This window comes from Paeniroseomonas aquatica (assembly GCF_030409335.1).
GTDB lineage: Bacteria > Pseudomonadota > Alphaproteobacteria > Acetobacterales > Acetobacteraceae > Belnapia > Belnapia aquatica.
In genome coordinates, this window is record NZ_JAUFPN010000206.1 from 1 (window position 1) to 55,982 (window position 55,982).

The window sequence follows — 55,982 nt, forward strand, 5'->3', positions numbered from 1 at the left end:
CCATTCTGTGGCTACGGTAAATGTCCACAGGACCTAGCGGGCCTTCAGCACCTCGGTGCCGAGGCCGCCGCCGCTGGTCCAGGTGCCGCGCAGGCTGCCGTCCGGCTCCACGCCATAGACCGCAATGCCCGGCCGTCCCTCGACCGAGAAGGACAGCGCCAGCATCCCGCCTTGGATCAGCCCGAGGCCGATGATCTGGGCATTGCCGACGTTCCAGCGGGCGACCCAGGCGGCATTCGGCCCTTCCAGCAACTCGAAGGTGCCCTCATAGGCGCTGCCGTCCGGATTCTGTCCTTCGACGGTATAGGAGCCGGTTCGGAGCTGCGCCTTGGCGCCGGGGGCCAGGGCCGAGGACAGCGCCAGGGAGGCCAGGGCCAGGGCGACGGTGAGATAGGCGCGGCGGAACAGGGACAAGGGATTCTCCAGGCGGCGATCGGGCCGGAGAGTGGGCGCGCGAGGCGGCCGGAGCAAGCGGGGCGCTTGCCGGCAGGGCCCCGCCGGCCCATTTTCACCGGCAACGAAGGAGCGCCGTCCCGTGATCAGCCTGCCCGAACCCAAGCCCGCCGTCATGGCGCGCCGCGCCGAGATCGTCGCCGGCCTGCAGGCCCTGGTCCCAGGCGATGGGGTGATCAGCGAGGCGGTCCGCCTCAAGCCCTACGAGACCGACGGGCTCTCGGCCTATCGCCAGCCGCCGCTGGCGGTGGTGCTGCCGACCACCACCGAGCAGGTGGCCGCGGTGCTGGCCTACTGCCACGCCAATGGCGTGCGGGTGGTGCCGCGCGGCGCCGGGACCAGCCTCTCGGGCGGGGCGCTGCCGCTGGCCGATGCCGTGGTGCTCGGGCTGATGCGGATGAACCACATCCTCGAGGTCGACTACGCCAACCGCCTGGCGGTGGTGGAGGCCGGCGTCACCAACCTCGGCATCACCAACCACGTCGCGGCCGACGGGTTCTTCTACGCGCCCGACCCGTCCAGCCAGCTCGCCTGCATGATCGGCGGCAACGTCAACATGAACTCGGGCGGGGCCCACTGCCTGAAGTACGGCGTCACCGCCAACAACCTGCTCGGCCTGAAGCTGGTGACCATCGAGGGCGAGATCTTCGAGGTCGGCGGCCGGTACCTCGATGCCGCGGGCTACGACTGGCTCGGCCTGCTGACGGGGTCCGAGGGCCAGCTCGCCGTCATCACCGAGGTCACCGTCCGCATCCTCCACAGCCCCGAGGGCCAGCGGGCGATGCTGGCCGCCTTCACCTCGAACGAGATCGCCGGCGAGGCGGTGGACGCCATCATCGCCTCCGGCATCATCCCCGTCGCATTGGAATTCATGGACCGGCCGGCGATCCATGCCTGCGAGGCCTTCGCCCACGCCGGCTACCCGCTGGACGCCGAGGCCATGCTGATCATCGAGGTCGAGGGCTCGACCGCGGAGCAGGACATGCTGCTCGGCCGGCTGAAGGAGATCTGCGAGCGCTTCGCCCCGATCAGCCTGAAGGTGGCCGAGACCGCCGAGCAGTCGCTGGCCATCTGGAAGGGGCGCAAGGGCGCCTTCGGCGCGGTGGGGCGCATCTCCCCGGACTACCTCTGCATGGACGGCACCATCCCGACCGGGCAGCTGCCCTTCGTGCTCAAGCGGATCGGCGAGATGTCGGCGAGCTACGGCCTGCAGGTGGCGAACATCTTCCATGCCGGCGACGGCAACCTGCATCCGCTGATCATGTTCGACGCCAACGACCCCAAAAGCTTCCATGACGCCGAGCAATTCGGCGCCGATATCCTGACGCTCTGCGTCGAGGTCGGCGGGTGTCTCACCGGCGAGCACGGCGTCGGCGTCGAGAAGCGCGACCTGATGCCGGTGCAATTCACCCCCTTCGAGCTGGACCAGATGCGCGCGGTGAAGGCGGCCTTCGATCCCGACTGGCTGCTGAACCCGGCCAAGGTCTTCCCGCTCGAGGGCAATGCCGCCTTCCAGACCGCGGCATGAGCGAGACGCTGCTGCCGGCCGACGAGCCGGCCGTCGCCGCCGCCATCGCCGCGGCCGCCGCCGCCGGCGAGCCGCTGGCGATCGAGGGGCGGGGGACCAAGCGGGCCCTGCTGCGGCCGGTGCAGGCGGCCCGCACCCTGTCGCTGCGCAAGCTCTCCGGCATCACGCTCTACCGGCCGCAGGAGCTGATCCTCTCGGCCTGGGCCGGCACGCCGCTGCCCGAGATCGAGGCGGCGCTGGCCGAACGCGGCCAGCAGGTGGTGGCCGAGCCGCCCGATCTCACTGCCCTGTTCGGCGCGACCGAGGCGGCGACCATCGGCGGCCTGGTCGCCACCAACCTCTCCGGCCCGCGGCGCATCACCGCCGGGGCGATGCGCGACCATGTCATGGGCATCCGCGCCATGAACGGCCTGGGCGAGGTCTTCCGCAGCGGCGGCCGGGTGCTGAAGAACGTCACCGGGCTCGACCTCTGCAAGCTGCTGGCGGGCAGTCACGGCACGCTCGGCGTCATCACCGAGGTGACGCTGAAGGTGCTGCCGGCGGCGCCGGCGACCGGCACCGTGGCGGTGCGGGTCGCCGACCTCACGGCGGCGGTGCGGGTGCTCTCGGCCGGGCTGGGCAGTCCCTATGGGGTGAGCGGCGCGGCGGTACTGCCGGGCGAGCACCCGCTGGCGGTCCTGCGGCTGGAGGAATTCCCGGAGTCGATCGCCTATCGGGCCGGGCGTCTGCGGGATGCGCTGGCTGGCATGGGTGAGGTCTCGGTCATCGAGGATGCCGAGAGCCGGGCGCTGTGGCGCCGGGTGCGCGATGCCGAGCCGCTGGAAGCCGCGCCGGAGGAGGCGATCTGGCGCGTCTCGGTGCAGCCGACGGCGGGGCCGGGGGTGGTCGCCGCCCTCGGCTTCGGCAAGTCCCTGCTGGACTGGGGCGGCGGGCTGGTCTGGCTGGCCGGGCCGGCCACCGCCGAGACGCATGCTGCGGTGATGGCCGCGGCGGCGGCGGCCGGCGGCAGCTTCACCCTGTTCCGCGGGCCGGAGGCGCTGCGGGCCGCCGTCGCGGTCTTGCCGGAGGAACCGGCGGCGTTGGCGGCGATCGGCCGCCGGGTCAAGGCGGTGATGGACCCGCGGGGCGTGCTGAACCCGGGCCGGATGCGGGCGGCCGGCTAGACCGGAAGCCCGGGACGGGGTCCCCGGGGGCCTCCGCCCGGCCGCTCAGCGGCCGGCGATCCGTGAAGGCCCGGCGGCATCGACCACGGAATGCGCCAGGGCCTGGGCGATGCAGGTATAGCCGCGGTCGTTGTGGTGCAACCCATCCGGCCCGATCATGGCGTCATTCGGAATGCCGGCGGCCTCCCAGGCCTGCATGAGGGCGGCGCGCGAGAAGAGCGGCACCCGCAGCCCGGTCGAGAGGCTGCGAAGGGCAGCATCGAAGCTGGCGAAATTCGGGGCCAGCAGGATCCGCGGTGCCCGCTGGCTGTCCATCAGCACCACATCGACCCCGCGGGCCCGCAGCCGCTCGATGCCATCCGTCATGGCCGCGATGAAGCTGTCCGGCGCCATGCCCCGCAGCACCGCATTGGCCCCGGCCTGCCAGATGACCAGGGTCGGTCGGGCGGCGATGACGTCGGTCTCCAGCCGGTCCATCATCTCGTCGACTTCCTGGCCGCCCCGGCCACGGTTGAGCACCCGCAGCCGGGCATCCGGCAGGGCGGCCTGCAGCCGGGCCTCGAGCACGGCCGGATAGGCCCGGTCCTGGCCGCTCGCGCCTGATCCCTCGGTGGAGGAGGAGCCGAAGGCGACGATCGTCACCTTGCGGCCCTGCGCCAGGGCGGCCCGGGTCCCCGGCAGGGAGAGGATCTGCGCCGGCCCCATGGGGCAGGGTGCCTCCGCCTGGGCCAGGGGGACGGCCGCCGACAGGGCGAGGAGGAGGAGGGGGATGAAGGCGAGGGGGCGCATCCCCTCGAAGCTGCCGCAAGCGGCAGCGTCGCGCCAGTCTCAATGGCGAGAAAAGGTCTCACTTGCGTCGCCACCGACCACCCCCCAAAGCTGCTGGTGGAGGTGGCAATGCGGCAGTTTATCCGGGGCTTGCAGCCTGCGAGTGGGGTCGGGGCCGGACGGGACCTGCGTGCGGATGCCTTCCGCGGCATTGCGCTGTGGTTCATCCTGATCGATCACATGCCGGGTAACCGGCTGGGCGGCCTCACCCTGCGCAACATCGCACTCTGCGATGCGACCGAGGGTTTCGTGCTGCTGGCCGGCTATGCCGCCGGCATCGCCTACGGGGCGACGCTCGACCGGCGGAGCTGGAGCTTCGCCGCCGCGTCGCTGCTGCGCCGGGTCGGGACGCTCTACGTCGCGCACATATTCCTCTTCGTCGTCTTCACCGCCCAGGTCGGCTATTCCGCCGCAGCGCTCGAGAGCTCGGCCTACCTGGACGAGCTGCACCTCGACGTCTTCGGCGAGCAGCCCTACCTGGCGTTGCTGCAGGCGCTGCTGCTGCGGTTCCAGCCGGCCTTCCTCGACATCCTGCCGATGTACATCGTGCTGCTGCTGCTGCTGGTCCCGGCCCTCCCGCTGCTGCGCCGGCCGGCGCTGCTGATGGCCCTCAGCGGCATCGCCTATGTGGCGGTACGGCTCTTCGACCTCAACCTGCCGAACTGGACGGGCGGCGGCTGGTTCTTCAACCCGCTGGCGTGGCAGGTGCTGTTCTTCACCGGCGCGGCCCTGGGCTATGCGCCGCCGCGTCCGGGAGCCGGCCGGTCGGTGGTGCCGGTGGTGCCCTTCCACCCCGGCCTGGTCGCGGCTTCGGTCGTGACCCTGGCGCTCAGCGCCGCGGTGCTGCTGGTCGGGGACTATCGCGAGCACTGGCTGGCGGAGCTGCCGCTGCCCCTGGCGGAGCTGCTCACCACCATCGACAAGACCGGCCTCCATCCCTTCCGCCTGCTGTCGATCCTCGCCCTGGCCTACCTGCTCGGGCATGCGGTGCCGCGCCACGCGCCCTGGCTCCGCGGCCGGCTGGCGGCGCCCTTCGTGCTCATGGGCCAGCATGGCCTGCCGGTTTTCTGCGCCGGCATCTTCCTGGCCTTCCTCGGCCGGCTGGCGCTGGAGATGGACGACCGCTGGCTGATGCAGGCCGCGGTGAACATGGCCGGCCTGGCGGCCCTGGTGTCGATCGGCGTCGTCGCCGGCTGGTACCGGCTACGGGAGAAGGGGGAGGCCCGGTACCCGGCCGCGGCTGCCGCTGACCGCTTGCAGCCCGCCGCCGCGTCTTCTACGACAGCGACATGATTTCCGGTGCCGGCCGCATCCTGCTGCTGTTCGGCCTGCTGCTGGCCCCGCCGGCGGCCCGGGCCGCCGTGCCGGCCTGTGACCTGCCGCTCGAGCTGCTGCAGGCGAGCGCCGCCCTGCCGGCCACGGCGCGGGCCGCCAGCGCCGGCCGGCTGCGGATCCTGGTGGTCGGCGGGGCCTCGGTCTTCGGTCCCGGCACCAGCGCGCCGGCGGCGGCCTGGCCTGCCCGGCTCGAGGCGCTGATCCGGGCCCGCAACCCCCAGCTTCAGCTGGAGGTGGTGACGCGCGGCGCACGCGGCCTCACCACCGCCGAGACCGCCGATATCATTGCCTCCGAGCTGCGCACCGACCCACCCAACCTGGTGCTGTGGCAGGCCGGCACGGCGGAAGCGGTGCGCGGCCTCGCCCTGGACGAGATGGTGGAGGCCTTGAACAGCGGCCTGACCAAAATGATCTCCGCCGGCGTCGATGCCGTGATCATGGACCAGCAATTCTCCCGCTTCCTGCGCGCCAACGCCAATGTGGACGCCTACCGGGACGCGCTGCGGCTGGCCGCGGCCGCGCACGGGGTGCCGGTGCTGCGGCGCTGGGACCTGATGTGGCACTGGGCGGACAACAACCAGGTCGACCTCGAGCGGGCGGCCCGCAGCGAACGGGCCGCGGCGACCGACCTGCTGAACGAATGCCTGGCGCGGGCCATGCAGGTCCTGCTGCGGGACGGGGTGGACGAGGCACGGGGCAGGCCGGGACCGCGGCCCTAGCGGGGGCCCGGCAGGGCACCGTCGGCCCGGCCGGACGTTTCCGCCCGGCGCGACCCGGCCTATAACCGAGGACGCGCTCCGCATCGCCGCGATCGCCCCCCGAGGACCCATGCAAACCAATTTCTCGCCGGACCAGCTGCAGGACCCCGATACGCGGGAGAGCAATGGCATCCTGCGCACCTGCGTCCATTGCGGCTTCTGCACCGCTACCTGCCCGACCTTCGTGCTGCTGGGCGACGAGCTGGATAGCCCGCGCGGCCGCATCTACCTGATCAAGGAGATGCTGGAAGGCGGCAAGCCGGCGACCGAGGAGGTGGTCCGCCATGTCGACCGCTGCCTCTCGTGCCTGTCGTGCATGACCACCTGCCCCTCGGGCGTGAATTACATGCACCTGGTCGACCACGCCCGGCATTACATCGAGGACACCTATGTCCGGCCCTGGCCGGAGCGTGCCCTGCGGGGCCTGCTCTCCCGCGTGCTGCCCTATCCGGCCCGGTTCCGCGCCGCGCTGATGGGCGCCCGGCTCGGCCGGCCCCTGGCGCGGCTGGTGCCCGGCGCCTCGCTGACCGCCGAGCGCCTGCGCGCCATGTTCCGGCTCGCCCCCGGCGCCCTGCCGCCGGCCAGCCCGATGCAGGCGCCGCAGATCCACAAGGCCGAGGGTATCCGCCGCGGCCGGGTCGCCCTGCTGACCGGCTGCGCCCAGACCGTGCTGGCGCCCTCGATCAACGAGGCGACCATCCGGCTGCTGACCCGCATGGGGATCGAGGTGGTGATCACCCGCGAACAGGGCTGCTGCGGCGCGCTGAACCACCACATGGGCGACCGCGAGCCGGCCATGGCCCTGGCCCGGGCCAATATCGCCGCCTGGAGCCGCGAGGCCGAGGGCGAGGGGCTGGATGCCATCGTCGTCAATACCTCGGGCTGCGGCACCACGGTGAAGGACTACGGCTTCATGTTCCGCGAGGAGCCGGCGCCCTGGAAGGCGCGGGCCGAAGCGGTGGCCGGGCTGGCGAAGGATGTCTCCGAGGTGCTGCTGCAGTTCGGCTATGCCCCCAGCCGGGAGGCACCGGAGCTGACGGTCGCCTATCACAGCGCCTGCTCGCTGCAGCATGGCCAGAAGGTCACCGCGGCGCCGAAGCAGCTGCTGGCCAAGGCCGGCTTCCGGGTGAAGGAGCCGGCCGAGGGGCATCTCTGCTGCGGCAGCGCCGGCACCTACAACATCCTGCAGCCGGTCATCGCGGCACAGCTGCGGGAGCGGAAGCTCGGCAACATCGCCCGCACCGGCGCCGACCTGATCGCCGCCGGCAACATCGGCTGCCTCACCCAGCTCGCCGGGGACACCCTCCCAGTGGCCCATACGGTCGAGCTGCTGGACTGGATGGCCGGCGGCCCGGCACCGCCGGCGGTGGCAGCGGCCAGGCGCGCCGCGTGATACCGGCCCGCTTCACCGCGGTGCTGTTCCCGCTGGTGATGACCTTCTTCATGGCGGGCGTGGTCTCGCTGCTGCTGACGGTGGTCAACCTCGGCATGCCCGCAGGCTTCCTGCTGCTGTGGCTGGCGAATTGGGGGCTGGCCTGGCTCTTCGCCTTCCCGGCGGCGATGCTGGCCATCCCGCTCGCACGCCGCATCGTCGGCTGGATGACCGCGGCACCCGGGGCCTGACGCCAGGGCCGGCGCCGCGGGCCGGAGGTCCCTCAGGCAACGGTATCGGCCATCCGCGCACCGCGGGCGCCCCGCGGCTGTTCCGGCCCGGCGGTGGTGTCGCGGGCGGTCTGGTGCTCCATCTCGGCATCCAGCTCGGCGCCGACCAGCACCACGGTGGCGGAGAGCCAGGTCCAGGTCATGAAGCCGACGACGGCGCCGAGCGAGCCATACGTCTCGTTGTAGTTGCCGAAATTCGAGACGTAGAAGGAGAAGCCGAGGGAGAAGGCGAGGAATCCTGCCGCCGCCGCGGCGCTGCCCCAGCTCACCCAGCGCCATTGCGCGCGGTCGCGGCTCGGCCCGTAGCGGTAGACGACGGCGAGGAAGAGGCCGATCACCAGGACCAGTACCGGCCAGCGCGCCAGCGACAGGACCAGCCCCAGCCCGCCCTCGGTGCCGAGGCCGATGAATTTCAAGGCCAGCGGCAGCACCACCACGCCCGCCATGGCCAGCAGGATGAAGAGGATGCCGCCCAGGGTGAAGGCCAGGGTGACCACGGTGCGCCGCAGGAAGCCGCGCCGTTCCTTCTCGTCGTAGACGACGTTCAGCGCATCGACGAGCGCCTTCATCGCCTGATTGGCGCTCCAGAGCGAGGTGGCGAGGCCGATGATGGCGCCGATGCCGAGGCTGGTGCTGCCCTTGGAGACGATGCGCTTCACCTGCTCGTCGATGATCTGCATCCCGCCGTCGGGGACCACGATGGAGACCGTCGAGAGATGCTCCGAGATGGTCGAGGGATCGGCGAAGAGGCCGTAGATCGAGATCATCGCGCCAATGCCGGGAAACAGCGCCAGCAGGGTGAAGAAGGTGATCCCGGCCGCCTCGGTCATCACCCGGTCGTCGGAGACCTGGCCGGCGGTCCGCTTCAGGATGCTCCACCAGCCCCGGGCCGGGATCTCGCTGGGGCTGGCGGCATCGCGGCCCTGGCCGTCGGCTGCCGGTGCGGGGGCAGGCTCCAGCTCGGATCGGCGGCGGGGGCTGGCCGGGTCGGAGCGGACGCGGGCCGGACGCTGCTCGCTGGGCCGGCTGCCGGCCAGCAGCAGGACCAGGGCGCTGGCGGCGATGGCGGTCGTCAGGATCGGATTGGGCGAGGACTGGTCCGCCATCGGAAAGCTCCGGTCTGGGATATTCTGTGGGGGCAACGCGCCGTTGGCGTTTCGGTGCCCGGGTCAATCCATTTCCGGGCATAATTGCCTGGGTCTGACATCCGGGGCATGAGGGCGATCGCCAAGAGGAAAGCCCCGGGAATGATCGTGTCACGCCGTCTGCTGCTGCTCGCCCCCGCATCCCTGGCCCTGCCGGCCGCCGTGGCCCGGCCCGCGGCGGCGCAGGCCACGGCTGCCCCCTCCGGCTATCCGGACCGCCCGATCAGCCTCGTCGTGCCCTTCCTGGCCGGGGGCTCCACCGATATCGCGGCGCGGATCCTGGCCGAGCGACTGGCACCGAAACTGGGGCCGAATGCCCGGGTCATCGTCGAGAACCGGGCCGGGGCGGGCGGATCGGTCGGCAGCGAGTGGGTCCGGCACCGGCCGGCGGACGGCTATACGCTGCTGCTCGGCAGCGCCTCGGCGCTCGGCACCAACCCGGCGGCGCTGCCGCAGCAGACCCCCTACGACCCGGTCGAGGACTTCTCGCCCATCGCCCCGGTCGGCGGTGGGCCGATGGTGCTGGTGGTGCCGGCGGCGTCGCCCTTCCGCAGCGCGCAGCAGCTGCTCGATGCGGTCAAGGCCAGGCCGGGCCAGTACACCTGGGCGACCTCGGGCGCGGGCGGCATCGGCCACCTGACCGGGGAATACATCAAGCTCATGGCCGGCGGACTGAGCGCCGAACACGTGCCCTATCGCGGCGGCTCCGCGGTGATGGAGGCCCTGGCCAAGGGCGAGGTCGACTATTCCGTCGAGGTGCTGGCCTCGACCGCCTCCCATATGCGGGACGGGCTGTCGCGTGGGCTGGCGGTGACCTCCCTGCAGCGGCACCCGCTGTTCCCCGAGGTCCCGACACTCGACGAGGTGGGGCTGAAGGGCCTTGAGGTGACGACCTGGAACGTGCTGGTGGCGCCGCGCGGCCTGCCCGCCGAATTGGCGCGGACGCTCTCCGCCGCGGTGCGGGCGGTCCTGGCGGACCCGGCGGTGGCGCAGCGGATGACCGTTGCCGGCGTCGACCCCATGCCGGACAGCACGCCGGAGTCGACCCGCGCCTTCCTGGTGGCCGAGCGCGCCAAGTTCGGCAGCATCGTCGAGCGGGCCGGGTTGCGGCTGGGCCGCTGAGGAACTCTGCCCCGACCGGCCGGTTCGGATCGCAGAGGCAGGAGGACCAGCATGGCCAAGGACGCAGCGAAGCCGGCGAAGCCGGAATCGGACAAGGCGAAGCCCGAGGCGCAGCCGGTGGACACCGGGGCGCAGGAGGATGCGGCGAAGGAGCGGGAGAAGACCGGCGGCTACCAGTAGCCCAGGCCCGCAACCCGCAGGGTATGGCGGGCGATCATCCTTTCCTCGTCGGTCGGGATGATCCAGGCCGCAACGGCGGAGTCTTCGGCGCTGATGCGGGGGCCACCGGCGGCGTTGCGCGCGGCATCGGGCACCAGCCCGAGCCAGCGGCACCCCTCGCAGACCGCGGCCCGCAGCGCCGCGTCGTTCTCGCCGATGCCGGCGGTGAAGACCAGCCCGTCGAGACCGCCCAGGGCTGCGGCTAGCGAGCCGATCTCGCGCAGGATCCGATAGGTGAAGAGGGCGATCGCCTCCGCCGCCTCGGGCGCCGCCGAGGCTCGCAGGGTCCGCATGTCCTGCGAGAGGCCGGAGACGCCGAGCAGGCCGGACTGCCGGTAGATCAGCGCCTCCAACTCGCGCGGCCCCAGGCCGTGGCGGTCCATGAGATGGATCAGCACCCCCGGGTCGATGCTGCCGCAGCGGGTACCCATCATCAGCCCCTCGGCGGCGGTGAAGCCCATGGTGGTGGCGATGCTGCGGCCGCCCCGCAGGGCACATAGGCTGGCGCCGTTGCCGAGGTGGGCGATGATGACCCGCCCGGCGGCCAGTGCCGGATCCAGCCGGCCGGCGACGTATTCGTAGGACAGGCCGTGGAAGCCGTAGCGGCGGATGCCCGCCGCGGACAGCGCTGCGGGGCAGCGGCATCTGCCGGGCCAGGGCCGGCTGGGTGCGGTGGAAGGCGGTGTCGTAGCAGGCGACCTGAGGCAGGTCCGGTGCCAGGGCGGCGATGGCATGGATCGGGGCCAGGTTGTGCGGCTGGTGCAGCGGCGCCAGGGGCACCAGTTGCGCCAGCGCCTCCAGCAGCGGCGCATCGACCAATTCGGCAGAGGCATCGCGGTCGCCGCTATGGACCACCCGGTGGCCGACGGCGGCGAGCCGGCGGCCGCCGAGTTGGGCCTGCAGCTCGTCCAGCAGGTGCGCCGTCGCGGCGTGGTGGTCTGCCTGATCGGCGGAGAGGGCCCGGTCCTCGATGACCGCCCCGCCCTCGCCGAGAAGCTTCACCCGCGGCGTGGCGCCGATGCCCTCCACCTGGCCGCGGAGGACCGGCGCGGCCTCCCCCAGCGGCAGCGCATGCACGGCGAATTTGATGCTGGAGGAGCCGGCGTTCAGCACGGCGACGCAGGGCTGCATGGCTCAGGCCACCGCCGCAGCCGGCGTCGCCCGCCGTGCCGCGGCCAGCAGCGCCGCCACGGCACAGGAGGCGAGGCGGGTCATCAGGCTGTCCGCGCGGCTGGCCAGGATGATCGGCACCCGGGCGCCGAGCACGATCCCGGCGGCATCCGCACCGGCCAGGAAGGACAGGCTCTTGGCGAGCATGTTCCCCGCTTCTAGGTCGGGCACGATCAGCACGTTGGCGCGGCCGGCGACATCGGAGCGGATCTGCTTGGCGGCCGCCGCCGCCGGGTCGATGGCATTGTCGAGCGCCAGCGGGCCATCCAGCAGCGCGCCGGTGATCTGGCCGCGATCGGCCATCTTGCAGAGCGCCGCCGCCTCGACCGTGCTGCGCAGCTCCGGGTTCACCGTCTCCATCGCCGAGAGGATGGCGACGCGCACCTCGGGGAAGTGCAGCGCCTGCGCGAGGTCGATGGCGTTCTGCACGATGTCCTGCTTCTCGGCCAGCGTGGGCACCACGTTCACCGCGGCGTCGCTGATGATCAGCGGGTCGGCGTGGCCGGGCACGTCCATGGTGTAGCAGTGGCTGATGCGGCGGGCGGTGCGCAGCCCGGTGTCGCGGGCGATGACGGCGCGCATCAGCTCATCCGTATGCAGGCTGCCCTTCATCAGCGCGGCGGCCTTGCCCGCCCGCACCGCGGCGACGGCCGCCTCGGCGGAGGCTTCGCTATGCGGCGTGTCCTGGATGGGGATGTCGCCTAGGTCCAGCCCCGCGGCGGCGGCGGTGCGGCGTACCCGGGCCTCCGGCCCGAAGATCAGCGGCTGGATCAGCCCGAGGCGGCCTGCCTCGATGGCACTCTCGAGCGAGGTGGCATCGCAGGGGTGCGCGACCGCGGTGGCGGTGGGCGGCAGGGCGCGGCAGGCCTGCAGCAGCCGGTGGTACTTTTCGCCATGCGGAGAGGCCAGGATCATGCCGATGCCTTTGCTGCGGGGCTCGAGCCTTACCATGCCGCGGCCCGCCGGGGCTTGCGCCGGATCACGGAGCTGTCCGGCGGGGCCCGGGCGGCGCGTCTTCACAAATACTTCATGCCGTGCCGCGCTTTGCGGCGGATCAAGGGATTTGCGCCGGCCGGCGCGCCAGCTGTGGGGCTGCCAGGGAGGATCCCGACCATGCACCAGCGCACCATCGGCGAAATCGCCCGCGATCGCCGTCCCCTGACGAAGGCGCCCGAGGCGACCGTGGCCGAGGCCTGCGCCGCCATGCACCAGCGCCGGGTCGGCGCCGTGCTGGTGGTGAATCCCGCGGGGGAGCTGCTCGGCATCTTCACCGGACGCGACGCGGTGCGCTGCCTGGCCGAAGGCTGCGACGCGACGCACACGCCCCTGCGTCAGGTCATGACCCACCGGCCGGTGACCCTGGCGCCCCACCACCATGCCATCGATGCGTTGCGGCTGTTCACCGATGGCGGCTTCCGCCACCTGCCGGTCTGCGAGGATGGCAAGGTCTCGGGCATCGTCTCCCGCTACGACTTCCGGGCGCAGGAGCATGCCCGGCTCGACGAGGAGACCGGATACTTCGAGATCCTGCGCTGAGGCATCAGCGCCGGAGGGCCATCAGGTAGGCGATGACATCCTCCCGCTGCTGCTCGGTCAGGTTGTAGTCCGGCATCTGCCGGTGCGGTGCCTGCAGGAAGGCCCGCAGCCCGGCCCGGGTGGTGGAGCCGCGCCGCGCGAGGGTGGCGAAGGGAGGAGCCGCATCCTGCGCCGCGGGCTGGCCCGCGTGGCGCTCCGCCAGGCCGACCAGATGGCAGTTGCTGCACCATGTGGCGGCGATCCGGCCGCCGGCGACGGGGTCGCCCACCGGTTGGGCCGCGGCCGGCGGCGCCATGGCGAGCAGGCCGCTGATCCCCAGCACCCGAAGCCAATGCCCTTGCTGCCTCGCCATCGCCTGCTCCCTGTCCCCGGGAGGGAGCCTAAGGCAGCAATGCACCGCCGGTCCTTGATCCGGCGCAGTCGCGGCATGGCGTGCGGCGGCTTGATGTGGATCAAGGTGCGAAGCACCAGCCGGGCGGAGGATGGCGCCAGGAACGGCCCCAGGGCCGGCGATGCCCCCGGATGGGGGCCGGAGGCCATCATGCGGTTCAAGGACATCCTGGTCCAGCTCGACTCCAGCGCGCAGTCGGCGAGCCGGCTGCGGCTGGCCGCCGACCTCGCGCGCAGGCACGAGGCCCATCTCACCGGGCTGCTGGTCGTCGACGTGATGACGCCGATGCTCATGGCGGGCGACGGCGGCGGCGGGGCGGTGCTCGGCGACCTGCTGGAGGAGATGCGCCAGGACGCGCTGGCGGCGGCGGCCAAGGTCGAGGCCGGCTTCCGCGAGACCCTGCGGCGCGAGGGATTGGCCGGCGAGTGGCGGCTGGTCGAAGGCTTCGCACCCAGCCAGGTCGCCATGCAGGCGCGCTACGCCGACCTGCTGATCCTCGGCCAGCCGGACCCGGAGGGCGCCCTGACCAATGCCGCGGCGGTGCTGGAACAGGCGCTGTTCGCCTCCGGCCGTCCGGTGCTGGTGGTGCCCTTCGCCGGGGATTTCGTCAGCATCGGCCAGAACATCCTGGTTGGCTGGAATGCCGGGCGGGAAGCGGCGCGGGCCCTGGCCGACGCGCTGCCGCTGCTGGCGGCGGCGAGGTCGGTCACGGTCTTCAGCATCAACCCGGCCGGTGGCGAGGATGGCCATGGCGAGGAACCGGGTGCCGATATTGCCCTGCACCTGGCCCGGCACGGCGTGCGGGTGTCGGTGGAGCGGACCGAGGCGCGCGGCATCGAGCCGGGCGACATCCTGCTCAATCAGGCGGCGGATACCATGGCAGACCTGCTGGTGGTCGGCGCCTATGGCCATTCCCGGCTGCGCGAGATGGTCCTCGGCGGGGTGACCCGCACCTTGGTACGGCAGATGACCTTGCCGGTTCTCATGGCCCACTGAGCCCGAAGGGCGGCCGGCGCCGGCGGCCTGGCGTCAGCGCCCGAGGAAACGGGCCAGCCGCCCCGGCACCGCGGCCATGTCCGCCTCCGGGCCGCAATAGGACAGGCGGAGGAAGCGGCTGCCCCGGGCGGCATCGAAGTCGACGCCCGGAGTCGCGGCGATGCCGGCCTCGGCCAGCAGGCGGCGGCAGAATGCCGGGCTGTCGTTGGTCAGGTGGCCGACATCGGCCCAGAGGTAGAAGGCGCCGTCGGCCGGCGAGAGCCGGTCGAGGCCTGCCGCCGGCAGCCCGGCCAGCAGCACGTCCCGATTGCGGCGGTAGCGGGCGATATTGGCCTCCAGCTCCGGCCGGCAGGCGAAGGCCGCCTCCGCCGCCACCTGGGCGACATGCGGGGCATTGATGAACATGTTCTGCGCCAGGCATTCGACCGGGCGGACCAGGTCCTCGGGCAGCACCAGCCAGCCGATCCGCCAGCCGGTCATCGAGAAATACTTGGAGAAGCTGTTCACGACCACGGCGCTCGTGGAATGCGCGGCGGCGGTCCGTTCCTCGACCGTGCCATAGGTCAGGCCGTGGTAGATCTCGTCCGAGATCAGCCGCACCCCATGGGTCTCGCACCAGCGGGCGATGGCGATGAACTCCGCGGCCGGCAGCATGGTCCCGGCCGGGTTGCAGGGGCTCGCCAGGATCAGCCCCGCCGGGCGCGGGTCGAGCGCCTCCAGCATCGGGCTGGTCGGCTGCCAGCGGGTCGAGGCGTCGCAGGGCAGGATCTGCGGCACCATGCCGAGGGCGGTCAGGATATTGACGTAGGGCGGGTAGTAGGGGGCCGCCATGGCCACCCGGTCCCCGGCGTCGAAGGCGGCGAGGAAGGCCAGGGGAAAGGCGCCCGAAGCCCCGACGGTGACCGCGATCCGTTCGGCCGGCACCGCCGCGCCATGGCGTTCGGCGTAGTGGCGGGCGATCCGCTCGCGCAGCGACCGCAGCCCGAAGGCCTCGGTATAGCCCATGGGTGCCCCGGCCTCGAGCGCCGCGACCACGGCCTCGGCGGCGCCGCGCGGTGCCCCGGTGCCGGGCTGGCCGACCTCGAGCCGCAGGATGCCGAGCCCGTCCGGGAAGGCCCCCGGCGGCAGCGCCGCGGCCCGGGCATTGGCCGCAGCGATCACGTCCATCACCAGGAAGGGCGGCGCCGCGGCGCCTTTGCCGACCTTCAAAGCCATGGCTACTGGTCGATCGCGCCGAGCGCCACGCCGGCGCCGCGCGGGTCGGTGACGATCGAGCAGCGGTCGGGATAGCCCGGCAGGTAGTTGGCGCAGGCGCCGAGCTGGGTGCGCGCCGTGCCGATCGCCCCGGCTTCCAACGCCGAGATCGGCGCCACGGAGCGGAGCAGCTGGAAGGCCGCCGGGCCGGCGACGCCGATCGGCGCTTGGTCCTGGCCCGAGGCGGCGACGCCGAGCCGGAAGCCGCGGACATTGGGGTTGTAGGCGATGGCGGCCGCGAGCAGCGGTGGTCGCACCTGGCCGATGTTCGCCGCCGGCGCCAGCAGGAAGCCGAGGCCGGGGGCGATGCGCCCGGTGCCGAAGAGGTTGTTCACGGTGAAGGCGCATGTCACCGCGCCGCCCTGCCGGTCGAAGACCACCAGCCCCGCCGAGGCGCCGACCGGGCCTGGCGTCGCCGCCGGAAGATTGTTCGCGGCGACCAGGGTCTTGGGGTCGCCGCCCTGCTGCCGCCAGGCGCTGACGGCGGCAAGGCCGCGCCGGGAGGCTTCCTCGGGCGTGGCGCCGGACTGCATGGCGGTGAAGGCGGCGGCGGCGGCCAGGCCGCCATCGGCCGGCGGCGGCAGGAAGGCGATGCGGTCACCGTTGCGCGAGGGCAGCTCGAAGGGCGGCACCAGGGTCGGCAGCCCCGCCCGCAGCTCCTCGGTGGTCAGGTTGCCGCCGACGGCGCGGGAGCTCTCCTCCAGCCGCTTGGCAAGGCCGCCCTGGTGCAGGTCGCCGACGCCGGCGAGCCGCAACTGGCCCAGGGTGGCCGCCAGTTCCGGCTGCTGCAGCGGGTCGCCGGCCCGCTTCGGCGCGCCATCGGCCCGGGCGAAGATGGCCCGTGCGCCGGGGTCGGCAAAGAGCGGTCCGGCGACGGCGGCGAGGTCGGACGCGAGGCCGCGGCTGACCTCGGTGCCAAAGCGGGCGAGCTGCTCGGCCGGGGCGATCAGCTCCTCGAAGGGCCGGCCGGGGTTGCGGGTATGCAGGCCGAACATGCCGCGGGCGAGCAGCGGCACCGCTGCGGGGCGGTCGGCGCCGGCCGGGGTGCTGGCGCGGGGGCCGGGCAGGAAGAGCACGGATTCGGTGGCGGCCTTGGCCGGGTCGAAGACCAGGCAGGCGCCGCCGCCGCCGAGCCCGACCCGCGACGGCAGGGTCACCGAGAGCACGAAGCCGGCCGCCACCGCCGCATCCACGGCGGTGCCGCCGGCCGAGAGCACGTTGCGGGCAGCGAGCGCCGCGGCCGGATCCTCGGTGGCCACGCCGCCGAGGAAGCCGCGGACATTGCCGGGCGCGCCGATCGGCGGGCCGCTGCCGACGACCGAGGAGACGGTGCGGTTCAGCGTATCGCAGCCTGGCAGGGCCAGCACCGCCGCCAGCGCCATGACCCCGGCGCGCCCGGCCTTCCGCGACGCGGCGGGCCGCGCTCGATTCGTCTCCAGGCGGAAACCGCTGGCCTTGATCTCGGCGCTGCTGGTCATGCTGCTGTCCCTGATCCCCTTCATTGCGCCAGCCCTGGCCGCGCCGGGCACGGCGCGGGCCGGGGCGGCGCAGGCCCCGGGCGCGGTCGTGGCGACGGGCGATGCGGTGAGGGAGAACCCCCTCCGCGGCATCGTCCACCCCCGTTCCGTGCCGCCGGCATGGAGGCCGGCCTGGCGCGCATCACGCTGGTCCAGGCCCGGGCCATAGACGCCTTCGTCACGACCGGCAACCGCATGTTCCGCCGCCCCGGCCCGGGCCGGGCGCCGGATGACCTCCGCGCCTGGCCCGGGCCCCGCCCCGTCGGTGCCATTCGGCGCCTTCCGGCGGCGGTCATGCTAGGCTGCAGGAGATACGCCTGGCGCCCGGGCCTTTTGGGAACCGCGCGGGATCTGCGCACCGCCGCGCGACACGATGTGGAGGAGAGAGCCAAGGTGAGGACGGTTTTCGCAGGGGCGTTGGCTGGGACATTGGCCGGGTTGCTGGCCTTCGTGGCGCCGGCCGCGGCGCAGGGCTTCTCGCCCGAGCAGCGGCAGGAGGTGGTGGGCATCCTGCGGGAGGCGCTGCGACAGGATCCCGGCATCCTGCGGGAGGCCCTGGCGGCGCTGGAGGCGGCCGAGGTGCGCGACCGCGAGGGCGCCCAGCGGGTCGCCATCGCCGCCCATGGCGAGGCGCTGTACCGCAACGCCGCCGATCCGGTGAAGGGCAACCCGCAGGGCGCCGTCACCATCGTGGAATTCTTCGATGCCCGTTGCGGCTATTGCAAGCAGCTGCAGCCGGTGATGGATCAGATGCTGCGGCGCCAGCGCGACGTGCGGGTGGTGATGAAGGACCTGCCGATCCTCGGCCCCAACAGCGTGCTGGCCAGCCGGGCGCTGCTGGCGGCGCAGCGGCAGGGCAAATACGTCGAGCTCTATGACGTGCTGATGAAGCTGCGGGACGATCCGGCCGAGCCGGTGCTGAAGCGCGAGGCGGAGCGGGTCGGGCTCGACTGGTCGCGGCTGCGGCGGGACATGGATGATCCCGGGCTGCAGGCGCGGATCCAGGGCAACCTCCAGCTCGCCCAGCAGCTTCGGATCGAGGGCACGCCGGCGCTGCTGATCGGCGACACGCTGGTTCCGGGCGCCATCGACCTCGCCACCCTGGAGCGGCTGGTGGCCGAGGCGCGTGTCAGGCCCGGCGGCGGCTGACGCCGATGCCGCATTTCATCTGCCAGGCCTGCACCACGCAATTCGCCGGGAGCGAGGCCCCGCCCGCCCGCTGCCCGATCTGCGAGGACGAGCGGCAATACGTCCCGGCCCGCGGCCAGGCCTGGACCACGCTGGAGCGGCTCCGCGGCAGCCACACCAACGGCTGGCGGCAGCTGGAGCCGGACCTGCTGGCGGTGCAGAGCTACCCCGCGCTCGGGATCAACCAGCGGGCGCTGCTGGTCCGGACGCCGGCCGGCAACCTGCTGTGGGACTGCATCGCCCTGCTGGACGCGGCGACCGAGGCGGTGGTGCGGGGATTGGGCGGCCTGGCCGGGATCGCCCTGAGCCATCCGCACTACTACTCAACCATGGTGGAATGGGGCCGGGCCTTCGGCGTGCCGGTCTGGCTGCATGCGGCGGATCGCCGGCATGTCGCCCGGCCCGACCCCTGCCTGCGCCACTGGGAGGGCGAGTCCCAGACGCTGCTGCCGGGGCTTGCGCTGCACCGGCTCGGCGGGCATTTCGCCGGCGGGGCGGTGGCCCATTGGGCGGCAGGAGCCGGGGGGCAGGGGGCGCTGCTGACCGGCGACATCCTGCAGGTGCTGCCGGACCGCAGGCACCTCGGCTTCATGCGCAGCTACCCCTGCCTGATCCCGCTGCCGCCCGCCGAGGTGCGGCGGATGGCGGCCCATTGCGACCGGCTTGCCTTCGAGGCGATCTACGGTGCCTTCCACGAGCGCGAGATCGTGGCGGGCGGCAAGGCCGCGCTCGCCAAGTCGGCAGCGCGTTACTGCGCCTGGATCGAGGGAATGGTGGAGCCGTAAGCTCCTGCGACCTGCCATCCAGCCCGGTTTGGCCGAGTCCAAGGCCTGCCGGCCCGTGTCGGGAGGCGAACCGGCCTAGCATGCACCGAGGGCAGCAACGCAACAGCCCGCCTCATTGCTCACATTGCGGTGAAGTGCTTCCCGGCTGGTAGCTTGCCATCGGTGTTACTGCCGCCGATCGCCGAAAACAGGCGTGGAGCCGCGACATGGAGCCGCCGACCTCACCCAGGATTGGAAGGCTCCAGCCAGGTCGACCCGGCCGGTGGCGTGGTGCCCCTCCGCCAGGCCCAGGGCAGCAGGGGCCGGTTACGGCCATGCACCGGCATAGGCCGCTGATCCCTCCGGGCTGCTGGCCGGAGGGGATGCGGCCCTATGGCCTTGTCGCCACGCCAATGCCCAGGCACCGCCAGGCGGAATCCGTCGCCCCCGTCTCCGACGCGGCGCGGGCGCTGCGACGCGCGATCCCGGCGAGCTTTCCCGATGCGGACCGTGGCCCCCCGATTGCCCCCCGCGCCACCCCGTATAGACTGCGCAACGGGAGACTTGGGATGACGGAGATCGGCGAGGCCTTGGGGCTGCTCGACCGGCTGGTGGCTTTCGACACCACCAGCAGCAAGAGCAACCTCGATCTGATGCAGGACGTGCAGTCCTGGCTGACGACGCATGGGGTGGAGAGTCGCATCACCCTCGATGCGGCGGGGACCAAGGCCAACCTGCACGCCATGGCCGGCCCCCGCGTCGCCGGCGGCGCGGCGCTGTCGGCGCATGTCGACTGCGTGCCGGTGGAGGGGCAGGCCTGGCTGGCCGATCCGTTCCGCCTGCGCCGGCAGGATGGCCGGCTGATCGGCCGCGGCACCTCGGACATGAAGGGCTTCGCCGCCTGCGCCATTGCCATGATGCCCGAGTTCGCCGCGCTGGACCTGCAGCGCCCGGTGCATCTCTGGCTGACCCATGACGAGGAGACCAATGCCGCCGGCGCCCATCGGCTGGTGACCGAGCTGGATCAGGCACCGCCGGCCGGCTTCTGCGTGGTGGGGGAGCCGACCGGCATGGCGCCTATCATCGCCCACAAGGGCTACGCCAGCTGGGACGTGTCGGTCACCGGCCTGTCCGGCCATTCCTCCCGCACCACCGAGACCGCCAATGCGCTGCAGGCGGCGGCCGAGGGGGTGGCGCTGCTGGCGCGCCGGGCGCGGGCTTTCGCCGCGGAAGGGCGCCGTGCCGCCGGGTTCGAGCCGCCCTTCACCACGGTGCATGTCGGCACCTTCCAGGCCGGCAGCATCCTCAACATCGTGCCCGACCGGGCCGACTTCACCTTCGAGGTCCGCAGCGTGCCCGGGGACGAGGCCGCCGCCGTGCTGGCCGAGCTCGAGGCCTTCATGCGGACGGTGGCGCTGCCGCCGCTGCGCGCGGTGGCGCCCGACGTCGCGGTCCGCATCACGCCGCGCTCCGTGCTGCCCGCCCTGGACCTGGCCGAGGATGCCCCGCTGACCCTGCTGGTGCAGCGCTTGACCGGGCGGAACAGCGCCGGCCGGGTCAGCTACGGCACCGAGGCAGGGCTTTACCAAAACGCCGGCATCCCCACCATCGTGTGCGGACCGGGGCACATTGCCCAGGCGCATCAACCGGAGGAATGGGTGGCCGAAAGCGAACTCGGATCCTGCCTCGAATTCCTGCGCCGGCTTGCGGATACGCTGACGGCCTGACGATGCCGGAGGACAGTATCCTGCATCCGGCGCTCCGGGCCCTCATCGCCGGCAATGCCCAGGGCCGGCCCGGCCCCCCGGGCCTGCGGCTGGACGTGCGCATCCAGGCGCCGGACCTGCGGCCCTTCCTCGGCGGCAATGTCCTGCCGGGGGTGTGGAGCTTCGCCGCGGCCGAATCCGGGCCACATGTCGCCGTGGTGGCGCTGGTGCATGGCAACGAGATCGGCGGCGCGCTGGTGCTCGACCGCTGGCTGCGGGCGGGGCTGCGGCCGAAGCGCGGCCGGCTTTCCCTGGTCTTCGCCAATATCGACGCCTATGCCCGGTTCGATCCGGAAGACCCGACCGCGAGCCGTTTCCTCGACGAGGACCTGAACCGGCTGTGGGAGCTGGATACGCTGGAGGGCGGCCGGCGCTCCCTCGAGCTGCGCCGGGCCCGTGCCCTGCGGCCGCTGTTCGACAGCGTCGACATCCTGCTCGACCTGCATTCCATGCTCTGGCCCTCCGAGCCGTTGCTGCTGGCCGGGCAGGCGCCGCGGGCGGCGTCGCTCGCGCTGCGGCTCGGCGTGCCGCCGCTGGTGGTGGCCGATGACGGTCACCTGAGCGGCCGGCGGCTGATCGACTACGCGCCCTTCGTCGCACGGGACGGCGCCGCCACCGCCGTGCTGGTGGAGGCAGGCTCGCATTGGGAACCGGCGACGGTCGGCACCATGGAGGCGACCGGTGCCGCCCTGCTGCGCACCACGGGGGTCGTGGACCCGGCCGATGCGGCGCTCTGGCCCATGGCCGCGCCCGGGGCGCCGCGCCTGGCCGCGGTGACCCGGACCGTCACGGCGCGCACCTCCGGCTTCGCCTTCGTCCGTCCGTTCCGCGGCGGCGATGTGCTGCCGCAGCGCAACACCCTCATCGCGCTGGACGGCGAAACCGAGGTGCGGTCGCCGCACGACAACTGCCTGATGGTCATGCCCAGCCTGCGCACCATGCCCGGCCAGACCGCGGTGCGGCTGGCCCGCTTCATGGACTAGGCGCGCCGCGCCGGCGCCGCGGCGCTCAGCCCTCGGGCGCGGGTTCGCCCTGGCGGGCGCTGCCGAAGCGGGCGAGCAGGGCGTACATCGCCTCGGCCGCCGCCGCCACCGCCGCCGCCTCGGTCCCCTTGGCCACCAGGGCGACGCCGCCGCCGGTGCCGCGGTAGTAGGGATAGCTGCCGAGATCGAGGCCGGGGTGCTGCGCCTGGATGGCGGTCAGCCCGTCGGCTATCTGCCCTTCGTAGACGTAGTCGGCATGGACCGTATGGGAGAGGATCGGCTGGCCGCGTTCCAGGCTTGGCGCCAGGGCCTCGAACATCGCCCGCATGATGCGCGGCACCCCGGCCATGACATGGACATTTCCCATGCTGAAGCCGGGTGCGGTCGTCTCGCTGCAACGGATCGGCACGGCGCCCACCGGCAGGGTGGCCATGCGCAGCCGGGCGGCGTTGAACTCGACCGGCGGGCTGCGGCGGGCGTAATCCTCCGCCATCAACGCGCGGGTTTCCGCGTGCACCTCCCAGGCCACGCCGAAGGCGCGGGCGACGCATTCGCTGGTGATGTCGTCATGGGTCGGGCCGATGCCGCCGGTGGTGAAGACATGGGTGAACCTGGCACGGACCTCGTTCACCACGCCGATGATGGTTTCCGGCACATCCGGGATGACGCGGACCTCGCGCACGGGGATCCCGAGCTCCCCCAGCCTGGTCGCCAGGAATTGCAGGTTGGCGTCGCGGGTGCGGCCCGAGAGGACCTCGTTGCCGATGATGAGGATGCAGGCGGTGGGGTTGTCGGTCATGGCGGCTCCGGGCCCGGGGGGGGGATTGGCCGGCAGGGTAGACCCAGTCCGGCGCCAGGGGCAGTGGGGGCTGGCGTATCAACCCATGGCGATCGCCTGCGGCAGCTCTCCGCACGATGCCGATCGCCGCCACCCCGATGCCCGCTACTGCTGGAAGTTCAGCCTCAGGCCCGGCTCCGGCCACTGCATCTGGCCAAGCTGGCCGGTGCCCGACAGGGTGACGGTCGCGGTCCGCATGTCCGGGCCGCCGAAGCAGATGTTCGTCGGATGGGTGTCCGGCATCCTCACCTCGTCCAGCACCTGCCCGGCCGGGGAGAAGACCGTGATGGTGCCGGCCACCAGCGTCGCCACCGCGATGTTGCCGGAGGCGAGCACCGCCAGGCTGTCGAAGCGGCAGAAGGCCGAGAGGTCCCCGATGCAGCGGCCGCCATGCGGGGAGGGGAAGGGCTGCTTCCGCAGCACCCCGGGACTCTCGATGTCGAAGGCCCAGAGCCGGGCGGATTCGGTGTCGGCGACGTAGACGACCCGCTCGTCCGGCGAGAGGCCGACACCATTGGCGCTGAGGATGGGATAGGCGATCTCCCGCACCGAGGAGCCATCCGGCAAGGCGTAGTACAGCCCGCCATGGTCGCGCGAATGATCGTAGCGCTTGCCGAGGTCAGTGAAATAGAAGCCGCCCTGGCGATCGAAGACCAGGTCGTTCGGGGCCGAGAGCTTGTGGCCGTTGCACATGTAATAGAGCAGGCGCCGCTCGCCCGTGGTGGGGTCGACCCGCTCCACCGTGCCGGTGACATAGTCGGCGGCCGGGCCCTGGCCCATGAAATGCCCGGGCTCGTAGCGGCTGCCGCCGTTGTTGCAGAGGTAGAGCGCCCCATCCGGCCCCCGCGCCAGTCCGTTCGGCCCGCCGGAGGACGGACCGAGCCGGGTCACCGTGCCGTCGGGCGTGACGCGGGTGACCGCGCCGCCCTTGATCTCGGTGAGGATGATGCTGCCATCGGCCATGGCGACCGGGCCTTCGGGGAAGCCGAGGTCCTTGGCCAGGATGCGGATATCGGTCATGGGGTTTCCTGTCGTCCGGTGGATCAGCGGATGTGGTCCAGCACCTCGGTGCGGAAGCGCTGCATGTCGGCGGCGGCCTTGCCGGCATCGCGGCCCTCGAAATCGAAGTCGAGCCCGGTGACGCCGATGCGGCGCAGCGCGGCGATGTCCTCCAGCACGCGGGCGATGCCGCCGGTGAATAGCCGGCGGTGGCCGTCGCTGGCCGGCGGCGCCTCCTGGCCGTGGCGCTTCACCCGGTAGACCACGCCGATATCGGCCGGGTCGCGTCCCGCCGCCCTGGTCAGCTGGCGCAGCCGGGCGATGCCGGCCTCCAGCCGCGGCAGGGTATCGAGCAGATGCGCGTTGTTGCTGCCGATCGGGTACCAGGCATCGCCCAGCCGGGCGGCGCGGCGCATCGAGGGACCGCTCTCGCCGCCGACCCAGAATGGCGGGTGTGGCTGCTGCACCGGCTTGGGGTCGAAGACCATGCCGGCGCCGAACCGCACGTACCGGCCTTCGATGCTCGGCCGCGCCTCGGTCCAGAGGGTGCGGAAGGCGTCGAGGTATTCATCCGTCACGGCGCCGCGCTCGGCGAAGGGGGTGGTGACCACCGCCTCGAATTCGGATTGCAGCCAGCCGGCGCCGATGCCGACGGTCAGCCGCCCGCCCGAGAGGACGTCGATGGTCGCCAGCATCTTCGCCGCCAGCACCGCCGGCCGGTGCGGCACCACCAGCACCGCGAGGACCAGCCGGATGCGCTCGGTCTTGGCGGCGATATAGGCGGCGGTGGTGAGCTGCTCGTGCCGGTGGCCGGGGTCGGGCGAGTAGAATTCGCCGCTTTCGGAATAGGGGTAGCCGGCCACGCTGGCCTCGGGCAGCACGAGGTGGTCGGTCAGGGTCAGGTAGTCGAACCCCAGGCCTTCGCCGAGCTGGGCGATGCCGACCATGGTCGCCGGCGCCGCCATGGGCCCGCTGACCGGCAGGTTGAACCCGATCTGCATGCGTGCCTCCCCCCTTTTGCCGGGCAGGCTGCACCCGGCGGGGTCAGTCAGTCCAGCGGCGCATCCGGCGCGGTGCACGGGGGCAGGCGGCGCCTCCCCGCGATGCGATTGACACCCGTGCGAGGCGGCACCTACCGTTTTGCCAAGGGATGAACGGGATGGAAATCATGTCCAGCAAGCGGACGCCTCGCTTCGCCTATCAGATCGGCGCGGTCGGGGAGCCGGAGCACGACGACCGCGCGCTCTACCGGGAGGCCCTGGCGGATGCCCGGCTGCTGCAGGAGACCGGCTACGATGCGGCCTGGATGGTCGAGCATCATTTCAGCGACTACTACCCGCAGCCCAACCCGCTGCTGTTCCTCTCCCATGTGGCGGCCGCCTGCCCGGGCCTCGGCCTCGGCACCTCGGTCATGGTGCTGCCGTGGTACGAGCCGGTGCGCTTCGCCGAGGATCTGGCGATGCTGGCCAACCTCAGCGAGGGCGAGCTGCACATCGGCATGGGCCGCGGCACCGCGAAATCCGAGTACGATGCCTTCGGCATCGGCATGGAGACGGCGCGGGACCGCTTCCGCGAGACCTGGGAATTCACCCGCCGTGCCATGGTGGGCGACGCCTTCACCTTCGCCGGCCGCTACGCCACCCTCACCGAGCCGACCCGCATCCGCCCCGCCTTCGGCAACCGCCGGCCGAATTTCTACGGCGCCATCGGCAGCGTCGAGAGCGGCGGCATCATGGCCGACCTTGGCCTGCCGCCGCTCTGCCTCTCGAGCTTTCCCGATGCGATCCTGCGCAAGATCCTCGACACCTGGCGCAGCCGCAGCGCCGCCGCCGGGCATCCGACCGACGTGACCTTCCCGATCTCGATCAAATGCTTCGTGGCGGAGACGGATGCCGAGGCGCGCGAGCAGGCGCTGCGCTACCTGCCGGAGTTCTTCGCGCTGCAGGTGCGGCACTACCAGTCCGATGATGCGCCGTGGGGCAATATCGAGGGCTACCAGCAGTTCAACCGGATGTTCGCCAACCTGCGGCGGCTGAGCGACCCGGCGAACCTCGACGGCTACCTGGCGCAGAACCTGGTCGGCTCGCCGGAGACGGTGGCGAGGCGGGTGCAGGAGATCGCCGAACTCGGCTTCAACTACTTCGTCATCAGCAATGCGACCTACGGCGTGCCGCGGGCGGTGCGGCACGCGACCATCCGGCTTTTCGCCGAGGAGGTGATCCCCCGGGTCCGCGGCATGGCCGTGGCGGCCTAGCCCGCTTTCGGGTGGCGCCGACCTGGGGCCTCGTCGCGGCGTGGCGGGGCAGGCTAGGGTCCCGCATGCCCCATGCCCCCGCCGCCCTGCCGAAAGCCGCCCCGCCGCGGCTGCCCCCCTTGGCGCCGATGCCCTGGGCGCTGCTGGCCGCCGCCTGCCTCGGGATGTTCGCGGCATCCTCCTCCGGGACCACCCGGGCACCTTTCCTGATCGACATGGCACGCGACCTGTCCACCAGCCTGCCGATGGTGGCCAACCTGATGGCCATGACCTCCATCGCCTGGGGCGTGGCTTCGCTGCTGGCAGGGGCGGGGTCGGACCGCTGGGGACGGCGGCCCTTCCTCATCGGCGGCCCGCTCGGCCTCGCGGCCTGCATGGTCGGCGCCGCCTCCTCGGGCAGCTACGCCGGGGTCGCGGCCTGGGCGACGGCCGCCGGTGGCTTCGCCGGCAGCTATACCGGCGTGGTCATGGCGGAGGCCTCGGCCCGGGTGGTCGACCGCCAGCGCGGCAGGGCGCTGGGCTGGGTGATGGCGGGGCAGTCGCTGACGCTGCTGGTCGGCGTGCCACTGGCGGCCTGGATCGGCGCCTATGTCGGCTGGCGCGGCGTCAACCTCTGCGTCGGCGTGGTGGCGCTGGCCGCGGCGCTCGGGCTCTTCGTCACCACCCTGGCGCCGGTCGATGGCCCGCGCGCCGCCGGAACGCTGCGGCCGAGCTACCGCTCGGCCATGTCCGGCCCGGTCATCCGGCTACTGGCGATGGGCGTCGCCGAGCGCATCTGCTACGGCCTGACCGCCGTCTACTTCGCCACCTTCCTGCAGTCGAGCTACAGCCTGTCCTTGGCCGGGGTGGCGGTGCCGCTGGCGACCTTCGCCCTGGGCAATATCCTCGGCACCATCCTCGGCGGGCAACTGGCGGACCGGCTGCCGAACCGGTTGATGACCTTCGCCCTGGCCATGTTCGGCTCCGCCGCCATCGCCCTGGTCCTGTTCACCTGGACCGCCGGGCTGGTCGTCTCGGTGGCGCTGGGCTTCGGCTATGTTCTCGTGAATGCCCTGGCCCGGCCCAGCCTGATGGCCGCCCTGGCCAATGTCCCGGACGAGGTGCGCGGCACGGTGCTCGGGCTCAACGTGACTTCGGCCTCCTTCGGCTGGCTGGGCGCCGCTTCGCTCGGCGGCTGGATGATGGCGGAGTTCGGCTTCTTCGGCTTCGGCCCCCTGGCGGCCGGCATCGGTGTGCTGGGCGGCGCGCTGGCGCTGGTCGGGCGGCGGTAGCGGCCTCACTCCGCCGGGGCGAACAGCTCCTCCACATCCGCCTCGGTCAGCTTCAGCGCCCCGCCGTGCTCGGCATCCAGCACCGAGGCGACCAGCGCCCGCTTGCGCTCCTTCAGCACCTCCATCTTCTCCTCGATGGTGCCGAGGGTGACCAGGCGATGCACGAAGACATGCTTCTCCTGGCCGATCCGATGCGCCCGGTCGGTCGCCTGGTCCTCCACCGCCGGGTTCCACCAGGGGTCGTAGTGGATGACGGTATCGGCGGCGGTCAGGTTCAGGCCGACGCCGCCGGCCTTCAGGCTGATGAGGAAGACCGGCACCTCGCCGGCCTGGAAGCGGCGCACCGGGATGTCGCGGTCCTTGGTCTCGCCGGTCAGCAGCTCGTGCTCGATGCCGGCATCGGCCAGGCGCCGCTCGATCAGCTCCAGCATGGAGGTGAACTGGGAAAAGAGCAGCACCTTCCGCCCCTCCTCCAGCATGGTTTCCAGCATCTCCATCAGCCGGTCGAGCTTGGCCGAACCGGCCCGCGCATCCCGCGCCGCCTTCAGCTTCAGCAGCCGTGGGTCGCAGCAGGCCTGGCGCAGCTTCAGCAGCGCATCGAGGATGATGATGCCCGAGCGCGACATGCCCTTCTCGGCGATGGCGTCCTTCACCCGCGCATGCATCGCCAAGCGGATGCCCTCATAGACGCCGCGCTGCGCCGTCCCGAGCTCCACCGGCTCGGTGATCTCGGTCTTCGGCGGCAGCTCGGTCACCACCTCGTCCTTGGTCCGCCGCAGCAGGAAGGGCTTCACCCGCCGGTGCAGCATCGCCTGCTTCTCGGCATTGCCCGCCTTCTCGATCGGGTTGCGGAAGCGGCTGCGGAAGTCCTTGGCGCTGCCGAGAAAGCCCGGCGCGACGAAGTCGAACAGCGACCACAGCTCGCCCAGGTGGTTCTGCAAGGGGGTGCCGGACAGGCACAGCCTTTGCCGCGCCTGCAGCCGCAGCGCATGCCGCGTCGTCTCGGCATTCGGGTTCTTGATGGTCTGCGCCTCGTCGAGGATGACCACGTGCCAGGACTGCAGCGTCAGCACCGCATGGTCGCGGGTCAGCAGCGGATAGGTGGTCAGCACCAGGTCATGCCGGGCGATGCCGCCGAACTGCTCCGCCCGGTTCGGTCCGTGCAGCGCCAGCAGCTTCAGGTCGGGGGCGAAGCGCGCCGCCTCCCGCGTCCAGTTCGGCACCAGGCTGGTCGGGCAGACGATCAGCACCGGCCGGTCGAGCCGGCCGGCGGCCTTCTCGATCGCCACATGCGCCAGGGTCTGCACGGTCTTGCCGAGGCCCATGTCATCCGCCAGCACGCCGCCCAGTCCGGCGGCGCGCAGCACCTGCAGCCAGCCGACGCCCTGCGCCTGGTAGGGCCGCAGCGCACCGTGGAAGCCCTCCGGCAGCGTCACCTCGGGGATGGCATCGCCGGCCTCGCGCAGCTGCCGCCCCAACAGCCGCAGCGAGTCGCCGCCCAGCCAGGGCAGCCCTGACTCCGCCTCCAGCGCCGCCAGCTCGGCCGCGTCGTGCGGGGTGAAGCGGACCTTGCCGCCCGGCCCCGGGGCGGGGCCGATGCCGCCGCCGGAGAAGATCTCGATCAGCGCCAGCATGATGGGGCGGACCCGGGCGCGCGGCAGCGACAGCAGCCGGCCATCCGGCAGCGGCACCAGGAAGGGTGCATCCTCGTCGCCGTCCTCGGTCCGGGCCAGCGCCGCGCCGGAGCCGTTGGCGATGAGCATGACCAGGATGGGGATGAGGTCGATCCGCTGGCCGCCGACGACCACGCCGAGGTGCAGCTCTAGCCAGTCGATGCCGGAGCCTTCGGTGAAGCCGGGGCCGGCCTCCACATCCGCCACTTCGAATTCGGACGGCTGGTCCTCCTCGATCGTCTCGGGCTCCGGCGCCTTGGCCTGCCCGCCGCCAGGCTCCAGCATCACCTCGAGCGGCCCGTCGGGCTCGACCAGCCGGATCGGGAATTCGGCGGCCACCTCCACCTGCCAGCCGGAATTCCGCAACGCCGGCACCTCGCGCGTCAGCACGTGCAGCCAGTCGGTGCCGTCGCTGTCGTCGTCCAGCACGAAGTCGGTGCCGTGGCGGAAGGCGATCGGCACCGGCGCCACTTGGTTGACCCGGGCGAAGCCGATGCCGGTCATCCGCCGCAGCACCGCCGCCTCGGCCTTCTCGTCCCGCTGCAGCCGGTAGAGCTTGCCCTCATGGGTGATCACCGCCGGCGGCTCCTCCCGGCCGAAGGGCAGCACCAGCGGGCCGTAGCCGAAGGCCAGTTGGGCCAGGGGGACCTCGTAGCTGCTGCCGGAGAAAGGGTAGCGTCGGGTCGACCGCTGCGCCGGGTCGAAGGGCAGGCTCGCCTGGGTCAGGCGGAGGTGCACCCGCGGCGGTCCGCGCAGGGTTTCGGGCGGGCCGAGCGCCGCCGGGGCCGCGACCGCATGCTCCGGCAGCCGGCGGGCGAGTTCGGCGGCCACCTTGGGCGCCGCCGCGGCCGGGATGGGCGGTGCCGCCAGCAGTCGCACCGCGACGCCCTGGGGCACGCCGGGATCGACCGGACCGATCGCGCCGCTGGCGGTATCCGCATACCAGGGGGAAGGGAGCATGAAGCCCAGCAATCCGGGATCGAGCTGCACCGCCGCCCGCTGGTTGCCGTCGGCATCGGCCACCCAGCCGATGCTGCCCTTTCGCTCCGGCGCCTCGGCCACCACCGGGCCGATCACCTCGGCCCAGTGCGCCCGGCCGGTGGCGACGATCCGCCGCAGCAGGTCGGCCGGGTCCTCGTCGCGGTCGAGCGTCGGCGCGCCATAGCCGAAGCGGGCCAGCCGCCGCAGGATCAGTTTGTCCGAGGCCCGGAGGTAGTGCGCCGGCATCTCCACCTGCCGCGGCGCATAGGCCCGCGGCGCGCCGAAGCCGCCGTCACGCCGCAGGGTCACGGTGCAGCAGGAGACCTGCAGCAGGCCGCCGGCAGCCGGTCCCGGCACGACCTCAAGGACATAGAGCAGGCGTTGGCGAATGGTGTCGGGGTAGGCCTCCAACGCGGCGTCCTTCGTATCGTTCAGGGAATCGAGCCAGGCCATGACGTCGTAGGATAGCGCAGCCGGGGCTGCCGCAGGTGGGGATGGGTCGGGCGGTTTTGCAGGACCGGAGGCATCGGGCGCTGTCGCCGCGCCGGTGGCCGCCGCCTGTCGCCGCCGGGAGGCAACCAGCACCGCCGCCACATGCTTGCAGTTCAACCCGACGGGGCAGGTGCAGAGGCCGGTGAAGCCGACCTGGCCCTGGGTATCGGGCCGCAGGGTGATGGTCTGGCCATAGGGCCGCCGCTGCGTCCCCTGTGTCTCGGCCTCGATCCGGCGGCCATCCTCGGCCCAGCTCAGCCGCCGCACCCGGCCCTGGCTGACGTAGCGGTGCCCGGCGACGAGAGCATTCGAGGACATGGCGCGAAGGATCTCGGCATCCTCGACCGGGCGGAGCGACGCCGGGGGGATTGTGTCGCGCTTCTGCATGCCGCGCCATCATGCCGCCCGGCAGGCCGCAGGACCAGCCCGGCGGGGCTGGCCCACCGACGATCGACCGTTGCGTGTGTCGTCGACGGGGCTTCGGGCGAGGCCGACCTTGGGCCTAGGCGCCCGGCGGACAGGCCCGTGCCGGATTGCCAGAGCAAGCTTGCCGCACCCGCCTGCGGCGCCGCGGGCTAGAGGCGCCGCAATGCCTGGATGGCCTGCGCGATATCCGCCGCGGCGCGGCCCACCTCGGCGACGCCGAGGCTCTCCCGCGCCCGCCCGACCGCATCCAGCGCCTTGCCCAGGGCCGGCTGCGGCGACATCGCCCGGCCGTCCTGGCAGCGCAGTTCCAGCTCCGCGTTGTCGAGCTCCACCCAGGCGGCATCGAGTCTGTCCTGCTTCAGACCATCGCCGACCGCCTGCAGGGCATCGATCGCGGGCATGATCTCCGGCGCTGCGGCACCGGCCTCGGTGGAGACCGGCCGGTCGATGCGGACGACGGGACCGCCGCTGCGGGGGCTGTGGGACGCCATGGTGATATCGCACCCTTTCGCTGCGCCGGTGCTTCGGCCTCAACGCCGCAGCATGGCGCGGTACGCCTGACACCCGCCACGGCGGGGCAGTCACATCGGTGCCACCAGGCGGGCGGCATGCATGACCAGCCGAACATGCACGCCAAGGGTCACCGCAAGGTGAAGCGAACCGGCACGGTCAGCTCGACCGGGTTGCCGGCCAGCTCATCGGGCGGCGGCGGCAGCGGCGAGGCGTTCTGGATCATGGTCTGCACCGCCTGATCCAGGGAATTGTCGCCGGTGCTGCGTTCGATCCGGTAGCCGACGACGGTGCCATCCCGCGCCATGCGGAAACGCAGCACGGCGACGCCTTCGGCACGCCGCCAGCGGGCATCCTCGGGGTAGCGGCGATGGCGCTCCAGCGCCCGCAGCAGCAGCGCGGTGTAGCTGGGCGACGGGGCGCCGGAAACCCGGGCCGGCGCCGCCGGTGCCGCGGGTGCGGCAGGGGTCGGCGTGGGGGCAGGGGCCTCGGCGGCCTGCGGCAGGGGTGGGCGCGGGACCGGCGGACGATGCGGCGCGACCGGAACCCGGGGCGCCGGCCTGGGCGGCGGCGGCGGTGGCGGCGGCAGGGGCAGGGCGGCAAGTTCCTCCGGCGGCGGCGGAGGCTCGACCGGCGGCGGCTGCTCCTGCGGCGGTGGCGGCTCCGGCATCGCCTCCGCAACCGGCGGCGGCGGCTGCTCGGGCGGCACCTCCGGCGGCGGGGGCTCCGGCGGGGCGACCTCGGCCGGGGCGGTGGCCGGTTCCGCCACGGGCTCCGGCACCGGCGGCGCCTCTGGCGTCACCGGCATGGGCATCTCGAGCAGCATCACCGGCTGCGGCGCGGCCGCCGGTTCCGTCACGGCGGTCAGCACCGCGGCGCCGGCGGCGAGGTGGACGACGGCCGAGGCAGCCCAGGCCAGGTGGCGGGCATTCGCCATTCCTCAGCGGCCCGTGGCGGCAGGGGACGGCGCGGCCTGGATCGACGGGGACTGCGCCGGTGCGCCCGGAACCGCCGGCGCATCGCCGCCAGGCATCGAGACCAGCGCCACCTTGGCGATCCCGGCCCGCTGCACCAGGCCCATGATGCGCAGCACCTCGCCGTACTCGATGCCGCGGTCGGCCCGGAGATGCAGGGCCCGGTCTGGCGATTCCGTGTGCAGCGCGACGAGCCGCGGCTCCAGCGCCGCGAATTCCAGGGCGTCGGGACCGATGAAGAGTCCCCCCTCGCGGGTCATCGACAGCTCGAGCGGCGGCTGCGGCGGGCTCAGCGGCGCCGCCGCGGTACGCGGCAGGTCCACCGCCACGCCCGCCGTCAGCATCGGCGCGGTCACCATGAAGATCACCAGCAGCACCAGCATCACGTCGACCAGCGGCGTGACGTTGATCTCGGAGACCGGATGCGCGTCGTCGTCCGTGTCGCCGATGGGCTGCATGCTCATGCCGGCTCTCCCGCGGCGCGGCGGCCGCCGGCGATGGCGGGGCGCCGGGCCAGGCGGCTGGCGAGGCTGGCGGCGGCGGCACCGGCCTCCTGGCGGATGCGGGAAAGCTGAACGCTGCAGCGGTTGTAGGCGATGACCGCCGGGATGGCGGCGACCAGGCCGATGGCGGTGGCGAACAGCGCCTCGGCGATGCCCGGCGCGACGGTGGCGAGGCCGGTGTCCTGCTTGGCGGCGATGCCGAAGAAGCTGTGCATGATGCCCCAGACCGTGCCGAACAGCCCGACGAAGGGGCTGACCGACCCGATTGTGGCCAGCAGCGGCAGGCCCGGCTCGGCCTTGCGCAGGGTGGCGGTGACGGCGACGCGCATGGTGCGTTCCAGCCGGTCGCGGAACTCGCCCGCGGTCTCCGCGGTATCGCGCCCCTCGCGCCATTCCGGCAGGCCGACGCGGAGCACCCGGGCGGACATGCTCTCCTCGCCCCGGGCCTCGCCTTCCGGCGGAACGATGCCGCCGGTCGCCGCCAGCGCGGTCAGGGTCCTCGCCTCGCGCTTCAGGCGGCCGAGCACGACGGCCTTCTCGATGATGATGGCCCAGCAGGCGATGGACGCGAGCGCGAGGGCGGCCATCACCGCCTGCACCACCGGATCGGCGTTGAGCAGCAGGCTTTGGATGGTGAAATCGGCGCCATTGTTCATGCGGGGTGCTCCTTCGAGCGGGGCTTGAGGCGGCGGCGGTTGCGGCGGCGTAGCAGCCAGGCGGCAAGGCCGGTGACGAACAGCACCGGCATGGCGAGGCCGGAAAGGAAGACCAGCAGCCGTCCGGTCCAGCCGAGCAGCGCCCCGCCGTGCAGCCAGCGCTGCATCGCCAGCGCCTCCTCGCCGGCGGAGCGGGTGCGCGGGCCGCGCTCCTCCAGCACTTCGCCCGACCAGGGGTCGATGGTGATGAAACTGCGGGCGCGGACCTCCGGGCTGCTGTCGGCCGGGCGGGTGGTGACCTGCCAGGACTGGCGCTGGCGGGTCGGCAGCAGCACCCCGGTCACGACCTGCCCCGGCAGATGGGCCAGGGCGGCGGCGGCGGCGGCATCGGCATCGAGCCGCATCGGCTCGCGGCGCGGCGCCGGGCCACCCTGGCTCGGCGCAGCCTGCAGCATCGGGCTGCCCGGTGCCGGCGAGGCGACGCCGACGAGCGGGCGGAACCAGTTGGGGAAGATCAGCACCACCCCGGAGAAGGCCACCACGGCCAGCACCACCGCCATCCAGATGCCGATGACACGGTGCAGGTCGAGGTTGAACACCACGCTCGGCCGGGTGCGGATGGTCACCAGCGCCCGGGCGAGCGAGCCCTGATTCGGCCACCACAGCCAGATGCCCGAGGCCGAGAACAGCACCATCAGCACGCCGAGCCAGCCCACCGCGTCCCGCCCGCCCCAGTCACGCATCAGCAGCGTGTCGTGCAATTGGCGCGTCACCGCGATGAAGCTGCCGCTGCCGTCGCGTTCGCCCAGCAGGGCGCCGGTGGCGGGGTCGAGATAGGCGGTCGGCGCGCTGGCCCCGCCGCGGACCCGCGGCGGCGAGACGATCCAGACCGGCCAGACCGCATCGGGCGGGCGGACGGTGCCGGCGGTACGGCCGGTGGCCGTCTCGGCCAGCCGGAGGATGGCGCTGTAGCCGAGTTCCGGATTGGCCGGGCCGGTCGGGCGGTACAGCGCGGGGTTCAGCGCCGCGTCGATCTCCCGCTGGAAGGACAGGATGCTGCCGGTGACGCCGATCACGACGAGTACCAGGCCCAGCACCAGCCCGGCCCAGCGGTGCGCCAACAGCAGCGCCCGGCTGACGGTGAGGCTGCGGCGCGCGACCGCGGCGTCCTGGAGGACCGCGCTCACGCGTCGGCCCAGCGGCGCAGGAGGTTGTGGTACACGGCAGTCAGCTCCGTGGGCGCGGCATGGCCAGGCGGCAGGTTCCCGCGGGCCCGGTTGATGGCCATGTCGAGGTCGAACAGCAGCCCGCGCTGGCCGTCGTCGCGCACCATGCTCTGGACCCAGAAGAAGCTGGCGAGGCGCGAGCCGCGGGTGATGGGGGCCACGCGGTGCAGGCTGGTGGCGGGATAAAGCACGGCATCGCCGGCCGGCAGCTTCACCCGGTGCTCGCCATAGGTGTCCTCGACGATCAGCTCGCCGCCGTCGTAGCTCGCGGGGTCGCTGAGGAAGAGCGTGCAGGAGACGTCGGTGCGGATGCGGGTGCCCTGTCCGGGCACGATCCGGATGGCATTGTCCACATGGGCACCGAAGGTCATGCCCGGGTCGTAACGGTTGAACAGCGGCGGGAAGACCTTCAGCGGCAGCACGGCGGAGATGAACAGCGGCGTGCGCTCCAGCGCCGAGAGCACCAGCTCGCCCAGCGCCCGGTGTTCCGGACAGCCCTCGGGGATCTGCAGGTTGTCCTTCACCTGCGCGGATTGATGTCCGGCGGTAACCCGGCCATCGACCCAGGGCGCGCGCGCGAGCAGCGCGTGCGCCTCCGCCAGCGGACCGGCCTTCAGAACCTCGGGGAGCTGCAGCAGCACCGCGTCAGAACCGCGCCGCGACGGTGGCGATGAAGGTGCGGCTGGCGCCCGGCACCACCTGCCCGCCGGTCACCTGGTCGTAGTAACGGCGATCGGTGAGGTTCAGGGCGTTGAGCTGGACCCGCAGGCCGCGGAAGCCGCCCTCCTTCGGCACCCAGGCGAGCGAGGCGTCGTAGCGGGTATAGCCTGGGGCGAAGTTGGTGTTGGTGGTGTTGGAATAGCGCCCGTCCACGTAGAAGGCGCCGCCGCCGAGGGTCAGGTCATAGGGCAGGTCGTAGGTCGACCAGACCGTGGCGGTGTGCTTCGGGGTATTCGGGATGTTGCGGCCGACCTCGGCCGGCACCTTGCTCTGGACGATCTGGCCGTCGAGGAAGGTGTAGCCCGCCAGCAGGTTCCAGTTCTGGGTGACGCGGCCGAGCATCGAGACCTCGAAGCCATCGACCCGCTGGTTGCCGGCGAGGCTGGTGATGCCGCTGGCCGGGTCCGTCGTCCGGGCGTTCTCCTTCTCCAGCCGGAAGACAGCGCCCTTGACCTCGACGCGGCCGGCGATGTCGTAGGAGGCGCCGATCTCGTAGCTCTGGTTGCGCTCCGGCGCCAGGTCGGCGGTGGTCGCGGTCAGGGTCAGGAACTCGCCCGAGGGATTGAACGAGGTGCCGGTCGAGAAGTAGGTGCGCAGCCCGGGGATCGGCTTGAAGACCAGCGCGGCGCGGTAGCTGGCGAGGTTGTCGTTGCCCTTCAGCCGGACATTGTCGAGGAAGCTGCGGTAATCGGTCTCGAAGTGATCGAAGCGGCCGCCCAGCAGCACCTCGAACATCTGGCCGATCTTGATCTGGTCCACCGCGAAGGCGGCGGCGCTGTCCGAGGTGACGCTGACGCGCGAGCGCAGGCTTCGGGTCAGGTTACTGGTGTTGTCGAAGTAGTTGGGAAAGAAGAGGTTGGCATTCGGGCGAGGGCCGAAATACCGCGTGGTATGGTTGGTGTCGCGGCCGAATTCGGCGCCCACCAGCGCCGAATGCTCCAGCGGGCCGGTGCGGAAGTTCAGCACCAGCTCGCTGAGGTTGTTGTAGCCGGTGTCGGTGGCGTCGCGGAACTGCGCCTCCCGCAGCACCGTGGTGGTCGGGATCTGCGCCAGGCTGGTGGGCGTCGCGTTGAAGCGCGGTGCCGTCGCCTGCAGGTCGCGGTCGTAGTTGGAGAAGCGGAAGGTGTTGCGGACGGTGACCTCGTCGCTGAAACGATGCGAGAGCCGGGCCGTCAGTACATCGGTGGTCAGCCGCTCATGGTCGACGCCGGCGGTGCCGTAGTAGTTGTTGCGGTTCACCGCGGCCGGCCGGCCGAACAGCCAGGGCAGGCCATAATCCGGAACGTTGTTCTCGTACTGGTGCAGGTAGTGCACGGTGAACTGCGTGTTGGTGCCGAGCCCGAAGGTGACGGAAGGGGCAATGCCGTAGCGGCTGTTCTCGACATGGTCGCGCCCGGCGACCTGCTGGGTCAGTGCCATGGTGTTCAGCCGGACGCCGACCGTGCCGGCGTAGAGGTTCACGTCGCTGGTGGCGCGAACGCCGGCGGGCGAGAAGGCCTGCAGGCTGAGCTCGCCGAAGTTGCGGGCCTGCGGCAGGCGCAGCGTCTGGTTGATGACGCCGCCGGTGGAGCCGCGGCCGAACTGGATCGAGGAGGGGCCCTTCAGCACCTCGACGCTGTCGAGGTAGAAGGGGTCGCGGGTGTATTGCCCGATGTCGCGCAGCCCTTCGATGAAGAAGTCGCCACGCGCGCTGAAGCCGCGGAGCGTGAGGTTGTCGCCGGAGGCGCCGCCCTCGCCGGCGGCGAAGCTGATGCCGGTGACGTTGCGCAAGGCTTCCCGCAGCGTGGTGCCGGCACGCTCGTCGATCAGCGCGCGGGGGACGACGGAAATGGTCTGGGGAGCGTCGGCGACGGTGGTCGGCAGGCGGGCCGCCGGGACATTGGCGCCGCTGTAGCTGGACGGCGCCTGGGTCTGGACATTCATCTCCGGCAGCGCCAGGTCGGCGGCCGGCGGGGTCTGCGCAGCGGTGGGCATCGCGGCCGCGAGCAGCCCGAGCCCCGCGAGGCCGAGGCTGGGTTCGAGGCTTGGGATGGGGTGGCGGAGCGACATCGCGTGCATCTTCCCGGCTGCGGTGCCGCTTCGATAGAGACGATGAGAATGACTCGCAATAGCAATTCGTAACGCAGTATGACCGGCCGGTGGGTTGGGCCATGCCATGGTTCTAGCCCTGGCCGGAGGTGGCTAGGCGGCCGGCGACCGCCGCGCCGATGGCGCGGAGCTCCGGCTCCGGCCGTGCCGCCAGCCGTTCGGCCATGCTGGCGAGGAAGCCGCCCGGGCTGCCCTCGATCGCCTGGCTGAACCAGTCCACGGCGGCGGCGACTTCGCCACGCGCCGCGAGCAGGGTGCCGAGGTTGAACTTCCCCCGGAAGTCGCCGGCCTCCGCCGCGCGGCGGTAGAGCGCCGCGGCTGCCGCCGGGTCGGGCTCGGTCTCCCAGCCCTCCTCGAGGAAGCGGCCGAGGATGTTCAGCGACTTCGCATGGCCCTGGGCCGCAGCCCGGCGGTACCAGTGCAGGGCCGCGGCCGGATCCGGGCCAGTGCCGGCGCCACGCCAGAGCAGGGCGGCATAATTGTACTGTGCCCAGTCGAGTCCCGCCTCCGCCGCACGGCGGAAGCATTCGAGGGCGGCGGCGGTATCGACCGGCCCGCCCCAGCCCAGCTCATGGCAGCGACCCAGCAGGTTCAGCCCCGCCATGCTGCCGGCCTCGGCGGCGCTGCGGAACCAGACCCGGGCGGTGGCAGGGTCGGCCGGCAGGCCGCGGCCGTCGAGCAGGATCTGGCCCAGCAACAGCTGCGCCTCGACCATGCCGTACCGGGCCGCGGCGGCGATCCAGTGGGCCGCTTCGGCGGGTTCGCCGTTGAAGGCCGCGACCAGCTCCGCCTGGGTGGCGGCTGCCAGCTGGTCGAAGGTGACCGGGGGCGGGCGGTGGCGTTGGGACATGCGGGCCTGGGCCGGTGCGGACCGTGGCGTCGCGCGGATCAGTGGCTGCCGCATCCGCACCGCCGCCGGGCGGCGATGCGGAGGGCGGGAGGGGGGGCAGGGCGGGGCAGGGGGAGGCTCGGCATGGTCGCAATGATCCCGGCTATGGCAGGCAGCCTAGGATTTCTGCGAATAACTCGCAATAGCAGGACGCATCCCCTTACCGAACCCGCCACTCCTCGACCCAAAGCGAGGTCGGGTTCAGGTGCCCGGTCGGCCGCACGCCCTCCAGCCAGCGTGGCCAGATATGGGCATCGGCGCGGAACCACAGGGGCAGCTCCGGCAGGTCCTCGGCAAAGAGGGTCTGGAACCGCGACCACAGCAGGCGGCGCTTGTCGCGGTCGAGTTCCTGCGGCAGGGCTTCCAGCAGCGCGTCCATGGCCGGATTACGATAGCCGCCGTAATTCTGCCCGGACCAGTTGCGCGCCTCGGTCGGGATCTCCTGGGAATGCAGGGTGGAGCGGGGCACGTTCTCGGGCGCGCTGATCCAGGCGAACAGCGCGGCGCCGGTGAAGCGGCGGCGCGACAGGGTCTCACCGAACAGCACCCGCGGCGGCTCGTTGCGGATGCGGGCCTCGATGCCGGCCTGCTTCCACATGGCGGCCATCACCTGCTGCACCGATTCCCGGGCCCGGTTGCCGGCGGTGGTCATGAATTCGAAGCTCAGCCGCTCGCCGGCGGCATTGCGGCGGATGCCGTCGGGGCCAGGGCGCCAGCCGGCCGCGTCCAGCAGGGCGCCGGCGCGGGCGGCATCGAAGGGCCAGTCCGGCGCCGCCGGATCATGCATCGGGTCCAGGGGGTTGACCCCGGTCCGGGCGACCACCTGCCGGCCCTCGAACAGCCGCGCCACGATCTGCGCCCGGTCGATCGCCAGCAGCATCGCCTGCCGCACCCGGCGGTCGGCCAGCATCGGCGTATCGAGCCGCAGGTCGAGGTGCTCGTAGATCAGCCCCGGCTTGTACTCGATCCGGAAGCGCTGGCCGCTGCGGCGTTCCAGCGCCGCCGCCTGCTCCACCGGCAGGCCAAGCTCGCCGGCGATCATGTCGAGCTGCCCGGCCAGCAGCTGCGCTTCCATGGCGGCGGTATTCTCGACCGTACGGATCTGGATGCGGCGGAAGGCCGGGGCGGCGCCGCGCCAGGCCGCGTTGCGCTCCAGCGTCACCCCCGCGCCGGGCTGCACCGCGGTGATCCGGTAGGGACCGGACCAGAGGGCGGGGTTGGCGGTCTCGGTGTCGTAGGCGGTGCGGTTGCGGTAGGCACGCGGATCGGCTTCCCAGCGGGCGCGGTCGACATGCGTCGGCAGCGGCTGGAAATCGCCGAGCGAGGCGAAGTCGAAGGTGACCTTGTCGAAGCGCAGGGTGAAGCTGCGGGCATCCTCGACGATCATCTCATAGGCCGAGCGGAAGAACTCGGCCGGGCCGAGCCCGGTCGTCGCCTCCCGACCCGCGTCGTAGGCGAAGCGCAGGTCGGCCGTGGTCACCCGCGTGCCGTCGCCCCAGCGGGCATCCTCGCGCAGCCGCCAGGTGACGCGGAGGCCGGGCTTGCCCTCCGGCGTGGTCTCCCGCACCGCGCCGCCGTTCTCGAGGCTGGGCAGCGTCTCGCAGGTCATGCAGCCGAGCTGCCAGTCCGGCCCATAGGCGGTGACCGGGCGGCGGGTGAAGCCGAGGACGTAGGATTTCGCCGCCATCGCATCGAAGTTGGGATGGAAGGTGGAGGGGTACTGGCTGATGCCGATGGTCAGGCTGTCGCGCGGCTGGGCCTGGGCCTGGGCTTGGGCTTGGGCTTGGGCGACGGCCGCCGCCCCGAGCAGCGCGAGGGTCAGCATGCTGCGGCAATGCATCGGGCGACCTCCCATTGCGAGGACCGGGCCTGAGCCGCGCTCCGTCGTCCCTCCGGCACCCCGGCGCACAGGCTCGAGGCCCGTGCCCGGGTAGACCGATTGTCCAGGCCCGGCGCTCCGCCCGAGGCCGGGCCGTCGGCTGCTACTCCATCCCCTTCGGCTTGGCCTCGGCCAAGCTGCCGATGCCGCCGTGGGACTGCGACCAGGAGACCGGATTCTCCAGGAATTTGCGCACTTCCTTCAGCGCCTCCTCGGAGAAATACGGCCGCTCCCGGCACACCTCCAGCACGTCCCACCAGGTGCAGAGGTGATGCAGGTTGAGGTCCATGGCCTTCATCGTCTCGAAGCTGCCGGGGAAGACCCCGTAGTAGAAGACGACGAAGGTATGGTTGCAGAGCGCGCCCGCATCCCTCAGTGCCTGGGCGAAGGCGATCTTGCTGGCACCGTCGGTGGTGAGGTCCTCGACCAGCAGGGTCTGCTTGCCCTCCGGCACGTCGCCCTCGATCTGGGCATTGCGGCCGAAGCCCTTGGGCTTCTTCCGGACATAGGCCATGGGCGCCATCATCCGGTCGGCGATCCAGGCGGCGAAGGGGATGCCCGCGGTCTCGCCGCCGGCCACCGCGTCGATCGTCTCGTAGCCGATGTGCCGGCCGATCTTCTCCACCGCCAGCTCGCAGATGCGGGCCCGGGCGCGGGGGAAGTAGATGATCTTGCGGCAATCGATGTAGACGGGGCTCTTCCAGCCCGAGGTGAAGGTGTAGGGCTCCTCGGGGCGGAAATTCACCGCCTTGATCTCCAGCAGGATGCGCGCCGTCGTCAGCGCGGCGTCCCTGTCCCAATCGGAAGCGTGTTGCATGGCCATGGCGCATTCCTCTGCCGGCGGCGGTTGGCGCATCCGTAACCGGGGCGCGGCGGCGCGTCCATGACCGAACCGGAGGTTTGGGTGCTGGCCGATCCCCGCGCCGGCACCGCGGCCCAGGCGTTGGGAATCGCCGAGCGGCTCGGGCTGCCGCACCGGGTGGTGCCCCTGGCCTGGTGTCCGCTGGCCCGGCTGCCCATCCCCTGGCCCAGCCTTGCCGGCCTGACCGCCGGGACCCGCGCGGCCATGCGGCCGCCCTGGCCCCGGCTGGTTCTCTCGGCCGGGCGTCGCTCCGCCCCGGTCGCACTCTGGCTGGCGGGGCGGGGCGCCCGCACGGTGCATTGCATGCGCCCCGGCTTCGGCGCGGGCCGCTTCGACCTGCTGGTGCTGGGCCGGCACGACCGGCCCGGGGATGCCGCGAATATCCTGCCCATCCTCGGCGCCTGCCACCGGATGTCGCCGGACCGGCTGGCGGCGGCGCATGCGGCATGGGCGCCGCTCGAGCTGCTGCCCGGCCCGCGCGTCGCCCTGCTGGTCGGCGGCAAGGTGCGGGCGGAGGGCATGGATCCCGCGACCGCTGCCGCCCTCGGCGCCCGGGTCGCGGGCTTCGCCGGCAGCATCCTCGCCACTACCAGCCGCCGCACGGGCGGCGCGGCGACCGAGGCGCTCGGCGACGCGCTGGCGGCGCGGCCGCACCGGCTGTTCCGCTGGGGCGATGCCGGCGGCAACCCCTTCGCCGGCTTCCTCGCCTGGGCGGATGCCGTGGTCGTCACCGGCGACAGCGTCTCCATGCTGTCGGAGGCTCTGGCCACCCGTGCCCCGGTCTTCATCGCCGACCCCGGTGGCCTCGGCCCGCGGCACCTGCGGCTGCATGCCAGCCTTTATGCCGCCGGCCAGGCCCGGCCGCTGGACCAGGCGCCGGTACCCTTCGCCCGGCCGCCGCTGGACGAAGCCGCTCGCGTCGCCGCCGCCATCCTCGCGCGGGGGTGGGCATGAGCGGGGGTTACCGAAACCCGGCCTGGCGCGAAGTAAGGGCCATGCTGCAAGCCATCCTCCATGCCGCCTTCCCGCCGATGCCGCGCAATCCCCGCGCCCGGCCGCTGCCCATCCGCTGGCCCTGGCGCGACCGCGCCGGCCGCGTCTCCGCCCTGCGCGCCGTGGTGCTCGCCCTGGCCCTGGCGCCGGCGCTGATCCTGGCGGGGCAGGGGGTCCTGCAGGAGCTCGGGCCGGAACCGGCCAAGGCCGCGCTGAAGGAGCTTGGCCTCTGGACCATCCGGCTGCTGCTGGTCACCCTGGCGGTGACGCCGCTGGGGCGCATCCTGGCCTCGCCGCAGGTGCTGAGCCTGCGGCGGATGCTGGGGCTGACCACCCTCGGCTATGCGCTGCTGCATCTGCTGCTCTATGCCGCCGACCAGAATTTCATCCTGCCGCGCATCGCCCTGGAGATCCTGCAGCGCTTCTACCTCACCATCGGCTTCGTAGCCCTCGCCGGGCTGGTAGTGCTCGGCTGGACCTCCACCGATGGCTGGATGCGCAAGCTCGGCCGGCGCTGGAAGCGGCTGCATGGCGTCATTTTCGGTCTGGCCGCGCTGGGCGTGTTCCATTTCTTCCTGCAGTCGAAATCGCAGCTCTGGGAGGCGATCCTGGCGGCGGGCTTCCTCGCCTGGCTGGTGCTGTGGCGATTGCTGCCGCGGGGCGTCCAGGCGCATCCGGCGGCGCTGCTGGCGCTGGCCCCGGCCGCCGGCCTTGCCGCCGCCGGCCTCGAGTATGCCTGGTATGCGCTGGCGACCAACCTGCCGGCCCAGCGCATCCTGGCGGCCAACCTCGACATCGACTTCGGCCTGCGGCCTGCGGTCTGGGTCGCGGTGGCCGCCGTGGCGATGCCGCTGCTGGCCTTCCCCGGCTGGGTGCGGCTCAGAAATAGCGGGCGAGGTTCGCCCGGATCCGCTCCAGCACCGGCTGGTGCGGATCGGGCAGCGGGAAGCGCTGGCCGGTGATGGCCTCAAAGACGCTGATGTAGATCCGGGCGGCCTCGAGGTTGATCTCGGCCGGCACCTCCGGGAGGTCGTCCTTGTAGGGGTCGCAGCGGGCGACCACCCAGGTGCGGACGAAATCCTTGTCGAAGCTCTCGGGCGGCTGGCCGGCGGCGAAGCGCTCCGCATAGCTGGCGGCGAACCAGTAGCGGCTGCTGTCCGGCGTGTGGATCTCGTCCGCCAGCACGATGGCGCCGGCCTCATCGAAGCCGAATTCGTATTTGGTATCGACCAGGATCAGGCCGCGCTCGGCGGCGATCTCCCGGCCGCGGGCGAACAGCTTCAGGGCCAGGGCGCTGACCGCCTCCCATTGCGCCTGCGTCAGCAGCTTGCCGTCGACGATCTGCGCCGGGGTCAGCTCCTCGTCGTGGCCGGCGTCGAAGGCCTTGCTGGTCGGCGTCAGGATGGTCGCCGGCAGCTTCTGGTTCGGCCGCATGCCATCGGGGAAGCGGTGACCGTACATCTCCCGCCGGCCGGCCTTGTACATGGTCAGGATGGCGGTGGAGGTGGTCCCCGCCAGGTAGTCCCGCACCACCACCTCGACCGGCATGATGGTCAGCCGCTTGCAGCGCAGCACGCAGGGGTCGGGGTACTCGAGGACGTGGTTCGGACAGATGTCCCGGGTGCGGTCGAACCAGAAGCGGGCGATCTGGGTCAGCACCTGGCCCTTCAGCGGCACCGCGGTGATGATCCGGTCGAAGGCGCTCAGCCGGTCGGTCGCGATGATGATCCGGCTGCCGTCGGCCAGGTCGTAGTTCTCCCGTACCTTGCCGCGGTAGTGATTCGGCAGCTCCGGGATGGTGGCGTCGCGCAGCACGTGGCCGGCGTAGGGGGCGAGGTCGGCGGTGCTGGTCATGCGGCTGTCCTGAGCGGAATGTCGCCGTCTTATACCGCATGATCGCCCCCGGTTGAGCATGACCCCTCTCTGCGCCATGGTGCCGCCGAGGAGACCCCGCATGAGCACCCGCAAGAAGTACCGCATCGCCGTGATCCCGGGCGACGGCATCGGCCAGGAAACCACGCCCGAGGGCCTGCGTGTGCTGGATGCCGCCGCCCGCCGCTTCGGCTTCGACCTGGAGCTGGTGCATTATGACTGGTCCTGCGAGGTCTATTCCCGGACCGGCAAGATGATGCCCGACGACGGGCTGGAACAGCTCAGGCAGTCGGACAGCGTCTTCCTCGGTGCGGTCGGCTGGCCCGGCGTGCCGGACCACGTCTCGCTCTGGGGCCTGCTGATCCCGATCCGCCGGGGGTTCGACCAGTATGTGAACCTCCGCCCCTGCAAGCTGCTGCCGGGGGCGACCACGCCGCTGGCCAATCGCGGGCCGAAGGACATCGACTTCTACGTGGTGCGGGAAAATACCGAGGGCGAGTACAGCTCGGTGGGCGGAAGGATGTTCCCGGGGACGGACCGCGAGTTCGTCTCCCAGCAGTCCATCCTGACGCGGATCGGCTGCGACCGGGTGATGAAATACGCCTATGAGCTGGCAATGACCCGGCCGCGGCGGAAGCTGACCAGCGCCACCAAGTCGAACGGCATCACCTTCACCATGCCCTACTGGGACGAGCGCTTCGCCGAGATGGGCAAGAACTACCCCGGGGTGACGACCGACCAGTTCCACATCGACATCCTCTGCGCCCATTTCGTGCAGCACCCGGATTGGTTCGACGTGGTCGTGGGCTCCAACCTGTTCGGCGATATCCTGTCGGACCTCGGCCCGGCGGTGGCGGGCTCGATCGGCATTGCAGCCTCGGCCAACATCAACCCGGAGAAGGCCTTCCCCAGCATGTTCGAGCCGGTGCATGGTTCGGCTCCGGATATCGCGGGTAAGTGGATCGCCAATCCGATCGGCCAGATCTGGTCCGGCGCAATGATGCTGGAGCACCTGGGGGAAAAGGCGGCGGCGGATGCCATCGTCTCGGGCATCGAAAGAATGCTAAGCGAAGGCGGCCCCCGCACCCGGGACATGGGCGGCCAGGCTGGCACGGTGGATGTGGGCAAGGCGCTGGCGGAGGCGGTCGGTCGCGCCTAGCGCAGCATTCGAAAGCCGGTGGCGGCGCCGGCAGGAAGGCGCCGCCGGCGCATCCGGTCACGACCTCGCGGGTTCTCCGAGGTTCACGAACTGACCTTCCCCTTGCCAGGCGGCGGGGTTCCCTGATCTACAGGGATATCCCGGCAGCGCGGCAATGAGGCGGAATTGCAACGAACCGGAACAAAGGGGCGAACGACCCTTGAAGGACCGGTCCGGCCCCGTTAGCATGGCCTTCTGTTGCGAGTGGTTCTTAATTGGCTCGCAATCGGAGGATCGCCGGATGGGTCGCATTGACCTCGACTTCAGCATTATTGGCCGTCGCTGTGAACGCGCGGTGGTGACCGCCTACCGGGAGCTGCGCGAAACCGGCAACGACGACCTGTCGTCCTTCCGTGCCTGCACCACCCTCTATCGCGTGCATCATCCGGAAGCCTCGGTGCAGGAAGCCCGCCGGTTGGTGGCCGAATGGATCGACCATCATGTCGTCCGCGGCGACAACGGTCCTACCGACGGCTGCGACTGCGACTGAGCCTCAGCAAGACGGGCTCCGCGCCCAGCCGATCGCGGCGCGCGCCAGGGCATCGATGCTATCCGCCACCGGAAAGGGCAAAGCCGGTCCGGCCGCCATCCCCAGCGGGATCTCGGTGCAGCCCAGCACCACCGCCCGGGCCCCCCGCATCACCAGCCGCTGCGCCACCTCGGCCAAAGGCGCGTAAGCCTCCGCCACCCGGTTGGCCTTCACCAGCGCAATGGCCGGGGTGACCTGCTGCGCCATCTCCGTCGCATCCGGCATCAGGCAGGACCAGCCACGGCCTTCGAGTCCCTGCTGGTAGAGCCGCATCGCCAGGGTCGCCGCCGTGCCCATGACGCCGATCGGGCCGGCAGCGACGCCGAGCCGGATCAATTCCGCCGCGGTGGCGTCGACGATATGCAGAATCGGCCGGTCCGTCGCCGCCTGCATGGCGGCATGCCAGCCATGGGCGGTGTTGCAGGGGATGGCGATGGCGCCGCACCCTGCGGCCTTCAGGCCGGCGATGCCGCGCAGCAGCATCGGCAAGGGATCCTCGCCCCCTGCGAGGCGGGCGGCGGTGCGGTCCGGTACCCGCGGGTCCGACCAGAGCACCGACGGAATATGGTCCTGGTCCCGATCGGCGGGTGTCAGCAGCGTGAGTCGCAGCATGAAATGGGCACTGGCCAATGGCCCCATGCCGCCCAGCACACCCAGGATCTTGCTCACGCGCCCGCCATTCCCGTCCGTCGGGCGGCAGTCTGCCTGATCAGGGCAGCCACATGAAGTTCGCCGTGGCACTGGCGCGGGAAATCAGCGCCCGCATGTCGGGATTGTTGTGGCCATCCTGGGCGATCAGCGCCTCCATCGGGCAGTAGAATTCATGCGCCTGCGCGATCTGGTTACGGGCAAAGCCTTCGTAGTGCCGGTTCTTGAGCCCGAAGACGACGCGAATGTCCCGAACCGGCAGGGTCAGTGGCTGGTGCGGCTCCGCCTTCAGGATTCGAATCAGCCGCCAGCGTGGCGTCGGATCCGGCTCCTGCGCCGGGCCGAGCAGCCAATCCAGCGGGCAACAGGCCATGAGGGACGAGGTCGTGGGCGAGAAGCGGGAACGCTTGTCGAGCAGGTTCTGCAGGGAGGAGCAGGCCTCGATGCAGAGGATGTCGACATAGAGGTCGGCCGGATCGGGGCTGAAATGCAGCCAGAGCCCGTCCGGCAAGGTTCGGAGCCGGTTCGAGCCCGGCAGCTTGAGGAAGGGCTGGTTGGTCGCCGCCAGGTCGCCGGGCCTGCCGCGAAGCCAGGTGCCGGGCTGCTTCGGACTGGCCATGACCCCGGGTGGGCGTTGCGGCCACTTCTTCAGTTGTGTGCGGACCTGCTGATCGAGGGTTTGGAGGGATGCGGAGCTGGCAGCTTCGCCCATTGAATGAGTCCTGGCCTAGATATGCAACTCAGAGCCGTAGTCTTGGTCTGATCGATTCGATATCGCAAGAGATATTCCGGGCAAAACTCGAATTCCTGGAGCCCATGATTTTGCACCATGGCCAAGGCCAATACTGCTCACCCGTAAGTGACGGTCGCTTGGCAAAAAGAAACGCCGACCAGAAAGGATTCTGGCCGGCGTCCTTCATCTTGCATCTTCACTGCGGCGCCCGCGAGGCGCCGCGGTCAAGTCTTGGGCCGGGTCAGCTCCGGCGATCGACCGCGACGTAGTCGCGGGTGCCGGCGCCCCGGTAGATCTGCCGCGGGCGGCCGATGCGCTGGGCCGGATCCTCGATCAGCTCCTTCCACTGGCTCACCCAGCCGACCGTCCGTGCCACCGCGAAGAGCACGGTGAACATGTGCGTCGGGATGCCCATCGCCTTCAGGATGATGCCCGAATAGAAGTCAACGTTCGGATAGAGTTTGCGCTGGATGAAGTAGTCGTCGGTCAGCGCGATCCGCTCCATCTCCATCGCCATGTCGAGCAGCGGGCTGTCCTTGATGCCGAGCTCGGCCAGGACCTCGTGGCAGGTGTCCTTCATGATGGTCGCGCGCGGATCGAAGTTCTTGTAGACCCGGTGGCCGAAGCCCATCAGCTTGGTGTGGCTGTTCTTGTCCTTCACTTCCTTAATGAACTGCGGGATGTTCTCCTTGGTGCCGATCTCGGCCAGCATCTTCAGCACGGCCTCGTTCGCACCGCCATGCGCCGGGCCCCAGAGGGCGGCGATGCCGGCGGCGATGCAGGCAAAGGGATTGGCGCCGGTCGAGCCCGCCAGCCGCACCGTGGAGGTCGAGGCATTCTGCTCGTGGTCGGCGTGCAGGACCAGGATGCGGTCCATCGCCCGCGACAGGATCGGGTTGTTGACGTAGGGCTCCGCCGGCACGGCGTTGAGCATGTAGAGGAAATTCTCCGCATAGCTCAGGTCGTTGCGGGGGTACATGAAGGGCTGGCCGATCGAGTACTTGTAGGCCCAGGCGGCGATGGTCGGGACCTTGGCGATCAGCCGGAAGGCCGCGATCTCACGCTGGCGCGGATCGTTGATGTCGAGGTTGTCGTGGTAGAAGGCGGCCAGCGCCCCGACCACGCCGCAGAGGATCGCCATCGGGTGGGCATCGCGGCGGAAGCCGTCGAAGAAGCGCCGCAGCTGCTCGTGCACCATGGTGTGGTTGGTGACGTTCTTGCGGAAATCGGCCAGCTGCGTGCCGGTCGGCAGCTCGCCCTCCAGCAGCAGATAGGCGACTTCGATGAAGTCGGACTTCTCGGCCAGCTGCTCGATCGGGTAGCCGCGGTACAGCAGGATGCCGGCATCGCCGTCGATGTAGGTGATCTTGCTTTCGCAGGACGCGGTGGCGCCGTAACCTGGGTCGAAGGTGAAGACCCCGAGGTCGCCGTAGAGCTTACGGATATCGGCCACTGCAGGCCCGAGCGTGCCGGTCAGGAGCGGCAGGGTGGTGCTGCGATTGGTCCCATCCAAGGTAACGGTGACGGAGGCTTTCGCCGCCTCTTTTGCCGTGCTGCTCATCTCGCCTGTATCCTCGGATATTGCGGCGCCGTAGTGGACGGGCCGACATGGTGCGGCGCAAGATATCGGTTGGCGGCGAAGCTTGGCAACGCAGCCTTGAACAAATGCTGAACGCCCCGGTGCTTCGGCACGGATCGGAAACCTGGGCGCGAATTCGCGCTCCGGCCGGCAGTGACCAGGCGGCGTTCGCCGCAACGGCCGTTCAGCGCGCCAGGCCGGCGGCGTAGGAAGCGGGTTCGGTCAGCACTGCGCGGGCCATCGCGGCATCGACCGGCCGGCCTTCCGCCGGTGGGCAGGTATCGCGCAGGCTGGCCACCTCGCTGGCCGGCACCGGCGCCCGCGCCGCCCGTTGCCGTGCGAGTGTCGCCGCCATGGGGGAGTCGCCCAGCCGCAGCCGCGCCAGCGCATCGGCCGCGGCATCCACGCCGAGGCTCGTGCACAGTGCCGGCAGCACCCCGAGGCCCTGGAGCGGCCAGCCCAGCGGTGCCAGGACCCGCGACCAGGTCACCAGCAGTTCGCCGCCGTTCGGCAGCGGCACCACCACCTGGATCAGCCCCTTGCCGGTGGTGACGCTCCCGATGACCACGGCCCGGCCCCGGTCGCCGAGGGCGGCGGCGACGATTTCGGCCGCCGAAGCGGAGCGGCCATCCACCAGCACCACCAGGGGCACGCCGGTCGCCTGGTCGCCCGCGGTCGCAACATAGACCCGGTCCGCGTCCGGGTGCCGCCCCGAGGTCCTGGCGACCACCCCGCCCGGCAAGAAGGCCCCGGCGACGGCCACCGCCTGACCCAGCAGCCCGCCGCGATTGCCGCGCAGGTCCAGCACGATGCCGCGCGGGCGGCCTGGGCGGAAGCCTTCCGCCAGGGCCGCCAGCACGTTGCGGTCGGTCGCGGTCGAGAAATTCTCGAGCTGCAGCCAAAGGATATCCTCGCGCCGCTCGGCATGCACCGTCTCCGGCGCCAGCAGGCTCCGCAACAGCCGCGCCTCGAAGCGCCGGTTGCCGCGCTGGAGGCGCAGCACCACCTCGCTGCCGGCCGGGCCTTCCAGCAAGGCGGCGGCACTGGCCAGATCCTGCCCGCTGACCGGGCGGCCGTCGATCGCCAGCACCCGGTCACCCGGCCGCAACCGCGCCATCGCCGCCGGCCCGCCCTGGCTGAGCGCCGCTAGCACCACCGTGTCGCCACGCCCGGCCGCCAGCCGCAGGCCGAGCCCCACCTGGCCGATCCGGCGCGCCCGGGCCGAGCCGGCCTCCTCCGGTGTCAGGTAGCGGCTGTAGGGGTCGAGGTGGTTGAACAATTCCTCGAAGCCGCTGCGCAGCATCCGTTCCGCCCCGGCCTGCCGCAGCAAGGGGGAGGCCTGCCATGCAGCCTCGAACAGTGCGGCCAGACCCTGGGCCAGGGCCGGCGCCGCCGCATCCCCGGCGACCGCCGGGGGGGGCAGGGGACGCGCGGCCAGCAAACGCTCGCCGGCGTTGAGCAGCAGAGTGCCGGACCGCAGCTCGGATTTCAGCAGCGGCTCCAGCACCTCGAGCCCACGCAGGGTCCAGAGCCCGATGTCGGCCGGGGCGGCGCGTTCCAGGTGCCGCTCCAGCACCGCGCCCAGCGCCACCGCCAGCACCGCCTGGACCGGTTCGCGGGGGAAATCCTCCTGTGCCGCCGCCGGCTTCGGCAGCAGCAACAGCAGGGCCAGGATCAGTGCCGCCCGGACCTGCCGCCGCCAGCCGGGCGGCGCCTGGGCTGCAGCGGCGGCAGACCCTGCATCAGGTGGAACACCATCCCGCCGGTGTGCGGCGTGGCCTCGGCGAGGCGCACCTCGACCGCCTGGCCCAGGGCAAAGCGCAGCCCCGTCCGCTGGCCCGCCAGGGCGCGCCTCGGCAAATCCTGCAACCATCGATCATCCGGCAGGGAACCGAGCGGAACAATTCCACTGGCCCCATTACTATCCACGGTGACGAACAGGCCGAAGCGTGTCACCCCGGAAATGCGTGCCTCGAACACGTCTCCGATACGATGTGCCATATGAGCCGCAAGGTAGCGGTCGACCGCGTCCCGCTCGGCCGCCGCGGACCGGCGCTCGGTGCCGGTGATATGCTCCCCGGTATCGGCAAAACGGTCCGCCTCGGGCTCCGCCAGCCCGCCGTCGCCGAGCTTCAAGCCGCGGATCAGCGCCCGGTGGACCAGGAGGTCGGCGTAGCGGCGGATCGGGCTGGTGAAATGAGCGTAGCGCGGCAGGGCCAGGCCGAAATGGCCGATGTTCTCCGGCGCATAGGCCGCCTGGGACTGGCCGCGCAGCACCGTCTCGTTCACCAGCCGCTCATGTTCCGCGCCACGAACCAGATCCAGCACCTGGGCGAAGTGGCGCGGCTGGAGCTGGTCGCCGGGCGGCAGGGTGATGTCGAAGGTGGCGAGGAAGGCGCGGAGCCCCTCCAGCTTCTCGTCCGAAGGCCGGTCGTGCACCCGGTACATGCAGGGCTGGCCGAGCCTTTCCAGCTCCTCCGCGGCGCAGACATTGGCCGCGACCATGAATTCCTCGATCAGCCGGTGGGCGTCGAGCCGGGCGCGCGGCTCCACCGCCAGCACCATCCCGGCCGGGTCGAGGATGACCCGGCGCTCCGGCAAGTCGAGGTCCAGCGTGCCACGGCGGTCGCGGGCGGACAGCAAGGCGCGGTAAGCGCCGTAGAGCGCCGCCAGGGTGCCGGTCGGGTCCTCGCCGGCATCCTGGGCGGCCTGCACCGCCTCGTAGGTCAGGCGGGCGGCGCTGCGCATCAGGCCGCGGCCGAAGCGGTGGCGGGTCTTGCTGCCAGCGGCGTCGATGTGGAATTCGACGAAGAGGCAGCCGCGGTCCTCGCCCGGGCGCAGGCTGCACCAGCCGTTGGACAGCGCCTCGGGGAGCATCGGCACGACGCGGTCGGGGAAATAGACGCTGTTGCCGCGCAGCCAGGCGTCGCGGTCCAGGGCACTGCCGGGGCGGACGTAATGCGCCACGTCGGCGATGGCGACGAGCAGCCGCCAGCCGCCCCCGGACGGCTCCGCCCAGACCGCATCGTCGAAGTCGCGCGCATCCTCGCCGTCGATGGTGACGAGGGGGATGGCCCGGAGATCCTCGCGGCCCTCGAGGGCTGCCGCCTTGGCCGCCTCGGCCTCGGCCAGGGCATCGCCATGGAAGGCATGCGGGATGCCATGCGCATGGATGCAGAGCAGCGAGACGGAGCGCGGCTCCCCCATCCGTCCCAGTCTTTCGATGATCCGGGCGGGGCGCAGGCCCAGCGCCTGGCCGGGCAGGGGTTCGGCCAGGACGATCTCGCCGGGCTCGGCGCCATTGGCCTGGCCGGGGGGGACCTCCCATTCCGCCTTGTGGCGGCGGTCGGTCGGGATGATCCGGCCATGCTCGTAGATGCCGAGGATGCGGGCGGGGGCGGGGCCGGCGACCCGCTTGACCGTGGTGCCGTCGTACTTGCTGCGGCCGGCGGGCTTCAGCCGGGCCAGAACCCGCTCGCCTGGCGCCAGCGCGGGCTGGCCGGGGCGTTCGGGGCGCATGTAGATCAGCGGCATCTCGCCCTGGGCCGAGGTCCAGCCGAGCGGCCGGGCCAGCGGGTCGCCGTCCGGGTCGGTGCCGAAGATCTCGACCACCGCCATCTCGGGCAACCGTCCGGGGGCGGCCAGCCCGTGCCGTCCCGCCGGCATCGCCGAGCCATCCTGCTTCAGGGCCTTCAGCAATTCGCGGAGCGCCGGGCGCTGGTCCGTGGTCAGGCCGAAATGCCGGCTGATCTCGGTCTTCCCGACCTTCCCGGGGGCAGCGCGGATGAAGCGCCGTAGATCCTCCTTCGAGGGCAGCGGCCGGGGCCCGGCCAGGGCATCGCCCGGCGGCCTGGCCTGGCGCCGCGGCACCTCAGGCCTTGCCCTTGGCCGCCGCCTTGGCCGCGGCTGGCTTCGCCGCGGATTTGGCCCGGACCGCTGCCTTGACCGCCGGCGCCTTGGCCGCGGCCTTCTTGGGAGCGGCCTTGGCCGCCGGCTTCGCGGCCGGAGCCTTGCGCGCCGGCGCCGGCTCCGTCGCCGGCGCTTCCGGTGGCGCAGCCCCGTTCGCCTTGGCCTTGGCGGGAGCCTTGGCCTTCGCCTTGCCCTTCCCCCCCTTGACCAGGGGCTTTAGCTCCTTGCCCTTCTCGGCCAGCAGGGTGACCACCTGCTCCAGCGTCGCCTCCTCCATCGCCAGGTTGCGCGGCAGGTTGGCGACGGTCTTGCCGTGCTGGGCATAGGGGCCGAAGCGGCCCTTGCGGATCTCGACCGGGGCGCCGTCCTTCGGATGGGTTCCGAGCAGCCGCACCTTGGCCCGCGCCTTGGCCAGCAGCTCCATCGCCCGGTTCATGCCGAGCGCCAGCACGTCGTCGCCGGGCTCCAGCGACTGGTAGGTGGTGCCGAGCCGGATGTAGGGGCCGAAGCGGCCGATGCCGGCGGTGATCTCCTCGCCGGTCTCGGGGTCGCGGCCGATCGGCCGCGGCAGCGACAGCAGCGCCACCGCCCGGTCGAGGTCGAGGGTCTCCGGGTCCATGTCCCGCGTCAGGCTGGACCTTCGGGGCTTGGTCGGCTTGCCCTTGGCATCGACCCCGGCCTCGCCCTGCTGGACATAGAGCCCGTAGGGGCCGCGGCGGAGGGTGATGGCCTCGCCGCTCGCCGGGTCCTGGCCCAGCTCGCGCTGGCCCTCGGCCAGGCTGGTGGTGTTCTCGCCGTCGGCACCGGGCACCGCCAGCGGCCGGGTGTAGCGGCATTCTGGGTAGTTGGAGCAGCCGATGAAGGCGCCGGTGCGGCCCAGACGCAGTCCGAGCCGGCCGCCCGAGCAGGCCGGGCAGACCCGCGGGTCGGTGCCATCGGCCTTGGCCGGGAAGAAGTGCGGCCCGAGCTCCTCGTCCAGCGTGTCGATGACGTCGCTGATCTTGAGGTCCTTGGTCGCATCGATGGCCTTGCGGAAATCCTCCCAGAAGGCCCGCATGACCGCGCGCCAGTCGATCTTGCCGCCGGAGATGTCGTCGAGCTGACCCTCGAGTCCGGCGGTGAAGCCGGTATCGACGTAGCGCTCGAAGAAGGAGACCAGGAAGGCGGTCACCAGCCTCCCGCGGTCCTGCGGGATGAAGCGCCGCTTGTCGAGCGTGACGTAGTCGCGGTCCTGCAGCACCTGCAGGATGGAGGCATAGGTGGAGGGCCGGCCGATGCCGAGCTCCTCCATCTTCTTCACCAGCGAGGCTTCCGAGAAGCGCGGCGGCGGCTGGGTGAAGTGCTGGCTGGCGGTGACCTCGCCGCGCTTCAGCGGGTCGTTCTCCCGCATCGGCGGCAGGGTGCGGGTATCGTCGTCCGGCTTGGCGTCGTCGGGGGCGGCGATGCCGGCACGGGCATCGGCGGCGCGGTCGTCCTCGTCCTCGCGGTACAGCTTGAGGAAGCCGTCGAAGGCGATGACCGAGCCGGTCGCCCGCAGGATGGTCTTGCGGCTCTCGTCCGCCAGCTCGACCGTGGTCTGGTCGATCTCGGCCGATTGCATCTGGCTGGCGACGGCGCGCTTCCAGACCAGCTCGTAGAGCTTGCGCTGCCGGTCGTCGAGGAAGCGGGCGACCTTCTCCGGGGTATTGGCGACGTCGGTCGGGCGCACCGCCTCATGCGCTTCCTGGGCGTTCTTGGCCTTGGAGCTGTATTCCCGCGGCGCGCTGGGCAAATAGCTCGCGCCGAACTCCTCCTGCACGTGGTCGCGGATCGCGGCGATCGCCTCCCGCGCCATCTGCACGCCGTCGGTCCGCATGTAGGTGATGAGACCGACGGTCTCGCCCTGCATGTCGACGCCTTCATAGAGCTGCTGCGCCGTGCGCATGGTCTGCTGGGCGCCGAAGCCGAGCTTCCGGCTGGCTTCCTGCTGCAGGGTGCTGGTGGTGAAGGGCGCTGGCGGGTTGCGCTTGACCCGGCGCTTCTCGACCGTGGTGACCGCGAAGGTCCCGGCCTCGACCTGCGCCTTGGCGGCCATCGCCTTGGCTTCGTCGTTCAGGTCGAACTGGTCGAGCTTGCGGCCATCGAGGTGGGTCAGCCGGGCGCCGAAGGGGGCGCCCTGCGGCGTCTGGAAGCGGCCTTCCACGCTCCAGTATTCGCGGGCGCGGAAGTCCTCGATCTCGGCCTCACGCTCGCAGATCAGCCGCAGCGCGACGGATTGCACCCGCCCCGCCGAACGGCTGCCGGGCAGCTTCCGCCACAGCACCGGCGAGAGGGTGAAGCCGACCAGGTAGTCCAGCGCGCGCCGGGCCAGATAGGCGTCAATCAGCGGCGCATCGAGATCGCGCGGATGGGCGAGGGCGTATTGCACCGCCCGCTTGGTGATCTCGTTGAAGGTGATGCGGCGGACCTCGACACCCTTCAGCGCGCCGCGGCGGGCCAGCATCTCCTGGACGTGCCAGGAGATCGCCTCGCCCTCCCGATCCGGATCGGTGGCGAGGAAGAGCCGCTTGGCCCCCTTCAGGGCCCGAGCGATCTCGTTGACCTGGCGTTCGCCGCGGTCCTCGGATTCCCAGTCCATGGCGAAATCCTCGTCCGGCCGGACCGAGCCGTCCTTGGGCGGCAGGTCGCGCACATGGCCGAAGCTGGCCAGGACCTTGAAGTCCCCGCCGAGGTATTTGTTGATGGTCTTGGCCTTGGCCGGCGATTCGACGACGACGACGTCCGTCATGGACTCCAGATCCGTTGGCCCACTGCGTTCGGGCAAGGAAGGCGCGATCTTCGGGTCACCCTTCAGGACCTGATCAGGCGGGGCAGGTGAGCGCCACCCGGTTGCCCGGCAGCATCTCCACCCGCCCTGCCAGCTCAAGATCGAGAAGGATCGCCTGGACCGCGGAGGGCGACAGGTGGCAGCGCCGCATCACCTCGTCAACCGCGATCGGGTCACCACTAAGCAATTCAAGCACTTGGCCCGCATCGTCCGGAGGAGGGGACGGTTCCAGCACCGATTCAGCCATTCGATCGGCATCGGTCCAACGCGGCTGGGGCGCGAAGACCGGCCCGTCGTGCGGCGCCTCGGGCAGGTGCTCAAGCACGTCGGCGACGGATTCGGTCAGGTGCGCGCCCTGGCGGATCAGGTCGTTGGAGCCGCGGCAGCGGGGATCGAGCGGGCTGCCCGGCACGGCGAAGAGCTCCCGCCCCGCCTCCAGCGCCAGCCGGGCCGTGATGAGGCTGCCCGAGCGCAGCGCCGCCTCCACCACCACCACGCCGAGCGAGAGGCTGGCGACGATGCGGTTGCGCCGGGGGAAGTGGCGGGCGAGGGGGGCGGTGCCAAATGGCGCCTCGGCGACCACCGCGCCGCCCTCCTCGGCGATGCGGGCCTGCAGCTTGGCATGGTCCGGCGGATAGGGCTGGTCGAGCCCGCCGGCGATGGCGGCGACGGTGCGGCCCCGCCGCAGCGCCCCGA

50 protein-coding genes and 1 pseudogene (1 of these 51 running past the window's edge) are annotated in these 55,982 nt (G+C 71.7%); 20 read left to right on the top strand and 31 right to left on the bottom strand.

The genetic code is table 11. The features are described from left to right. Window positions 1-33: 33 nt before the first annotated feature. Window positions 34-414 carry a hypothetical protein gene (locus QWZ14_RS28160; RefSeq protein WP_290320378.1) on the bottom strand — a complete coding sequence of 127 codons (381 nt, stop codon included), beginning with the start codon at window positions 412-414 and terminating at the stop codon, window positions 34-36. Window positions 415-535: 121 nt separating this feature from the next. Here QWZ14_RS28160 and QWZ14_RS28165 point away from each other — a divergent pair, with 121 nt between their 5' ends. Next, window positions 536-1,981 (top strand): FAD-linked oxidase C-terminal domain-containing protein, encoded by a 1,446-nt coding sequence (locus QWZ14_RS28165; RefSeq protein ID WP_290320379.1) that lies wholly within the window; start codon window positions 536-538, stop codon window positions 1,979-1,981. After that, window positions 1,978-3,144: an FAD-binding protein gene (locus QWZ14_RS28170; RefSeq protein WP_290320380.1), complete on the top strand. Its 1,167-nt coding sequence runs from the start codon at window positions 1,978-1,980 to the stop codon at window positions 3,142-3,144. Before QWZ14_RS28165 ends, QWZ14_RS28170 begins: the two co-directional genes overlap by 4 nt. A gap of 45 nt (window positions 3,145-3,189) precedes the next feature. On the opposite strand, the gene QWZ14_RS28175 is transcribed toward QWZ14_RS28170, so the two are convergent. Next, complete coding sequence (locus QWZ14_RS28175) at window positions 3,190-3,933, bottom strand: SGNH/GDSL hydrolase family protein (protein WP_290320381.1); 744 nt, start codon at window positions 3,931-3,933, stop codon at window positions 3,190-3,192. Window positions 3,934-4,041: 108 nt separating this feature from the next. On the opposite strand from QWZ14_RS28175, the gene QWZ14_RS28180 reads away from it, so the two are divergent. The 4 genes from QWZ14_RS28180 to QWZ14_RS28195 all read left to right on the top strand — a co-directional run bounded on the left by QWZ14_RS28180 (window position 4,042) and on the right by QWZ14_RS28195 (window position 7,688). Continuing rightward, window positions 4,042-5,265 (top strand): OpgC family protein, encoded by a 1,224-nt coding sequence (locus tag QWZ14_RS28180; RefSeq protein WP_290320382.1) that lies wholly within the window; start codon window positions 4,042-4,044, stop codon window positions 5,263-5,265. Continuing rightward, complete coding sequence (locus QWZ14_RS28185; RefSeq protein WP_290320383.1) at window positions 5,262-6,026, top strand: SGNH/GDSL hydrolase family protein; 765 nt, start codon at window positions 5,262-5,264, stop codon at window positions 6,024-6,026. Before QWZ14_RS28180 ends, QWZ14_RS28185 begins: the two co-directional genes overlap by 4 nt. Window positions 6,027-6,135: 109 nt before the next feature. Continuing rightward, complete coding sequence (gene glcF / locus QWZ14_RS28190; protein ID WP_290320384.1) at window positions 6,136-7,458, top strand: glycolate oxidase subunit GlcF; 1,323 nt, start codon at window positions 6,136-6,138, stop codon at window positions 7,456-7,458. After that, window positions 7,455-7,688, top strand: coding sequence for a DUF2798 domain-containing protein (locus QWZ14_RS28195; RefSeq protein WP_290320385.1), 234 nt, complete (start codon window positions 7,455-7,457; stop codon window positions 7,686-7,688). The genes glcF and QWZ14_RS28195 overlap by 4 nt, the downstream gene beginning before the upstream one ends. Before the next feature lie 32 nt (window positions 7,689-7,720). Here QWZ14_RS28195 and QWZ14_RS28200 read toward each other — a convergent pair whose 3' ends face one another. Continuing rightward, window positions 7,721-8,833: a YihY/virulence factor BrkB family protein gene (locus QWZ14_RS28200; RefSeq protein ID WP_290320386.1), complete on the bottom strand. Its 1,113-nt coding sequence runs from the start codon at window positions 8,831-8,833 to the stop codon at window positions 7,721-7,723. 141 nt (window positions 8,834-8,974) lie between these two features. Between QWZ14_RS28200 and QWZ14_RS28205 the strand changes: the two genes are divergently transcribed. After that, window positions 8,975-9,994, top strand: coding sequence for a Bug family tripartite tricarboxylate transporter substrate binding protein (locus QWZ14_RS28205; protein WP_290320387.1), 1,020 nt, complete (start codon window positions 8,975-8,977; stop codon window positions 9,992-9,994). Window positions 9,995-10,045: 51 nt separating this feature from the next. Then, window positions 10,046-10,174 (top strand): hypothetical protein, encoded by a 129-nt coding sequence (locus QWZ14_RS28210; protein ID WP_290320389.1) that lies wholly within the window; start codon window positions 10,046-10,048, stop codon window positions 10,172-10,174. Here QWZ14_RS28210 and QWZ14_RS28215 read toward each other — a convergent pair. The 3 genes and pseudogenes from QWZ14_RS28215 to QWZ14_RS28220 all read right to left on the bottom strand — a co-directional run bounded on the left by QWZ14_RS28215 (window position 10,165) and on the right by QWZ14_RS28220 (window position 12,298). Beyond that, window positions 10,165-10,947: an acetate/propionate family kinase gene (locus QWZ14_RS28215; protein ID WP_353959356.1), complete on the bottom strand. Its 783-nt coding sequence runs from the start codon at window positions 10,945-10,947 to the stop codon at window positions 10,165-10,167. The genes QWZ14_RS28210 and QWZ14_RS28215 overlap by 10 nt on opposite strands. Next, window positions 10,901-11,344 (bottom strand): annotated as a pseudogene (locus QWZ14_RS32050) (acetate/propionate family kinase); the annotation flags it as partial. The gene QWZ14_RS28215 and the pseudogene QWZ14_RS32050, both read right to left, overlap by 47 nt. 3 nt (window positions 11,345-11,347) lie before the next feature. Further along, a complete protein-coding gene (locus QWZ14_RS28220) occupies window positions 11,348-12,298 on the bottom strand; it encodes a phosphate acetyltransferase (protein WP_353959357.1) in 951 nt (316 codons plus the stop codon). Between the two features lie 198 nt (window positions 12,299-12,496). Between QWZ14_RS28220 and QWZ14_RS28225 the strand changes: the two genes are divergently transcribed. Then, on the top strand, window positions 12,497-12,919 hold the full coding sequence (locus QWZ14_RS28225; RefSeq protein WP_290320390.1) for a CBS domain-containing protein: 423 nt from the start codon (window positions 12,497-12,499) through the stop codon (window positions 12,917-12,919). 4 nt (window positions 12,920-12,923) lie between these two features. Here QWZ14_RS28225 and QWZ14_RS28230 read toward each other — a convergent pair whose 3' ends face one another. Beyond that, a complete protein-coding gene (locus QWZ14_RS28230) occupies window positions 12,924-13,271 on the bottom strand; it encodes a c-type cytochrome (protein ID WP_290320391.1) in 348 nt (115 codons plus the stop codon). Between the two features lie 189 nt (window positions 13,272-13,460). On the opposite strand from QWZ14_RS28230, the gene QWZ14_RS28235 reads away from it, so the two are divergent. Continuing rightward, window positions 13,461-14,306 (top strand): universal stress protein, encoded by an 846-nt coding sequence (locus QWZ14_RS28235; RefSeq protein ID WP_290320392.1) that lies wholly within the window; start codon window positions 13,461-13,463, stop codon window positions 14,304-14,306. A 33-nt stretch (window positions 14,307-14,339) separates the two neighbouring features. Here the strand turns inward: QWZ14_RS28235 and QWZ14_RS28240 are convergent, their stop codons facing one another. Next, window positions 14,340-15,521 carry a pyridoxal phosphate-dependent aminotransferase gene (locus QWZ14_RS28240; RefSeq protein WP_290320393.1) on the bottom strand — a complete coding sequence of 394 codons (1,182 nt, stop codon included), beginning with the start codon at window positions 15,519-15,521 and terminating at the stop codon, window positions 14,340-14,342. A 2-nt stretch (window positions 15,522-15,523) separates the two neighbouring features. Further along, on the bottom strand, window positions 15,524-17,038 hold the full coding sequence (locus tag QWZ14_RS28245; protein WP_290320394.1) for a gamma-glutamyltransferase: 1,515 nt from the start codon (window positions 17,036-17,038) through the stop codon (window positions 15,524-15,526). Between the two features lie 432 nt (window positions 17,039-17,470). On the opposite strand from QWZ14_RS28245, the gene QWZ14_RS28250 reads away from it, so the two are divergent. From QWZ14_RS28250 to QWZ14_RS28265, 4 genes are all read left to right on the top strand, one after another. Next, entirely contained in the window at window positions 17,471-18,226 is a 756-nt protein-coding gene (locus QWZ14_RS28250) for a DsbA family protein (protein WP_290320395.1), read from the top strand. 5 nt (window positions 18,227-18,231) lie between these two features. Next, window positions 18,232-19,050 carry an MBL fold metallo-hydrolase gene (locus QWZ14_RS28255; protein ID WP_290320396.1) on the top strand — a complete coding sequence of 273 codons (819 nt, stop codon included), beginning with the start codon at window positions 18,232-18,234 and terminating at the stop codon, window positions 19,048-19,050. 548 nt (window positions 19,051-19,598) lie between these two features. Next, window positions 19,599-20,756 (top strand): acetylornithine deacetylase, encoded by a 1,158-nt coding sequence (gene argE, locus QWZ14_RS28260; RefSeq protein ID WP_290320397.1) that lies wholly within the window; start codon window positions 19,599-19,601, stop codon window positions 20,754-20,756. A gap of 2 nt (window positions 20,757-20,758) precedes the next feature. Then, window positions 20,759-21,778, top strand: a complete 1,020-nt coding sequence (locus QWZ14_RS28265; RefSeq protein ID WP_290320399.1) for a M14 family metallopeptidase — start codon at window positions 20,759-20,761, stop codon at window positions 21,776-21,778. Window positions 21,779-21,803: 25 nt separating this feature from the next. Here the strand turns inward: QWZ14_RS28265 and QWZ14_RS28270 are convergent, their stop codons facing one another. The 3 genes from QWZ14_RS28270 to QWZ14_RS28280 all read right to left on the bottom strand — a co-directional run bounded on the left by QWZ14_RS28270 (window position 21,804) and on the right by QWZ14_RS28280 (window position 24,616). Beyond that, window positions 21,804-22,577, bottom strand: a complete 774-nt coding sequence (locus tag QWZ14_RS28270) for a competence/damage-inducible protein A (RefSeq protein ID WP_290320400.1) — start codon at window positions 22,575-22,577, stop codon at window positions 21,804-21,806. Between the two features lie 144 nt (window positions 22,578-22,721). Further along, on the bottom strand, window positions 22,722-23,636 hold the full coding sequence (locus QWZ14_RS28275) for an SMP-30/gluconolactonase/LRE family protein (RefSeq protein WP_290320401.1): 915 nt from the start codon (window positions 23,634-23,636) through the stop codon (window positions 22,722-22,724). Between the two features lie 23 nt (window positions 23,637-23,659). Next, on the bottom strand, window positions 23,660-24,616 hold the full coding sequence (locus tag QWZ14_RS28280; RefSeq protein ID WP_290320402.1) for a TIGR03619 family F420-dependent LLM class oxidoreductase: 957 nt from the start codon (window positions 24,614-24,616) through the stop codon (window positions 23,660-23,662). Window positions 24,617-24,783: 167 nt separating this feature from the next. Here QWZ14_RS28280 and QWZ14_RS28285 point away from each other — a divergent pair, with 167 nt between their 5' ends. Both QWZ14_RS28285 and QWZ14_RS28290 read left to right on the top strand, forming a co-directional pair. Continuing rightward, window positions 24,784-25,869, top strand: coding sequence for an LLM class flavin-dependent oxidoreductase (locus tag QWZ14_RS28285; RefSeq protein WP_290320403.1), 1,086 nt, complete (start codon window positions 24,784-24,786; stop codon window positions 25,867-25,869). A gap of 65 nt (window positions 25,870-25,934) precedes the next feature. Beyond that, a complete protein-coding gene (locus tag QWZ14_RS28290; protein ID WP_290320404.1) occupies window positions 25,935-27,140 on the top strand; it encodes an MFS transporter in 1,206 nt (401 codons plus the stop codon). 5 nt (window positions 27,141-27,145) lie between these two features. On the opposite strand, the gene QWZ14_RS28295 is transcribed toward QWZ14_RS28290, so the two are convergent. From QWZ14_RS28295 to QWZ14_RS28345, 11 genes are all read right to left on the bottom strand, one after another. Beyond that, window positions 27,146-30,673: a DEAD/DEAH box helicase gene (locus QWZ14_RS28295; RefSeq protein WP_290320405.1), complete on the bottom strand. Its 3,528-nt coding sequence runs from the start codon at window positions 30,671-30,673 to the stop codon at window positions 27,146-27,148. A gap of 188 nt (window positions 30,674-30,861) precedes the next feature. Beyond that, window positions 30,862-31,203, bottom strand: coding sequence for a hypothetical protein (locus QWZ14_RS28300; RefSeq protein WP_290320406.1), 342 nt, complete (start codon window positions 31,201-31,203; stop codon window positions 30,862-30,864). 149 nt (window positions 31,204-31,352) lie between these two features. Further along, complete coding sequence (locus QWZ14_RS28305) at window positions 31,353-32,159, bottom strand: energy transducer TonB family protein (RefSeq protein ID WP_290320407.1); 807 nt, start codon at window positions 32,157-32,159, stop codon at window positions 31,353-31,355. 3 nt (window positions 32,160-32,162) lie between these two features. Beyond that, a complete protein-coding gene (locus tag QWZ14_RS28310) occupies window positions 32,163-32,660 on the bottom strand; it encodes a biopolymer transporter ExbD (protein ID WP_290320408.1) in 498 nt (165 codons plus the stop codon). Then, window positions 32,657-33,355, bottom strand: coding sequence for a MotA/TolQ/ExbB proton channel family protein (locus QWZ14_RS28315; RefSeq protein WP_290320409.1), 699 nt, complete (start codon window positions 33,353-33,355; stop codon window positions 32,657-32,659). The genes QWZ14_RS28310 and QWZ14_RS28315 overlap by 4 nt, the downstream gene beginning before the upstream one ends. Continuing rightward, window positions 33,352-34,542 (bottom strand): PepSY-associated TM helix domain-containing protein, encoded by a 1,191-nt coding sequence (locus QWZ14_RS28320; RefSeq protein ID WP_290320410.1) that lies wholly within the window; start codon window positions 34,540-34,542, stop codon window positions 33,352-33,354. Before QWZ14_RS28320 ends, QWZ14_RS28315 begins: the two co-directional genes overlap by 4 nt. Further along, window positions 34,539-35,222: a Fe2+-dependent dioxygenase gene (locus QWZ14_RS28325; RefSeq protein WP_290320411.1), complete on the bottom strand. Its 684-nt coding sequence runs from the start codon at window positions 35,220-35,222 to the stop codon at window positions 34,539-34,541. Before QWZ14_RS28325 ends, QWZ14_RS28320 begins: the two co-directional genes overlap by 4 nt. 4 nt (window positions 35,223-35,226) lie before the next feature. Then, window positions 35,227-37,350: a TonB-dependent receptor gene (locus tag QWZ14_RS28330; protein WP_290320412.1), complete on the bottom strand. Its 2,124-nt coding sequence runs from the start codon at window positions 37,348-37,350 to the stop codon at window positions 35,227-35,229. A gap of 112 nt (window positions 37,351-37,462) precedes the next feature. Beyond that, window positions 37,463-38,239, bottom strand: coding sequence for a tetratricopeptide repeat protein (locus tag QWZ14_RS28335; RefSeq protein ID WP_290320414.1), 777 nt, complete (start codon window positions 38,237-38,239; stop codon window positions 37,463-37,465). Window positions 38,240-38,438: 199 nt separating this feature from the next. After that, complete coding sequence (locus QWZ14_RS28340; RefSeq protein ID WP_290320415.1) at window positions 38,439-40,118, bottom strand: peptide ABC transporter substrate-binding protein; 1,680 nt, start codon at window positions 40,116-40,118, stop codon at window positions 38,439-38,441. Window positions 40,119-40,260: 142 nt separating this feature from the next. Then, complete coding sequence (locus QWZ14_RS28345) at window positions 40,261-40,980, bottom strand: orotate phosphoribosyltransferase (RefSeq protein WP_290320416.1); 720 nt, start codon at window positions 40,978-40,980, stop codon at window positions 40,261-40,263. A gap of 60 nt (window positions 40,981-41,040) precedes the next feature. On the opposite strand from QWZ14_RS28345, the gene QWZ14_RS28350 reads away from it, so the two are divergent. Both QWZ14_RS28350 and QWZ14_RS28355 read left to right on the top strand, forming a co-directional pair. Further along, the gene (locus QWZ14_RS28350; RefSeq protein ID WP_290320417.1) at window positions 41,041-41,973 is read left to right on the top strand and encodes a mitochondrial fission ELM1 family protein; all 933 of its coding nucleotides are present in this window, start codon (window positions 41,041-41,043) and stop codon (window positions 41,971-41,973) included. A gap of 41 nt (window positions 41,974-42,014) precedes the next feature. Then, window positions 42,015-42,974, top strand: coding sequence for a protein-methionine-sulfoxide reductase heme-binding subunit MsrQ (locus QWZ14_RS28355; protein WP_290320418.1), 960 nt, complete (start codon window positions 42,015-42,017; stop codon window positions 42,972-42,974). On the opposite strand, the gene QWZ14_RS28360 is transcribed toward QWZ14_RS28355, so the two are convergent. After that, window positions 42,892-43,866, bottom strand: a complete 975-nt coding sequence (locus QWZ14_RS28360; protein WP_290320419.1) for a phosphoribosylaminoimidazolesuccinocarboxamide synthase — start codon at window positions 43,864-43,866, stop codon at window positions 42,892-42,894. The two genes, QWZ14_RS28355 and QWZ14_RS28360, sit on opposite strands and share 83 nt — an antisense overlap. Window positions 43,867-43,966: 100 nt before the next feature. On the opposite strand from QWZ14_RS28360, the gene QWZ14_RS28365 reads away from it, so the two are divergent. Then, entirely contained in the window at window positions 43,967-45,043 is a 1,077-nt protein-coding gene (locus tag QWZ14_RS28365) for a tartrate dehydrogenase (RefSeq protein WP_290320421.1), read from the top strand. 280 nt (window positions 45,044-45,323) lie between these two features. After that, entirely contained in the window at window positions 45,324-45,572 is a 249-nt protein-coding gene (locus tag QWZ14_RS28370; protein WP_290320422.1) for a hypothetical protein, read from the top strand. 3 nt (window positions 45,573-45,575) lie between these two features. Here the strand turns inward: QWZ14_RS28370 and cuyB are convergent, their stop codons facing one another. The 7 genes from cuyB to dprA all read right to left on the bottom strand — a co-directional run. Next, the gene (gene cuyB / locus QWZ14_RS28375; protein ID WP_290320423.1) at window positions 45,576-46,280 is read right to left on the bottom strand and encodes a cysteate racemase; all 705 of its coding nucleotides are present in this window, start codon (window positions 46,278-46,280) and stop codon (window positions 45,576-45,578) included. 40 nt (window positions 46,281-46,320) lie between these two features. Beyond that, window positions 46,321-46,878 (bottom strand): hypothetical protein, encoded by a 558-nt coding sequence (locus QWZ14_RS28380; RefSeq protein WP_290320424.1) that lies wholly within the window; start codon window positions 46,876-46,878, stop codon window positions 46,321-46,323. 355 nt (window positions 46,879-47,233) lie between these two features. Further along, window positions 47,234-48,553, bottom strand: a complete 1,320-nt coding sequence (gltA, locus tag QWZ14_RS28385; protein WP_290320425.1) for a citrate synthase — start codon at window positions 48,551-48,553, stop codon at window positions 47,234-47,236. Between the two features lie 202 nt (window positions 48,554-48,755). Then, a complete protein-coding gene (locus tag QWZ14_RS28390) occupies window positions 48,756-50,231 on the bottom strand; it encodes a S41 family peptidase (RefSeq protein WP_290320426.1) in 1,476 nt (491 codons plus the stop codon). Window positions 50,232-50,245: 14 nt separating this feature from the next. Continuing rightward, window positions 50,246-52,441 (bottom strand): ribonuclease R, encoded by a 2,196-nt coding sequence (gene rnr, locus QWZ14_RS28395; RefSeq protein WP_290320427.1) that lies wholly within the window; start codon window positions 52,439-52,441, stop codon window positions 50,246-50,248. A gap of 1 nt (window position 52,442) precedes the next feature. Further along, window positions 52,443-55,247, bottom strand: a complete 2,805-nt coding sequence (topA, locus tag QWZ14_RS28400) for a type I DNA topoisomerase (RefSeq protein WP_290320428.1) — start codon at window positions 55,245-55,247, stop codon at window positions 52,443-52,445. Between the two features lie 73 nt (window positions 55,248-55,320). Then, window positions 55,321-55,982, bottom strand: the 3' portion of a protein-coding gene (gene dprA, locus QWZ14_RS28405; protein ID WP_290320429.1) for a DNA-processing protein DprA. The gene runs 478 nt beyond the window's last position; only the last 662 of its 1,140 coding nucleotides appear in the window; its start codon lies off the right edge, out of view; its stop codon occupies window positions 55,321-55,323.

Coding starts and splice junctions, on each gene's coding strand:
- QWZ14_RS28240 (WP_290320393.1), bottom strand. CDS start 15,521: ATGGCTTTGAAGGTCGGCAAAGGCGCCGCGGCGCCGCCCTTCCTGGTG.
- QWZ14_RS28200 (WP_290320386.1), bottom strand. CDS start 8,833: ATGGCGGACCAGTCCTCGCCCAATCCGATCCTGACGACCGCCATCGCC.
- QWZ14_RS28335 (WP_290320414.1), bottom strand. CDS start 38,239: ATGTCCCAACGCCACCGCCCGCCCCCGGTCACCTTCGACCAGCTGGCA.
- QWZ14_RS28295 (WP_290320405.1), bottom strand. CDS start 30,673: ATGCAGAAGCGCGACACAATCCCCCCGGCGTCGCTCCGCCCGGTCGAG.
- QWZ14_RS28205 (WP_290320387.1), top strand. CDS start 8,975: ATGATCGTGTCACGCCGTCTGCTGCTGCTCGCCCCCGCATCCCTGGCC.
- QWZ14_RS28315 (WP_290320409.1), bottom strand. CDS start 33,355: ATGAACAATGGCGCCGATTTCACCATCCAAAGCCTGCTGCTCAACGCC.
- QWZ14_RS28360 (WP_290320419.1), bottom strand. CDS start 43,866: ATGACCAGCACCGCCGACCTCGCCCCCTACGCCGGCCACGTGCTGCGC.
- QWZ14_RS28340 (WP_290320415.1), bottom strand. CDS start 40,118: ATGCATTGCCGCAGCATGCTGACCCTCGCGCTGCTCGGGGCGGCGGCC.
- QWZ14_RS28235 (WP_290320392.1), top strand. CDS start 13,461: ATGCGGTTCAAGGACATCCTGGTCCAGCTCGACTCCAGCGCGCAGTCG.
- QWZ14_RS28310 (WP_290320408.1), bottom strand. CDS start 32,660: ATGAGCATGCAGCCCATCGGCGACACGGACGACGACGCGCATCCGGTC.
- QWZ14_RS28265 (WP_290320399.1), top strand. CDS start 20,759: ATGCCGGAGGACAGTATCCTGCATCCGGCGCTCCGGGCCCTCATCGCC.
- argE (WP_290320397.1), top strand. CDS start 19,599: ATGACGGAGATCGGCGAGGCCTTGGGGCTGCTCGACCGGCTGGTGGCT.
- QWZ14_RS28185 (WP_290320383.1), top strand. CDS start 5,262: ATGATTTCCGGTGCCGGCCGCATCCTGCTGCTGTTCGGCCTGCTGCTG.
- QWZ14_RS28170 (WP_290320380.1), top strand. CDS start 1,978: ATGAGCGAGACGCTGCTGCCGGCCGACGAGCCGGCCGTCGCCGCCGCC.
- QWZ14_RS28175 (WP_290320381.1), bottom strand. CDS start 3,933: ATGCGCCCCCTCGCCTTCATCCCCCTCCTCCTCCTCGCCCTGTCGGCG.
- QWZ14_RS28230 (WP_290320391.1), bottom strand. CDS start 13,271: ATGGCGAGGCAGCAAGGGCATTGGCTTCGGGTGCTGGGGATCAGCGGC.
- QWZ14_RS28305 (WP_290320407.1), bottom strand. CDS start 32,159: ATGGCGAATGCCCGCCACCTGGCCTGGGCTGCCTCGGCCGTCGTCCAC.
- QWZ14_RS28365 (WP_290320421.1), top strand. CDS start 43,967: ATGAGCACCCGCAAGAAGTACCGCATCGCCGTGATCCCGGGCGACGGC.
- QWZ14_RS28245 (WP_290320394.1), bottom strand. CDS start 17,038: ATGACCAGCAGCGCCGAGATCAAGGCCAGCGGTTTCCGCCTGGAGACG.
- QWZ14_RS28380 (WP_290320424.1), bottom strand. CDS start 46,878: ATGGCCAGTCCGAAGCAGCCCGGCACCTGGCTTCGCGGCAGGCCCGGC.
- QWZ14_RS28370 (WP_290320422.1), top strand. CDS start 45,324: ATGGGTCGCATTGACCTCGACTTCAGCATTATTGGCCGTCGCTGTGAA.
- QWZ14_RS28330 (WP_290320412.1), bottom strand. CDS start 37,350: ATGTCGCTCCGCCACCCCATCCCAAGCCTCGAACCCAGCCTCGGCCTC.
- QWZ14_RS28255 (WP_290320396.1), top strand. CDS start 18,232: ATGCCGCATTTCATCTGCCAGGCCTGCACCACGCAATTCGCCGGGAGC.
- QWZ14_RS28345 (WP_290320416.1), bottom strand. CDS start 40,980: ATGGCCATGCAACACGCTTCCGATTGGGACAGGGACGCCGCGCTGACG.
- QWZ14_RS28300 (WP_290320406.1), bottom strand. CDS start 31,203: ATGGCGTCCCACAGCCCCCGCAGCGGCGGTCCCGTCGTCCGCATCGAC.
- glcF (WP_290320384.1), top strand. CDS start 6,136: ATGCAAACCAATTTCTCGCCGGACCAGCTGCAGGACCCCGATACGCGG.
- QWZ14_RS28350 (WP_290320417.1), top strand. CDS start 41,041: ATGACCGAACCGGAGGTTTGGGTGCTGGCCGATCCCCGCGCCGGCACC.
- QWZ14_RS28180 (WP_290320382.1), top strand. CDS start 4,042: ATGCGGCAGTTTATCCGGGGCTTGCAGCCTGCGAGTGGGGTCGGGGCC.
- QWZ14_RS28270 (WP_290320400.1), bottom strand. CDS start 22,577: ATGACCGACAACCCCACCGCCTGCATCCTCATCATCGGCAACGAGGTC.
- QWZ14_RS28215 (WP_353959356.1), bottom strand. CDS start 10,947: ATGCCATCGCCGCCCTGGCACCGGACCTGCCTCAGGTCGCCTGCTACG.
- QWZ14_RS28285 (WP_290320403.1), top strand. CDS start 24,784: ATGTCCAGCAAGCGGACGCCTCGCTTCGCCTATCAGATCGGCGCGGTC.
- QWZ14_RS28225 (WP_290320390.1), top strand. CDS start 12,497: ATGCACCAGCGCACCATCGGCGAAATCGCCCGCGATCGCCGTCCCCTG.
- QWZ14_RS28280 (WP_290320402.1), bottom strand. CDS start 24,616: ATGCAGATCGGGTTCAACCTGCCGGTCAGCGGGCCCATGGCGGCGCCG.
- gltA (WP_290320425.1), bottom strand. CDS start 48,553: ATGAGCAGCACGGCAAAAGAGGCGGCGAAAGCCTCCGTCACCGTTACC.
- QWZ14_RS28290 (WP_290320404.1), top strand. CDS start 25,935: ATGCCCCATGCCCCCGCCGCCCTGCCGAAAGCCGCCCCGCCGCGGCTG.
- QWZ14_RS28210 (WP_290320389.1), top strand. CDS start 10,046: ATGGCCAAGGACGCAGCGAAGCCGGCGAAGCCGGAATCGGACAAGGCG.
- QWZ14_RS28220 (WP_353959357.1), bottom strand. CDS start 12,298: ATGATCCTGGCCTCTCCGCATGGCGAAAAGTACCACCGGCTGCTGCAG.
- QWZ14_RS28275 (WP_290320401.1), bottom strand. CDS start 23,636: ATGACCGATATCCGCATCCTGGCCAAGGACCTCGGCTTCCCCGAAGGC.
- topA (WP_290320428.1), bottom strand. CDS start 55,247: ATGACGGACGTCGTCGTCGTCGAATCGCCGGCCAAGGCCAAGACCATC.
- QWZ14_RS28355 (WP_290320418.1), top strand. CDS start 42,015: ATGCTGCAAGCCATCCTCCATGCCGCCTTCCCGCCGATGCCGCGCAAT.